Origin of the sequence: Kineococcus halophytocola (genome assembly GCF_041276425.1) — a bacterium.
GTDB lineage: Bacteria > Actinomycetota > Actinomycetes > Actinomycetales > Kineococcaceae > Kineococcus > Kineococcus halophytocola.
Window position 1 is genome coordinate 57,672 of record NZ_JBGFTU010000008.1, and the last position, 56,584, is coordinate 114,255.

General features: G+C 74.9%; 55 protein-coding genes and 1 pseudogene (2 of these 56 only partly in view). 29 read left to right on the forward strand and 27 right to left on the reverse strand.

Features of this window, described 5'->3' with window-relative positions; all coding sequences use genetic code 11:
- On the forward strand, positions 1-2,446 hold the 3' portion of the coding sequence (gene dnaB / locus AB2L27_RS08425) for a replicative DNA helicase (RefSeq protein WP_370441161.1). Its footprint begins 1,241 nt before the window's first position; the window shows 2,446 of its 3,687 coding nt (coding positions 1,242-3,687); the start codon falls outside the window, past its left edge; it ends in the stop codon at positions 2,444-2,446.
- On the opposite strand, the gene AB2L27_RS08430 is transcribed toward dnaB, so the two are convergent.
- Positions 2,416-3,120 (reverse strand): N5-glutamine methyltransferase family protein, encoded by a 705-nt coding sequence (locus tag AB2L27_RS08430; RefSeq protein ID WP_370441034.1) that lies wholly within the window; start codon positions 3,118-3,120, stop codon positions 2,416-2,418. The genes dnaB and AB2L27_RS08430 overlap by 31 nt on opposite strands.
- A 204-nt stretch (positions 3,121-3,324) precedes the next feature.
- Here AB2L27_RS08430 and AB2L27_RS08435 point away from each other — a divergent pair, with 204 nt between their 5' ends.
- Entirely contained in the window at positions 3,325-4,314 is a 990-nt protein-coding gene (locus AB2L27_RS08435) for an LLM class flavin-dependent oxidoreductase (RefSeq protein ID WP_370441035.1), read from the forward strand.
- A 22-nt stretch (positions 4,315-4,336) separates the two neighbouring features.
- Here AB2L27_RS08435 and AB2L27_RS08440 read toward each other — a convergent pair whose 3' ends face one another.
- Entirely contained in the window at positions 4,337-4,891 is a 555-nt protein-coding gene (locus AB2L27_RS08440) for an HD domain-containing protein (RefSeq protein WP_370441036.1), read from the reverse strand.
- A 157-nt stretch (positions 4,892-5,048) separates the two neighbouring features.
- Positions 5,049-6,029, reverse strand: a complete 981-nt coding sequence (locus AB2L27_RS08445) for an aldo/keto reductase (RefSeq protein WP_370441037.1) — start codon at positions 6,027-6,029, stop codon at positions 5,049-5,051.
- Positions 6,030-6,152: 123 nt separating this feature from the next.
- Here AB2L27_RS08445 and AB2L27_RS08450 point away from each other — a divergent pair, with 123 nt between their 5' ends.
- From AB2L27_RS08450 to AB2L27_RS08475, 6 genes are all read left to right on the forward strand, one after another.
- The gene (locus AB2L27_RS08450) at positions 6,153-7,271 is read left to right on the forward strand and encodes a GGDEF domain-containing protein (RefSeq protein WP_370441038.1); all 1,119 of its coding nucleotides are present in this window, start codon (positions 6,153-6,155) and stop codon (positions 7,269-7,271) included.
- A 220-nt stretch (positions 7,272-7,491) separates the two neighbouring features.
- Positions 7,492-8,760 carry a sensor histidine kinase gene (locus AB2L27_RS08455; protein ID WP_370441039.1) on the forward strand — a complete coding sequence of 423 codons (1,269 nt, stop codon included), beginning with the start codon at positions 7,492-7,494 and terminating at the stop codon, positions 8,758-8,760.
- Between the two features lie 6 nt (positions 8,761-8,766).
- Complete coding sequence (locus AB2L27_RS08460) at positions 8,767-9,447, forward strand: LuxR C-terminal-related transcriptional regulator (RefSeq protein WP_370441040.1); 681 nt, start codon at positions 8,767-8,769, stop codon at positions 9,445-9,447.
- Between the two features lie 137 nt (positions 9,448-9,584).
- Complete coding sequence (locus tag AB2L27_RS08465) at positions 9,585-11,138, forward strand: methyl-accepting chemotaxis protein (RefSeq protein ID WP_370441041.1); 1,554 nt, start codon at positions 9,585-9,587, stop codon at positions 11,136-11,138.
- 33 nt (positions 11,139-11,171) lie between these two features.
- Entirely contained in the window at positions 11,172-12,152 is a 981-nt protein-coding gene (gene glpX / locus AB2L27_RS08470) for a class II fructose-bisphosphatase (RefSeq protein WP_370441042.1), read from the forward strand.
- A gap of 10 nt (positions 12,153-12,162) precedes the next feature.
- A complete protein-coding gene (locus AB2L27_RS08475) occupies positions 12,163-12,471 on the forward strand; it encodes a TfoX/Sxy family protein (RefSeq protein ID WP_370441043.1) in 309 nt (102 codons plus the stop codon).
- Between the two features lie 32 nt (positions 12,472-12,503).
- On the opposite strand, the gene AB2L27_RS08480 is transcribed toward AB2L27_RS08475, so the two are convergent.
- Positions 12,504-14,087 carry a methyl-accepting chemotaxis protein gene (locus AB2L27_RS08480; RefSeq protein WP_370441044.1) on the reverse strand — a complete coding sequence of 528 codons (1,584 nt, stop codon included), beginning with the start codon at positions 14,085-14,087 and terminating at the stop codon, positions 12,504-12,506.
- 120 nt (positions 14,088-14,207) lie between these two features.
- On the reverse strand, positions 14,208-14,963 hold the full coding sequence (locus AB2L27_RS08485; protein WP_370441045.1) for a sulfite exporter TauE/SafE family protein: 756 nt from the start codon (positions 14,961-14,963) through the stop codon (positions 14,208-14,210).
- 32 nt (positions 14,964-14,995) lie between these two features.
- Here AB2L27_RS08485 and AB2L27_RS08490 point away from each other — a divergent pair, with 32 nt between their 5' ends.
- Genes AB2L27_RS08490 through AB2L27_RS08510 form a run of 5 tightly spaced genes read left to right on the forward strand, consistent with a single transcriptional unit; the run spans position 14,996 to position 18,810 of the window.
- Positions 14,996-16,342 (forward strand): DNA polymerase IV, encoded by a 1,347-nt coding sequence (locus AB2L27_RS08490; RefSeq protein ID WP_370441046.1) that lies wholly within the window; start codon positions 14,996-14,998, stop codon positions 16,340-16,342.
- Complete coding sequence (locus tag AB2L27_RS08495) at positions 16,339-17,181, forward strand: DNA-3-methyladenine glycosylase 2 (protein ID WP_370441047.1); 843 nt, start codon at positions 16,339-16,341, stop codon at positions 17,179-17,181. Before AB2L27_RS08490 ends, AB2L27_RS08495 begins: the two co-directional genes overlap by 4 nt.
- 20 nt (positions 17,182-17,201) lie before the next feature.
- The gene (locus tag AB2L27_RS08500) at positions 17,202-17,936 is read left to right on the forward strand and encodes an SDR family oxidoreductase (protein WP_370441048.1); all 735 of its coding nucleotides are present in this window, start codon (positions 17,202-17,204) and stop codon (positions 17,934-17,936) included.
- Positions 17,937-17,964: 28 nt separating this feature from the next.
- Entirely contained in the window at positions 17,965-18,522 is a 558-nt protein-coding gene (locus AB2L27_RS08505; RefSeq protein WP_370441049.1) for a GrpB family protein, read from the forward strand.
- Between the two features lie 48 nt (positions 18,523-18,570).
- Positions 18,571-18,810 (forward strand): hypothetical protein, encoded by a 240-nt coding sequence (locus AB2L27_RS08510; protein ID WP_370441050.1) that lies wholly within the window; start codon positions 18,571-18,573, stop codon positions 18,808-18,810.
- A gap of 144 nt (positions 18,811-18,954) precedes the next feature.
- On the opposite strand, the gene AB2L27_RS08515 is transcribed toward AB2L27_RS08510, so the two are convergent.
- Positions 18,955-19,863, reverse strand: a complete 909-nt coding sequence (locus AB2L27_RS08515) for a LysR family transcriptional regulator (protein ID WP_370441051.1) — start codon at positions 19,861-19,863, stop codon at positions 18,955-18,957.
- A gap of 114 nt (positions 19,864-19,977) precedes the next feature.
- On the opposite strand from AB2L27_RS08515, the gene AB2L27_RS08520 reads away from it, so the two are divergent.
- Together AB2L27_RS08520 and AB2L27_RS08525 are read left to right on the forward strand one after the other, a co-directional pair.
- Positions 19,978-21,216 carry an MFS transporter gene (locus AB2L27_RS08520; protein WP_370441052.1) on the forward strand — a complete coding sequence of 413 codons (1,239 nt, stop codon included), beginning with the start codon at positions 19,978-19,980 and terminating at the stop codon, positions 21,214-21,216.
- Positions 21,213-22,040 (forward strand): Sir2 family NAD-dependent protein deacetylase, encoded by an 828-nt coding sequence (locus AB2L27_RS08525; protein ID WP_370441053.1) that lies wholly within the window; start codon positions 21,213-21,215, stop codon positions 22,038-22,040. The genes AB2L27_RS08520 and AB2L27_RS08525 overlap by 4 nt, the downstream gene beginning before the upstream one ends.
- 10 nt (positions 22,041-22,050) lie before the next feature.
- Here the strand turns inward: AB2L27_RS08525 and AB2L27_RS08530 are convergent, their stop codons facing one another.
- The gene (locus AB2L27_RS08530) at positions 22,051-23,091 is read right to left on the reverse strand and encodes a helix-turn-helix transcriptional regulator (RefSeq protein ID WP_370441054.1); all 1,041 of its coding nucleotides are present in this window, start codon (positions 23,089-23,091) and stop codon (positions 22,051-22,053) included.
- Here AB2L27_RS08530 and AB2L27_RS08535 point away from each other — a divergent pair.
- Positions 23,072-23,752 carry an SDR family NAD(P)-dependent oxidoreductase gene (locus AB2L27_RS08535; protein WP_370441055.1) on the forward strand — a complete coding sequence of 227 codons (681 nt, stop codon included), beginning with the start codon at positions 23,072-23,074 and terminating at the stop codon, positions 23,750-23,752. The genes AB2L27_RS08530 and AB2L27_RS08535 overlap by 20 nt on opposite strands.
- A 61-nt stretch (positions 23,753-23,813) precedes the next feature.
- Here the strand turns inward: AB2L27_RS08535 and AB2L27_RS08540 are convergent, their stop codons facing one another.
- Entirely contained in the window at positions 23,814-25,292 is a 1,479-nt protein-coding gene (locus tag AB2L27_RS08540; protein ID WP_370441056.1) for a GDSL-type esterase/lipase family protein, read from the reverse strand.
- Positions 25,293-25,416: 124 nt separating this feature from the next.
- A complete protein-coding gene (locus tag AB2L27_RS08545) occupies positions 25,417-27,228 on the reverse strand; it encodes a glycoside hydrolase family 15 protein (protein WP_370441162.1) in 1,812 nt (603 codons plus the stop codon).
- Between the two features lie 135 nt (positions 27,229-27,363).
- Between AB2L27_RS08545 and AB2L27_RS08550 the strand changes: the two genes are divergently transcribed.
- From AB2L27_RS08550 to rlmC, 3 genes and pseudogenes are all read left to right on the forward strand, one after another.
- Entirely contained in the window at positions 27,364-27,666 is a 303-nt protein-coding gene (locus tag AB2L27_RS08550) for a nucleoside triphosphate pyrophosphohydrolase (protein ID WP_370441163.1), read from the forward strand.
- Positions 27,667-27,924: 258 nt separating this feature from the next.
- A pseudogene (locus AB2L27_RS08555) lies at positions 27,925-28,011 on the forward strand (GNAT family N-acetyltransferase); the annotation flags it as partial.
- A gap of 170 nt (positions 28,012-28,181) precedes the next feature.
- Complete coding sequence (gene rlmC / locus AB2L27_RS08560) at positions 28,182-29,312, forward strand: 23S rRNA (uracil(747)-C(5))-methyltransferase RlmC (protein WP_370441057.1); 1,131 nt, start codon at positions 28,182-28,184, stop codon at positions 29,310-29,312.
- Between the two features lie 77 nt (positions 29,313-29,389).
- On the opposite strand, the gene AB2L27_RS08565 is transcribed toward rlmC, so the two are convergent.
- From AB2L27_RS08565 to AB2L27_RS08575, 3 genes are read right to left on the reverse strand one after another with little or no spacing between them, the layout of a single operon-like run.
- On the reverse strand, positions 29,390-30,028 hold the full coding sequence (locus AB2L27_RS08565; RefSeq protein WP_370441058.1) for an acyl-CoA-like ligand-binding transcription factor: 639 nt from the start codon (positions 30,026-30,028) through the stop codon (positions 29,390-29,392).
- 20 nt (positions 30,029-30,048) lie between these two features.
- Positions 30,049-31,551: a chemotaxis protein CheW gene (locus AB2L27_RS08570; protein ID WP_370441059.1), complete on the reverse strand. Its 1,503-nt coding sequence runs from the start codon at positions 31,549-31,551 to the stop codon at positions 30,049-30,051.
- Entirely contained in the window at positions 31,548-33,611 is a 2,064-nt protein-coding gene (locus AB2L27_RS08575; RefSeq protein WP_370441060.1) for a PAS domain S-box protein, read from the reverse strand. The genes AB2L27_RS08570 and AB2L27_RS08575 overlap by 4 nt, the downstream gene beginning before the upstream one ends.
- Positions 33,612-33,688: 77 nt before the next feature.
- Here AB2L27_RS08575 and AB2L27_RS08580 point away from each other — a divergent pair, with 77 nt between their 5' ends.
- Positions 33,689-34,258, forward strand: coding sequence for an NYN domain-containing protein (locus AB2L27_RS08580; RefSeq protein WP_370441061.1), 570 nt, complete (start codon positions 33,689-33,691; stop codon positions 34,256-34,258).
- Here AB2L27_RS08580 and AB2L27_RS08585 read toward each other — a convergent pair.
- Positions 34,218-35,789 carry an ATP-dependent DNA ligase gene (locus AB2L27_RS08585; RefSeq protein ID WP_370441062.1) on the reverse strand — a complete coding sequence of 524 codons (1,572 nt, stop codon included), beginning with the start codon at positions 35,787-35,789 and terminating at the stop codon, positions 34,218-34,220. The two genes, AB2L27_RS08580 and AB2L27_RS08585, sit on opposite strands and share 41 nt — an antisense overlap.
- A gap of 213 nt (positions 35,790-36,002) precedes the next feature.
- On the opposite strand from AB2L27_RS08585, the gene AB2L27_RS08590 reads away from it, so the two are divergent.
- Positions 36,003-37,337 carry a reverse transcriptase family protein gene (locus tag AB2L27_RS08590; protein ID WP_370441063.1) on the forward strand — a complete coding sequence of 445 codons (1,335 nt, stop codon included), beginning with the start codon at positions 36,003-36,005 and terminating at the stop codon, positions 37,335-37,337.
- On the opposite strand, the gene AB2L27_RS08595 is transcribed toward AB2L27_RS08590, so the two are convergent.
- From AB2L27_RS08595 to AB2L27_RS08605, 3 genes are all read right to left on the reverse strand, one after another.
- Positions 37,282-37,638 carry a DUF3817 domain-containing protein gene (locus AB2L27_RS08595; protein ID WP_370441064.1) on the reverse strand — a complete coding sequence of 119 codons (357 nt, stop codon included), beginning with the start codon at positions 37,636-37,638 and terminating at the stop codon, positions 37,282-37,284. The genes AB2L27_RS08590 and AB2L27_RS08595 overlap by 56 nt on opposite strands.
- 115 nt (positions 37,639-37,753) lie before the next feature.
- Positions 37,754-38,569 (reverse strand): formate/nitrite transporter family protein, encoded by an 816-nt coding sequence (locus tag AB2L27_RS08600; RefSeq protein WP_370441065.1) that lies wholly within the window; start codon positions 38,567-38,569, stop codon positions 37,754-37,756.
- Positions 38,570-38,640: 71 nt separating this feature from the next.
- Complete coding sequence (locus AB2L27_RS08605; protein WP_370441066.1) at positions 38,641-40,875, reverse strand: putative bifunctional diguanylate cyclase/phosphodiesterase; 2,235 nt, start codon at positions 40,873-40,875, stop codon at positions 38,641-38,643.
- A 139-nt stretch (positions 40,876-41,014) separates the two neighbouring features.
- On the opposite strand from AB2L27_RS08605, the gene AB2L27_RS08610 reads away from it, so the two are divergent.
- The gene (locus AB2L27_RS08610; RefSeq protein WP_370441067.1) at positions 41,015-41,869 is read left to right on the forward strand and encodes a TIGR03620 family F420-dependent LLM class oxidoreductase; all 855 of its coding nucleotides are present in this window, start codon (positions 41,015-41,017) and stop codon (positions 41,867-41,869) included.
- A 36-nt stretch (positions 41,870-41,905) separates the two neighbouring features.
- Here the strand turns inward: AB2L27_RS08610 and AB2L27_RS08615 are convergent, their stop codons facing one another.
- Positions 41,906-42,835, reverse strand: coding sequence for a cation diffusion facilitator family transporter (locus AB2L27_RS08615; protein ID WP_370441068.1), 930 nt, complete (start codon positions 42,833-42,835; stop codon positions 41,906-41,908).
- Complete coding sequence (locus tag AB2L27_RS08620) at positions 42,832-43,200, reverse strand: ArsR/SmtB family transcription factor (protein ID WP_370441069.1); 369 nt, start codon at positions 43,198-43,200, stop codon at positions 42,832-42,834. Before AB2L27_RS08620 ends, AB2L27_RS08615 begins: the two co-directional genes overlap by 4 nt.
- Positions 43,201-43,273: 73 nt before the next feature.
- On the opposite strand from AB2L27_RS08620, the gene AB2L27_RS08625 reads away from it, so the two are divergent.
- Together AB2L27_RS08625 and AB2L27_RS08630 are read left to right on the forward strand one after the other, a co-directional pair.
- Positions 43,274-44,083, forward strand: a complete 810-nt coding sequence (locus tag AB2L27_RS08625; protein ID WP_370441070.1) for an alpha/beta hydrolase fold domain-containing protein — start codon at positions 43,274-43,276, stop codon at positions 44,081-44,083.
- Between the two features lie 68 nt (positions 44,084-44,151).
- Complete coding sequence (locus AB2L27_RS08630) at positions 44,152-44,835, forward strand: GAF and ANTAR domain-containing protein (protein ID WP_370441071.1); 684 nt, start codon at positions 44,152-44,154, stop codon at positions 44,833-44,835.
- 54 nt (positions 44,836-44,889) lie between these two features.
- On the opposite strand, the gene AB2L27_RS08635 is transcribed toward AB2L27_RS08630, so the two are convergent.
- From AB2L27_RS08635 to AB2L27_RS08665, 7 genes are all read right to left on the reverse strand, one after another.
- A complete protein-coding gene (locus AB2L27_RS08635) occupies positions 44,890-45,987 on the reverse strand; it encodes a Gfo/Idh/MocA family protein (protein ID WP_370441072.1) in 1,098 nt (365 codons plus the stop codon).
- The gene (locus AB2L27_RS08640; protein ID WP_370441073.1) at positions 45,984-46,766 is read right to left on the reverse strand and encodes a ThuA domain-containing protein; all 783 of its coding nucleotides are present in this window, start codon (positions 46,764-46,766) and stop codon (positions 45,984-45,986) included. The genes AB2L27_RS08635 and AB2L27_RS08640 overlap by 4 nt, the downstream gene beginning before the upstream one ends.
- A gap of 20 nt (positions 46,767-46,786) precedes the next feature.
- The gene (locus AB2L27_RS08645; RefSeq protein WP_370441074.1) at positions 46,787-47,599 is read right to left on the reverse strand and encodes a carbohydrate ABC transporter permease; all 813 of its coding nucleotides are present in this window, start codon (positions 47,597-47,599) and stop codon (positions 46,787-46,789) included.
- 11 nt (positions 47,600-47,610) lie between these two features.
- On the reverse strand, positions 47,611-48,552 hold the full coding sequence (locus AB2L27_RS08650) for a carbohydrate ABC transporter permease (RefSeq protein ID WP_370441075.1): 942 nt from the start codon (positions 48,550-48,552) through the stop codon (positions 47,611-47,613).
- Entirely contained in the window at positions 48,549-49,775 is a 1,227-nt protein-coding gene (locus AB2L27_RS08655) for a sugar ABC transporter substrate-binding protein (RefSeq protein ID WP_370441076.1), read from the reverse strand. Before AB2L27_RS08655 ends, AB2L27_RS08650 begins: the two co-directional genes overlap by 4 nt.
- A 202-nt stretch (positions 49,776-49,977) precedes the next feature.
- Positions 49,978-50,322: an STAS domain-containing protein gene (locus AB2L27_RS08660; protein WP_370441077.1), complete on the reverse strand. Its 345-nt coding sequence runs from the start codon at positions 50,320-50,322 to the stop codon at positions 49,978-49,980.
- Between the two features lie 89 nt (positions 50,323-50,411).
- Positions 50,412-50,888, reverse strand: a complete 477-nt coding sequence (locus AB2L27_RS08665) for an ATP-binding protein (RefSeq protein WP_370441078.1) — start codon at positions 50,886-50,888, stop codon at positions 50,412-50,414.
- A 200-nt stretch (positions 50,889-51,088) separates the two neighbouring features.
- Between AB2L27_RS08665 and AB2L27_RS08670 the strand changes: the two genes are divergently transcribed.
- Both AB2L27_RS08670 and AB2L27_RS08675 read left to right on the forward strand, forming a co-directional pair.
- The gene (locus AB2L27_RS08670) at positions 51,089-51,658 is read left to right on the forward strand and encodes an RNA polymerase sigma factor (RefSeq protein ID WP_370441079.1); all 570 of its coding nucleotides are present in this window, start codon (positions 51,089-51,091) and stop codon (positions 51,656-51,658) included.
- On the forward strand, positions 51,655-52,158 hold the full coding sequence (locus tag AB2L27_RS08675; RefSeq protein WP_370441080.1) for a hypothetical protein: 504 nt from the start codon (positions 51,655-51,657) through the stop codon (positions 52,156-52,158). The genes AB2L27_RS08670 and AB2L27_RS08675 overlap by 4 nt, the downstream gene beginning before the upstream one ends.
- Before the next feature lie 26 nt (positions 52,159-52,184).
- Here the strand turns inward: AB2L27_RS08675 and AB2L27_RS08680 are convergent, their stop codons facing one another.
- Complete coding sequence (locus tag AB2L27_RS08680; RefSeq protein WP_370441081.1) at positions 52,185-52,736, reverse strand: hypothetical protein; 552 nt, start codon at positions 52,734-52,736, stop codon at positions 52,185-52,187.
- A gap of 207 nt (positions 52,737-52,943) precedes the next feature.
- On the opposite strand from AB2L27_RS08680, the gene AB2L27_RS08685 reads away from it, so the two are divergent.
- The 3 genes from AB2L27_RS08685 to AB2L27_RS08695 are packed head-to-tail and all read left to right on the forward strand — an operon-like array spanning position 52,944 to position 55,420.
- Entirely contained in the window at positions 52,944-53,771 is an 828-nt protein-coding gene (locus AB2L27_RS08685; RefSeq protein ID WP_370441082.1) for a DUF2382 domain-containing protein, read from the forward strand.
- 44 nt (positions 53,772-53,815) lie between these two features.
- Positions 53,816-54,196, forward strand: a complete 381-nt coding sequence (locus AB2L27_RS08690) for a DUF2382 domain-containing protein (protein WP_370441083.1) — start codon at positions 53,816-53,818, stop codon at positions 54,194-54,196.
- A gap of 42 nt (positions 54,197-54,238) precedes the next feature.
- Positions 54,239-55,420, forward strand: a complete 1,182-nt coding sequence (locus tag AB2L27_RS08695) for an alpha/beta fold hydrolase (protein WP_370441084.1) — start codon at positions 54,239-54,241, stop codon at positions 55,418-55,420.
- Positions 55,421-55,442: 22 nt separating this feature from the next.
- On the opposite strand, the gene AB2L27_RS08700 is transcribed toward AB2L27_RS08695, so the two are convergent.
- A protein-coding gene (locus AB2L27_RS08700; RefSeq protein ID WP_370441085.1) for a RecQ family ATP-dependent DNA helicase crosses the window boundary here: on the reverse strand, positions 55,443-56,584 show its 3' portion. The gene runs 1,042 nt beyond the window's last position; only the last 1,142 of its 2,184 coding nucleotides appear in the window; its start codon lies off the right edge, out of view; it ends in the stop codon at positions 55,443-55,445.

Genomic DNA, 56,584 nt, shown 5'->3' on the forward strand with positions numbered 1-56,584 from the left:
CAAGGCCAAGCTGGTGGGTGGCCGGAGCGTTCCACCCGCCTGCCCGTCGTGTGGGCGTCCGTCGAGTGGGCTCGCGCTGTGTGCCACCTGCCGCGACGAGAGGGGCACGCTGCAGGCGCGATTGCGAACGGTTGGTGTCCTGGGGAACAAGCACCTCCCCATCGAGTACCTCCGGGCTTCCGAGAGTCAGCGACGTGCTCTCCTGGCCGGGCTCCTCGACACGGACGGTACCGTCGCCCCCTCGGGGACCGTGCAGTTCGCGGTGACGTCCCGGCGTCTGGCGGAAGGGTTCCGCGAACTCGTGCACAGCCTCGGGTACCGGTCCGGGTGGAGCGAGAAACCTGTCAAGGGCAGGTCGGCGGAGAGCTCGACCTCCTTCACCGTCACCTTCAGCACCGACGACGACGTCTTCCGGCTGGAGCGTAAACGGCTGTTGCACAAAGATCGCCGAGTCCGCACCTTCCAGCGTCGGGACAGTCGGTTCATCACCGACGTGCGTCCCGTTCGTCCCGTTCCCGTCCGCTGCGTGGAAGTTTCGAACGACAACCACTTGTACCTCGCGGGCCGGTCGATGATCCCGACCCACAACTCGACGCTGGGGTTGGACATCGCCCGCGCCGCCTCCATCAAGCACGGCCTCGCCTCGGTCATCTTCTCCCTGGAGATGGGCCGCAACGAGATCGCCATGCGCCTGCTGTCCGCCGAGGCCCGCGTCCCGCTGCAGAAGATGCGCAAGGGGAGCATGGACGACGCGGACTGGACGCGGTTCGCCCGCACGATGGGGTCCATCAACGAGGCGCCCCTCTACATCGACGACTCCCCGAACATGTCGCTCATGGAGATCCGGTCGAAGTGCCGGCGCCTGAAGCAGCGGGCGGACCTCAAACTGGTCATCGTCGACTACCTGCAGCTCATGACGTCCGGCAAGCGCGTCGAGTCGCGCCAGCAGGAGGTCTCGGAGTTCTCCCGCGCCCTCAAGCTGCTGGCCAAGGAGATCGAGGTCCCGGTCATCGCGCTGTCGCAGCTGAACCGTGGTCCGGAGCAGCGCACGGACAAGCGGCCGATGGTGTCGGACCTTCGCGAATCGGGCTGCCTCACCGCGGACACCCGGGTCCTGCGCGCCGACACCGGTGCGGAGACGACGATGGAGGAGTTGTTCGCCCTGCAGGCGCACGACGTCCCGGTGTGGGCGCTCGACGAGTCGCTGCGGTACGTGCGACGGCACCTCACCCACGTCTTCCCCACGGGGGTGAAGCCCGTGTTCCGGTTGCGCACGGCGTCGGGCAAGGAGGTGCGGGCGACGGCCAACCACCCGTTCCTCACCCTCGACGGGTGGAAACCGCTGGGGGAGCTGTCCACCGGTGATCGCCTCGCAACACCTCGGCACGTGCCGGCGCCCGAGCGGTTGACGGCCTGGGACGACGCCCACGTCGTGCTCCTCGCGCGCTTGCTCGGCGGTGGGCGGGTGTCCGCCCACCGGCCGGTGAGCTACCGCGGTGGTCGTCAGGGCGGGGTCGAGGCCGTCACCGCGGCTGCGGCCGCCCTCGGGTTGCGCGTCCGCCCGCACGGTGCCGGTCTGGTGCTCAGCACCGACCCCGGTGCGCAACACCCCGTCCGCGAGTTCTTCGACGAGCTCGGTCTCCGCGGTACCTCCGGGTCGGGAGGTCTGCCGTCCGAGGTGTTCCACCTGCCCAAGCCGCGGATCGCCCTCTTCCTGGCGCACCTGTCGGCGGAGCTCGGCACCGTGGAGGTCGGTCGCGGAGTGCGCCTGGTGCACCCCGCACGTCGGTCGCTGGACGACGTCGCGCTGCTGCTGCTGCGCTTCGGCATCAGTGCGCAGGTGCGTCGGGGCACGGGTGCCGGGGGTTTCCCGCACGGCTGGACCCTGGAGGTGTCCGGTCGTGACGACGTGCGCCGGTTCCTCCAGGAGATCGGCATCGACGGTCGTCTCGCCGCCGAATCGGCGCAGACCCTGGCCGAGGTGATCGGCCGTCGCGAGCAGCTGGACGCGCCGGTGCGGTTGGCCGACGAGCTGCGGGCCGCGGTGACGGCGAGCGTGCTGGACGAGGCGGCAGCGACGTCCGAGCGCGGGGCTCTGGCGACGGTCGTGGACGTCCTCGACCACGCCGATCTCGACGTCCACGCCGTGAACGACGTCATCTGGGACGAGGTCGTCGCCATCGAGCCCGACGGCGAGGAGCAGGTCTACGACGCCACCGTCGTCGGCGGCCACAACTTCGTCGCCAACGGCATCGCCGTCCACAACTCGATCGAGCAGGACGCCGACATGGTCATCCTGCTGCACCGCGAGGACATGTACGAGAAGGAGTCCCCGCGCGCGGGGGAGGCCGACTTCATCGTCGCCAAGCACCGCAACGGCCCCACGGACACGATCACCGTCGCGTTCCAGGGGCACTACTCGCGGTTCGTCGACATGGCCACCTGAGGTGCCCCCACCCGCACGCTGAGCACGCGGCTGCCGTCCTCCTCGTCCTCCTCCCCCGACGGGGCGGGGAGGACCTCGGCGTCCAGGCCGTGCTCGCGGGCGCACCGCACCGCGGGCCCGGTCTGCGCCTCGTCGAGCTCGGTGAACAACCGCCCGCGCCCGGTCAGCCGCTCCCCGGCCCCGGCCAGGACGCGGCGCAGCACGTCGAGCCCGTCGGCGCCGCCGTCGAGGGTGCGCCGGTCCTCGTGCTCGCGCATCTCCACCGGCAGGTGGGCGATCCCGGCGGTCGGGACGTAGGGGACGTTGGCGAGGACGACGTCGAACCGCAGCCCGGCCGGCAGCGGCTCGAACAGGTCGCCGGTGTGGACGTGGGCGCCGGGCAGGTTCGACCGGGCGCAGGCCGTCGCCGCGGGCAGCAGGTCGGTGGCGTGCACGACGAGACCGGGCACCCGGTCGGCGAGCGCCCCGGCGAGGGCCCCGGTGCCGCAGCCCAGGTCCAGGACGGTGTCCCCGGGGCGGGCGTGCGCGGTGGCCGCCTCGACGAGGGCGGTGCTGCGCTGGCGGGGGACGAACACCCCAGAGGCGACGACCCAGCGCCGGCCGCCGAACCGCGCCCACCCCAGGACGTCCTCGAGGCGTTCCCCCGCGACCCGCCGGGCCAGGAGCGCGTCCACGTCACCCCGGCGGCCAGCAGCAGCTCCGCCTCGCGCTCGGCGAAGACGCTCCCGCCCCTCCGCAGCCGGTGCACCACCTCGTCCGCGTCCACGCGCGGAGTCTGGCAGGGCCGGTGGTGGGGGAGTGGGGCCGCGGCCCGGAATCGACGGGCCACCGCGGTGGTTGAGAGCTGCGGAAAGACACGCCGTTCGAAAGGTCGTCCCATGTCGCTCGCGCTCTCCGTCCTCGACCTGGCCCCCATCGCCCCGGGGCAGTCGGCGGTCGACAGCATCGCGGCGAGCGTCGCGCTCGCCCAGACCGCGGAGGAGCACGGCTACCGCCGCGTCTGGTACGCCGAGCACCACAACATGCCGCACATCGCCTCCTCGGCGCCGGCGGTCCTCATCGCCCACGTCGGGGCGAAGACGTCCACGATCCGGCTCGGGGCGGGTGGGGTCATGCTGCCCAACCACTCCCCGCTGAGCATCGCCGAGCAGTTCGGGACGCTGGAGGCGATGTACCCGGGGCGGATCGACCTGGGGCTGGGGCGCGCGCCCGGCTCGGACGAGGCCACCACCTACGCCCTGCGCCGCGACCCGGCCCAGTCGGCGCAGTTCCCCGAGGACGTCCTGGAGCTGCAGGCCTACCTCGAGGGTCGTTCCCGCGTGCCGGGCGTGCAGGCCACGCCGGGCGGGGGGTCCGGGGTCCCGCTGTACGTCCTGGGGTCCTCGACGTTCGGGGCGCACCTGGCCGCCCGGTTCGGCCTGCCCTACGCGTTCGCCTCGCACTTCGCCCCGCAGCAGCTGCGCGCGGCGGTCGCCGCCTACCGGGCCGAGTTCCAGCCCTCGGACCAGCTCGCCGAACCCCACGTCATCGCCGGGGTGAACGTCGTGGCGGCGGACACGACCGCGCAGGCGCGGGAGTCCTTCACGCAGGTGCAGCGGCGGTTCGCGACCTCGCTGTTCGGCCGGGGGCGCACCTTCACCGAGGCCGAGGTGGACGTCCTCATGGAAACCGCCGCGGGTCAGCACGTGCAGCAGATGCAGCACTACTCCGCGGTCGGGACCCCGCCGGAGGTCCGGTCCTACCTGCAGGACTTCGCCCGCGAGGCCGGGGCCGACGAGCTCGTCGTCGCCCACCAGGCCCTGTCCACCCCGGCCCGGCTGCGCTCGGTGCAGCTGACGGCCGAGGCGTTCGAGGGCGCGACCGTCTGAGGGTCCCCGCCCGGCCGGGCCCTCAGCGCGCCGGGCCGAGCCGGGCCTGCACGCGGGCGACCGCGGCCCGCAGGAACGGTTCGCGCTCGGCGCGGGCGCGCCGGGCGGCCTCGGGGGCCTCGCGGTGCCGGCCGTGCGCGTCGCGCACCCGTTCGGCGAAGGAGACCGTCCGCCCGTCGGGGGCCGTGGTCATGTCGCAGAACAGCAGGGCGTCGGCGACGGGACCGCCCTCGTCGGGGTAGACGTCGAGCAGGTCCTCGACGCCGTGGGCCCGGGCGAGGAACCGTGCGCCGCTGTGGTGGGCGACCAGGCCCACCACCCGCAGCGGCCAGCCCAGGCCCTTGAGGTGGTCGGCCCCGTCGAGGGGGTGGAACCCCGTGCGCCGCAGCGCGGGTGCGTACCCGATGTCGTGCAGCGTCGCCGCCGTCACGAGCACGTCCCGGTCCTGCTCGGGGACGACGCGGGCGATCCGCTCGGCCGTCCTGGCCGCCGCCGCGACGTGCTCGTACCGCCGGTCCACGCCCGTGAGCAGGTCGCGGGCCAGCGCCAGCGCCTCCCCGGTGTCCTTCCCGTCCATCATCCGACTCCTGCTGCTGGAGACTCCGTCGTCACCTGTGGTCGAGCCGTCACGATGGCACGTCCGCAGGTGACCTGCCAACCACCTGTGCAACGTTGCAGGAGCCGAGGAGTTCCCGGCTGCCCACCGTGCGGCACGGGGCGCGGGCGGGTGGGGGTCACCAGGCGTAGGCCTCCGGGGCCGGTCGGCCGCCGTGCGGGAACGGTGCGGGGAACAGCTCGTCGAGGCGGTCCAGCGCGGCCCGGTCCAGCCGCAGGTCCAGCGCGCGCAGCGACCCGGTGAGCTGCTGCACCGTGCGCGGGCCGATGATCGGGGCCGTCACGGCCGGGCGGGTGAGCAGCCAGGCGATCCCGACGTCGGCGGGGTCGGCGCCGAGCTCGCGGCAGAAGTCCTCGTACGCCTCGATGGCCGCGCGGTTGGCCGCCAGCCCCTCGGTGTTCGACGTGCCGCGGCCCTCGTCGCCGCCGGCCTGCTTGGCCAGCACCCCGCCGAGCAGGCCACCGGCGAGCGGGGACCACGGGATGACCCCGAGGCCGAGGTGCTGGGCGGCGGGCAGCACCTCGAGCTCCACCCAGCGCGACATGAGGTTGTAGAGCGACTGCTCGCTCACCAGACCGACCATCCCGCGCTCGGCGGCGCTGGCCTGCGCGGTCGCGAGGTGCCAGCCGGCGAAGTTCGAGGACCCCGCGTAGAGGATCTTGCCCTGCTGGCGCAGGACGGACATGCCCTCCCAGATCTCCTCCCACGGTGTCGCCCGGTCGACGTGGTGCATCTGGTACAGGTCGATGTGGTCGGTCTGCAGCCGCTGCAGCGAGGCGTCGCACGCCCTGCGGATGTTGTAGGCGGACAGCTTCCCGTCGTTGGGCCAGTCGGTCATGTCGCCGTAGAGCTTGGTGGCCAGGACGGTCTTCTCGCGACGGCCGCCGCCCTGGGCGAACCAGCGGCCGACGATCTCCTCCGTCTCGCCCTTGTGGCTGCCGTAGCCGTTCGCGGTGTCGAAGAAGTTGACGCCGTGCTCGTGCGCGGCGTCCATCACGGTGCGGCTGTCGGCCTCGGTGGTGCGGGGGCCGAAGTTCATGGTTCCGAGGCACAGCGGCGAGACGCGCAGACCTGTGCGGCCGAGGTGGCGGTACTCCATACCGAAACGCTACGCGCGAGGTGCGGACCCGGCGCGGCCGAGCCGGTCCGGCCGGTGGGCCCGGCTGACCCGCCCGGGGGACCGAGGCTCCAGGACCGGTCCGCGGCTGCCGAGGACCTTCCCGTGGGGGGACGTGGAACAGCGGTGGTCCGCGGGCCGGACGTCGCGGTCCCCGCCGACCCCGCCGACCCGGGCCCCTGGCTGCGCGCCAACCAGGTCTTCCTGCTCCTGTGCGCCCCGGCGCTGCTGCTGCTGGCCCTGGCCGTGGTGTTCCTCGTCCCGGACGTGCTGCGTCCGGGGGCCGCCCCGGTGGTCCTCACCGCGGGTCTGCTGGCGCCGCCGGTGGCGGTGCTGGCGTTCGTCCGGCACCGGCGGACCGGTCGCCCGCAGGGCTGGTGGTCGGTGTGGGCGACGGCCCTCATCGCCGTGCTCGCGGTGACCGTGGCCGACCCGGCGTTCCGCCAGACGACCGTGGCCGCGCTCGTCGTGGGCCCCCTGTACGCCGCGATGACCTCGACCGCCCGCTCGATGGCCGGGCACCTCGCCCTCACGGTCGCCGTCGCCTCCGGGCTGGTCGCGGTCCTCCCGGGCGATCCGCTCGTGCGGACGGCCCGCGTGGTGGCGGTCGACGTGGTGCTCGTCCTCACCGTCGCCGGCCTGTTCGTCCTGCGGGCCCGGCTCGACGCCGCGGTGGCGCGTGCCGTGGCCGCGCGCGACCGCGCCGACGAGCTCGCCGCCCGCGACCCCCTGACCGGCCTGCTCAACCGGCGCGGTGTGCGGGACGCGCTGGCCGGGCTCGGGGACCGGAGCGTGGGCGCCGTGCTGCTCGACGTCGACCACTTCAAGCGCGTCAACGACACCTTCGGGCACGGAGCCGGTGACGAGGTCCTGGTCCGGGTCGCCGCGGTGCTCGCCGCGACCGTGCGCCCCGGTGACCTCCTGGCCCGCATCGGGGGCGAGGAGTTCTTCGTCCTGGCCCCCGGCGCCGGCGCGCAGGAGGTGGCGGCGCTGGCCGAGCGGCTCCGGGTCGCCGTCGCCGCCGACGGCGGGGTCCCGCCGGTCACCGTGAGCGCGGGGGCGGCGGCCCGCCCCCCGCGGGGGACGGTCCCGGACGTCCTGGACGAGCTGTACGCGCGCGTGGACCGGTTGCTGTACCGGGCCAAGGCCGAGGGGCGCGACCGCGTCTGCGCCGAACCGGACGCCGGCGAGGTCCCCACCGCCCGGCGGACGGTGCAGGCCTGACCGTGCAGGCCTGACCGTGCAGGCCCGACCGTGCAGACCCGACCGTCCCCACCGAGGTGTCGGGCTGGCAGGATCGCCGGGTGGGCACCACCACCGGGAGGCTGCGGCCATGACCGAGACCGCTCCCCTCGACGACGCTCCGACGCTGCCTCCCCACCCGGACGGGTCCCCGCCGCCGCCCCCCGCCCGCCGCGGCGGACTCCGAGGGCGGGTGCGGCAGGTGCTGCAGGACAGCGTGTTCATCGCCTCCGGGTGGGCCCTGGGGGTCGCAGGTCTCGTCCTCGTGGTCACGGGGCTGTCCGCCGCCGTCGGACTGCTGGTGGTGTGGGTCGGCGTCCTCGTCGCGGCCGGCACGCTGCTCGGCGCGCGCGGTCTGGCCCACCTGCAGCGCACCGAGCTGCGCCGCTGCGGCCGGGCGGCCCCCACCCCCGCGTACGTGCGGGCCGCGCCGGGTGCCGGTCGTCTCCGGCGGGCGCTGGTGCCGCTGCGCGACCCCCAGTCCTGGCTGGACACCGTCTGGGCCCTGCTCGCCTTCGTCACCGGGACCGTGTCCTTCGTGGTGGGCGTGAGCTGGTGGGCGCTCGCGCTGGGTGGCCTGACGTACTGGTCCTGGCAACGGTGGCTGCCGGCCGACGACGTGGGGCCGGCCGAGCTCCTCGGGTGGGACGGCCGGCGCGCCGACAGCCTCCTGCACCTGGTGGCCGGTGCCGTCGCGCTGGTCCTGCTGCCCCGCGTGCTGCGGGGGTGCGCGCTGCTGCACGGCGGCCTCGCCGACGTCCTGCTGTGCGGCCGGGCCCGCTGGCAGTCGGAGGTGCACCGGGTCACGCACAGCCGGGCCGCGGCCCGGCAGGCCGAGGCGCAGTCCCTGCGCCGCCTCGAACGGGACCTGCACGACGGCCCCCAGCAGAGCATGGTGCGCCTGACCCTGGACATCGGCCGCGCCCGTCGCCACCTGTCCACCGATCCCCGGGCGGCCGGGGAGATCCTGGACGACGCCCTCGTCCGGGCCCGTGGCACCACCGAGGAGCTGCGGGCCCTGAGCCGGGGCATCGCCCCGCCGCTCCTGGTGGACCGCGGGCTGCGGGTGACGGTGGCCGAACTGCTGCAGCGCAGCCCGATCCCGACGTCGGCCACCCTGGACGTGCCGGCCGACCTGCCCCCGCACACCGAGACGGCCGTCTACTTCACGGTGGCCGAGGCGCTGACCAACGTGGCCAAGCACTCCGGGGCCGGCCGGGTCGAGGTGGCGGTCGGCACCGTCGGCACCGACCTGGTCGTCTCCGTCGTCGACGACGGGGTGGGGGGTGCGCACCCGGCCAAGGGCAGCGGCCTGGCCGGTCTGGCCCAGCGCCTGGCCGGGGTCGAGGGCCGGCTGTCGGTGACCTCCCCCCGGGGCGGGCCGACGTCCGTCGTGGCCACGGTCCCGCTCGGCGGTCCCGGTGGCGCGTCCGGTGGCGCGTCCGGTGGCGTGGCCGACGGGAGGGCGTGACGGGTCGTGCGGATCGTGCTGGGGGACGACTCGGTCCTGCTGCGGGAGGGGATCGCCCTGCTGCTGCACGACGCGGGCCACCAGGTCGTGGCCAGCGCCGGGGACGGCCCGGGCCTGGTCGAGGCCGTCCTGCGGGAGCGGCCGGACCTGTCCCTGGTCGACGTGCGGATGCCGCCGTCGCACACCGACGAGGGGTTGCGCGCGGCGGTGGAGGTCCGCCGCACGTGGCCGGGGGCGGCCGTGCTGGTGCTGTCGCAGTACGTGGAGGTCTCCTACGCCGAGGACCTGCTGGGCCAGGACCCGGGCGGGTCCGGGGCTGGGACCGGGCGCGGTGGGCAGGGCGGGACCGGGTACCTGCTGAAGGACCGGGTGGCCGACGTCGAGGACTTCCTGGCGGCGGTCCAGACGGTCGCCGACGGGGGCACGGTGCTGGACCCGCTCGTGGTGCGCCAGCTCATGGACCGGCGGCGGGACCCCCTGGCGGCGTTGACCCCGCGGGAGCGGGAGGTGCTGGAGCAGATGGCGCAGGGCCGGTCCAACGCCGCCGTCGCCGCCGCCCTGCACGTCAGCCTGGGCGGGGTGGAGAAGCACACCCAGCGGATCTTCGCCAAGCTCGGGCTGGGGGAGGACGAGTCGGCCCACCGTCGCGTGCAGGCGGTGCTGCGCCACCTGCGGACCACCGGCTGAACACCCCGAGAACTCCGAGAACCCCCGGAACGGTTCAGTCGCCGAGCCACCGAGCCGATGGAGGACCGGGTCCCTGAACCGCGGGGGCATCGGGAGGTTCGAGGTAGTCCATGTCGGCTCGTCTGCGCGATCTGCGCGTGTCCACCAAGCTCGTCGCCGGTTTCGGCGCCGTCGTGCTGCTCCTCGTGGTGATCGCCGGCTTCGCCGCCGTGCGGCTGCAGTCGGCGCAGGAGAACCTGCGGACCCTCTCCGCCTCGGGCGTGACCTCCGTGGCGGCCGCCGCCCACCTGGAGACCTCCTTCGGCACCATCCGCGAGGACCTGCTGCGAGCGTCCCTGGCCGGGGCCGACCTGCAGGCCGCCCTGGGCACGCTCGAGGAGGACCAGGCCGCGCTGGACCAGGCGTGGACGGACTACCTGGCGGCCTCGCCCGGTTCCACCGCCGAGCAGCGGTCGGCGTACACGACGTCGCTGGAGACGTACCGCGCGGCGGTGCAGGACTTCATCACCGTGGGGACGTCCTCGAACCCGGCCGGGGCGACCGCCGTGGCCGCCCAGCGGGTCGCCCCGGCCGCCGAGCAGGTCAAGGCGTCGCTGCAGGAGCTGAGCCGCTCCGAGTCCGCCGCCGCGACGGCGATCGCCGACCGCGGCGGTGCGGAGTACCACCGCAGCCTGCTCGCGCTGTTCGCCGTGGCGGGCCTGGCCGTGGCCCTGGCCGTCGCGCTGGCGCTGGTCATCGCCCGGTCGATCTCCAAGCCCCTGGCCCAGACCCTGACCGTGGTCGAGGGGCTGGCGCAGGGGCGGCTGGACCGGCGCGTCCCGGACCCGGCCCACGACGAGGTCGGGCGCCTGGCCGCGGCCACCAACGCGTCCATGGACACCCTGACGACGCTGCTGCGCGACGTCACCACCACCGCGGGGCAGCTCACCGCCTCCTCCCAGCAGCTCACCGGGGTGGCCTCCCGCCTGTCCTCCGGGGCGGCCGAGTCCGCCTCGCAGGCGCACGTCGTCTCCGCGGCGACCGAGGAGATCAGCGCGAACATCGGGACCGTGGCCGCGGCCGGGGACGAGATGTCCTCGGCCATCCGCGAGATCGCCACCTCCACCGCGCAGGCCTCCCAGACGGCCGCGACCGCGGTGACCGCCGCGCAGGACGCGGGGGAGACGATCACCCGCCTGGGGGCCTCCAGCCGGGAGATCGGCGACGTCGTCAAGCTCATCACCTCCATCGCCGAGCAGACGAACCTGTTGGCGCTGAACGCGACCATCGAGGCCGCCCGCGCCGGGGAGATGGGCAAGGGGTTCGCCGTCGTGGCCGGGGAGGTCAAGGAACTGGCGCAGCAGACGGCGCGGGCGACCGAGGAGATCATCGCCAAGGTGAACGCCACGCAGGCCGACGCGGGCGCGGCGACCGGGGTCATCGCCCAGATCGCGGACGTCATCGCCCAGATCGACGGGTTGCAGGCCACGATCGCGGCGGCGGTGGAGGAGCAGTCGGCGACCACGGCGGAGATGGTCCGCAACGTCACCGAGGTCTCCACCGGATCGCAGGAGATCGCGGCGAACATCACCGGCATCGCCCACGCCGCCGGGCAGACCACCGACAGCGCCTCGCAGACCTCGGCCACGGCCGAGGAGGTCTCGCGGGCCGCGGGCCGGCTCAGCGAACTGGTGGCGGGTTTCCGCTTCTGATCCGACGGGAGGCCGGGGTCCGGGACGGGCATGATGGGCGCCATGAGCACCCTGCCCACCACGCCCGACCGGAACCTGGCCCTCGAGCTCGTCCGGGCCACCGAGGCGGCGGCGATCCGCGCGACGCCCTACATCGGCCGCGGGGACAAGAACGGGGCCGACGGCGCCGCCGTCGACGCGATGCGCGAGTTCCTCGGCACCGTCGCCTTCGCCGGTGTCGTCGTCATCGGTGAGGGGGAGAAGGACGAGGCGCCGATGCTGTTCAACGGCGAGGAGGTCGGCACCGGCAACGGGCCGGCTTGCGACATCGCCGTCGACCCCATCGACGGGACCTCGCTGACCGCGCTGGGCCGCCGCAACGCCATCTCGATGATCGCCGCCGCCGACCGCGGCGCCATGCTGGACGCCCACGCGGTCTTCTACATGGAGAAGATCGTCACCGGCCCCGAGGGTGTCGGCGTGGTCGACCTGCGCCAGCCGATCGGGGAGAACGTGCGCGCGCTGGCCCGGGCCAAGGGCAAGGACGTCTCGGAGATCTCGGTCGGCGTCCTGGACCGCCCCCGCCACGAGCAGCTCATCGCCGACATCCGCGCGGCCGGGGCCGGGACCCGCCTGCTGCTGGACGGCGACGTCGCCGGCGGCATCGACGCCGCCTCCTACGAGGGCCGCCTCGACATGTGCGTGGGGGTCGGCGGCAGCCCCGAGGGCGTCGCCACGGCGTGCGCGATCAAGGCGCTGGGCGGTCTCATCCAGGCCCGCCTCGCCCCGAAGACCGATGACGAGAAGCAGCACGGCCTCGACGCCGGCCTGAAGTTCGACCACGTCTACACCGCCGACGAACTCGTCAAGGGGGACAACACGTTCTTCGTGGCGACCGGGGTGACCGACGGGAACCTCGTGGCCGGGGTGCGCCGGCTCGGCCCGGTCATCCGCACCGAGTCGATCGCGCTGCGAGCCCGCTCGGGCACCATCCGGCACGTCCGGGCCGACCACCTCGCCGAGAAGTGGCTCTGAGGACCCGGCCGTGAGGACCCTGGAGCGGGTCCGGGACCTGCTGGCCGGCCGCGACGTCCGCGAGCGCCGGATGTTCGGCGGGACGTCGGTGGTGGTCGACGGGCGGATGGTCCTCAGCGTGCGCGGCGACGGAACCCTGCTGGTGCGGGTGGACCCCGACCGGTCGGCGGACCTCGTCGCGCACGAGGGTGCGGTGCGCGCCGAGATGGGGGCCGGCCGCGACATGGGGCCGTCCTGGCTCAGCGTCCCGGCCTCCGACGGACGGGTGGAGTTCTGGGTCGCCGTGGCGCTGGAGCACCACGGCGCCCAGGCGGGCTGACCGGGCCCGCCCCTACCTGCGGGGCGGGCGGTTCAGACGCGGAAACCGCTCACGACCTCGCGCAGGCGCTGCGCGACGGAACCGACCTCGTCGGCGGCCGAGCGGGTCGAGACGACCGAGGCCTCGGTGGCGCCGGCGGCCGAGGCGACCTCCTCGATGCTCGTGTCGATGCGCCGCGCGCCCTCGGACGCCTCGCCCAGGGCGCGGCTGATCTCCGAGGTCGTGGCCGACTGCTCCTCCACCGCGGAGGCGATGGTGGTCTGCAGGTCGTTGACGCGGGCGATGACCTCCGCGATCGAGCCGATGGCCTCCACCGCCCCCCGGGTGTCGCCCTGGATGGCCGACACGCGCTGGGAGATGTCCTCGGTGGCGCGCGCGGTCTGCTGCGCGAGTTCCTTGACCTCACCGGCGACGACGGCGAACCCCTTGCCCATCTCCCCGGCGCGGGCGGCCTCGATGGTGGCGTTGAGCGCGAGCAGGTTCGTCTGCTCGGCGATGGCGGTGATGGCCTTGACGACGGCGCCGATCTCGGCGGAGGAGTCACCCAGGCGGGCCATGATGACGTTGGTGCGTTCGGCCGTCTCGACGGCCTGGGCGGCGACGTCGGTGGCCTGGGCGGCGCTGGCGGAGATCTCGCGGATGGCCGTCTCCATCTCCCCGGAGGCGCTGGAGACGGTCTGCAGGCCGTCGGTGACCCGGCCCACCTCCCCGGCGGCCTGCCGGACCTCGACCCCGGCCCGCTCGGCGGCGGAACCGGCGTGCGAACTGGTCGACAGCAGGGTTCCGGTGGAGGACTCCAGGGCGTCGGCGGCACGGGCGACGGCCGAGAACTGCCCGCGCAGGCTGTCCAGGGCGCCGTCCAGGGCGGTGGCGATGGCGCCCAGTTCGTCGCCGCGGTCCACGCCGCTGCGGCCGGTGAGGTCCCCGTCGCGCAGCCCTTCGGCGGTGCGGGCGATGGCCCGGGCGTCGGCGCGGACCCGGCGGACGACGGTCACGGTGGTGATCAGGGCCAGGGTCAGCCCGGCCAGGAGGACCACCAGGACGGAGACGACTGTGCGGGTGGCGGCCGAGCGCGTGGCGGCGATCATGTCGTCGACCTGCTGCCGGCTCAGCTGCGTCAGTTCCTCCAGGCTCTCGGCGAAGGCGGCCTCGGCGCTGTTGTAGTCGTCGACCGACTGCTGGAACTCCGCGGGTGGGGCGTCGAAGGGGACGGCCAGCGCGGCGTCGCTGGTGGCGAGCTGGGCCGCCATGTCGTCCACCAGGGCGGCCTGCCGCCCCGTCGCCCGCGCCTGCAGCAGGTCCATGCCCCCCTCGACGCGCCGGGCGGCCGCCTCCCGCTGCGCGGTGAAGTCGGCGATCTGCGCCGGGGTGACGTCGGGGGTGGCCAGGGCCACCGACAGGAAGTTCAGGTTCGCGGTCGCGTGCTCGCTCTTGACCGTCGCGGCGGCCTGGGCGACGGCGATCCCGTCGCGCTGCAGCGCTTCGAGGTCGGTGGCCTGCCGGTCGGCCTGGACGGCCGCGCCACCACCGAGCAGCACGGCCACGACGGCCACCGTCCCGGTGGAGACGGCGAAACCCCCGGTGAGTCCCAGCTTGGACCGCTTCCCCTGCTCCACCGTTCCCCCTGTCGTCGACGGGCTCCGCGCGGAGCCGTTGTCCCATCGTCGGCCGGTGGGGAGCGGGGCTTGAGCGTTTCACCCGGGACCCGGGGCCCGGGGCAGCGCCGGTCCGGTGCCTCAGCGCAGCAGGTTCAGCCCCGAGACGACGGACAACCCCAGCACCCACTTCTCGAACGTCCTGATGTCCAGCCGCTTCGCCAGCCACCAGCCGATGAGCGCGCCCACGACGACGGCCGGGGCCAGGCGCAGGTCCAGCCACAGCGAGTCCACGCTGATGAGGCCGAGGCCGACGCTGAACGGCACCTTGAAGCAGTTGACGATGAAGAAGAACCAGGCGCCCGTGCCGAGGAAGGACATGACGCCCAGGCCCATCGTGAAGAGGTAGATCGACATGGGCGCCCCGCCGGCGTTGGCGACCATCGTGGTGAACCCGGCGAGGAACCCGAAACCGATCGAGGTCCACCGGCGGCGGGTGGCCGACATCGGCACCACGTCGGTGTTCTCGCGCAGCCTCCGCTGGCGCCAGACGTGGATCACCACGAGCAGGACGAGCAGGACCCCGATGGAGCGGCGCATGACGGTGTCGTCGACGAGGCCGACGAAACCCGCACCGGCCACGACCCCCACCGCGACGTAGGGGAACAGCCGCAGGAGCAGGCCCCAGTCGGCGTGGCGGCGGTAGACCGAGATGGCGAAGAGGTCGCCGAGCACGAGCAGGGGCAGGATGATCCCCGTGGACTCCTTGGCGGGCAGGACGGCGGCGAACACCGCGACGGCGATCGTGCCGGCCCCGCCGATGGAGGTCTTGGAGAACCCGATGACCAGGGCCGCCAGGTACAGGGGGATCAGGTCCGTCGTCGCCAGGTCCAGCACCGGGGGAGCCTAGCCGTGGGACCGTGCCGGTCGTGACGGACCCGTCCGTGCCCGGGGTCATGCACCTCGACCTCGACGCGTTCTTCGCCGCCGTCGAGCAGCGGGACAAGCCGTCGCTGCGCGGCAAACCCGTCGTCGTCGGCGGGACCGGCGGGCGCGGGGTGGTGTCCACGGCCAGCTACGAGGCGCGCGTGTTCGGGATCGGCTCGGCCATGCCGACGGCCCGGGCCCGCCGGCTGTGCCCGAACGCCGCCTACCTCGCGGGCCGGTTCGAGGCCTACCGGGAGGTGTCCCGGCAGGTCATGGACCTGGCCCACGAGCTGTCCCCGCTGGTGGAACCGCTGTCGCTGGACGAGGCGTTCGTCGACCTCGCCGCCGCGCACCCGGGTCTGGACGTGGAGGCGGCCAGGACCGTCGCCGCCGACTTCCGCGCGGCCGTGCGGGCCCGGACCGGGCTGACGGTCTCGGTGGGGGTGGCGGCCAGCAAGCTCGTCGCCAAGATCGCCTCCGACCTGCGCAAACCCGACGCCCTCGTCGTCGTCCCCCCGGCCGAGCAGGAGGCGCTGCTGGCCCCGATGAGCGTGCGGACGATCCCCGGGGTGGGGGTCGTCACCGGTGACCGGCTGGTCCGGGTGGGCCTGAAGACCATCGGGGCGCTCGCGGCGGCCGACGAGGCCGAGCTGGTGCGGATGCTCGGCCGCGCGCACGGCACCGCCCTGCTGGCCTTCGCCCGCGGGGTCGACCCGCGGCCGGTCGTGGCCGAGCGCGAGGCGAAGTCCGTCTCGGCCGAGGAGACCTTCGCCGTCGACCTCACCGACCGCCGCGACCTGGCGGAACGGTTGCGGCGCATGGCCGACCGGGTGGCGGCCCGGCTCGCGGCGGCCGGTCTGTCGGGGCGCACGGTGACGGTGAAGGTGCGCCGCTACGACTTCTCGACGCTGAACCGCTCGCGCACGCTGCCGCACGCGACGAGCTCGGCGCGCGAGATCGCCCAGAACGCCGGGGACCTGCTGGACGCGGTCGACGTCGCCGACGGCGTCCGGCTGCTCGGGGTGGGGGTCTCCGGGCTCAGCGAGTTCAGCCAGATCGACCTGCTCGCCGAGCTGGAGCCGGAACCGCAGGACACCGACACCACCGAGGACGAACCCCTGGAGTCCCCGCAGCCCTACGGCCCGCCCGCGGCCCCGGGCTGGCGGCCGGGCCAGGACGTGCAGCACACCGGGTTCGGTCCCGGCTGGGTGCAGGGCTCGGGGGCGGGCCGGGTCACCGTACGGTTCGAGGGTCCGCACACCCCCGTCGGGCGGATCCGCACGTTCCGCGACGACGACCCCGACCTGACCCCCGCCGGCCCGCCCGTCTTCGACCCGGAGCACCCGTGAAACTGCCCGTCCCCGGCGGCCTGGCCGCCGAACCCCTGCGGCGCTGGCTGCTCGCGCACGCCCTGCCCGGGGCCGAGACCCACGCCGGCGGGGTGCACCGCCGGGTGTTCTGGACCAGCCACGGGCCGGTGGAGGCCACCGTGGACCTCGGGACGGGGGAACGCTGCGAGGCCGTCGTGCTGGAGGGCCCGCACCTGGAGGAGGTCGCGCCCCTCGTGCGGCGCTGGCTCGACCTCGACGGGCACCAGGAGGAGGCCGAACGGCACCTGGCGGGTGACCCGCTGCTCGCCCCGCTGGTGGCGGCCACCCCGGGCCTGCGGGTCCCGCGCGCGGTCTCGGGGGCCGAGACGGCGCTGCTGACGGTGCTGGGTCAGCAGGTCTCCCTCGCGGCGGCGCGCACGTTCGCCGGCCGGCTCGTCGCCGCCTACGGCACCCCCGTCCAGACCCTCACCGCCTTCCCCGCCCCCGAGGTCCTGGCCGCGGCCGGGCCGGACGCCCTGCGCGCCGTGACGGGGGTGACGGGGGCCCGGTCCCGGACCCTGCACGTCCTGGCCCGCACCCTCGCCGACGGCCTGGACCTGGACGCCGCGGCCACCACCGACCCCGAGGCCGCCCGCGCCGAGCTCCTGGCCCTGCCGGGCATCGGCCCGTGGACCGCGGACTACGTGGCCCTGCGCGTCCTCGGCGACGACGACGCGTTCCTGCCCTCCGACCTCGTCCTGCGCCGCGCGCTGGGCGGGATCGCGGCCCGGGAGGCGCTGGCGCGCGCGCAGGCGTGGCGGCCCTGGCGCGGTCACGCCCTGCTGCACCTGTGGACCGCGGAGGTCTTCGTCGACTGACCGTTCGCTACGGTGCGTCGGTGCGAGGACCCGTTGTCGTCACCGGTGGTAGTCGCGGGATCGGGGCGGCGGTGGTCCTGGCGCTCGCCGCGCGCGGGGTGCGGACCTGCTTCGGCTACGCCACCCACCGGGAGGCCGCGGACGAGGTGGCCACGACCGCGGCCGACCTCGGGACGCCCTCGATCGCCGTGCGGGCCGACGTGTCCGTCGAGTCCGACGTCACGCGCCTGTTCGACACCGCCCGCGAGCTGGGCCCCGTGACGGGTCTGGTCAACAACGCCGGCATCACCGCGCCGCGGTCGAAGGTCGTCGACCTGGACGCCGGCCGGATCCGGCGCCTGCTCGACGTCAACGTCGTCGGGGCGTTCCTGTGCGCCCGGGAGGCCGTGAAGCACCTGACGGCCGCCGGCGGCGGGACGATCGTCAACGTCTCCAGCCGGGCCGCCGTCCTCGGCAGCCCGGGGGAGTACGTCGACCACGCCGCCTCCAAGGCCGCCGTCGACACCCTCACGGTCGGGCTCGCGCAGGAGGTCGCGGCCGACGGGATCCGCGTCGTCGGTGTCCGGCCGGGGCTCATCCGCACCGGCATCCACGCCGCCTCGGGGGAACCCGGGCGGGTGGAACGGCTGCGGGGGACGGTGCCGCTGGGCCGGGGTGGGGAGGCCGACGAGGTGGCCGAGGCCGTCGTCTGGTTGCTCTCCGACGCCGCCTCCTACGTCACGGGCACGACGCTGGACGTGTCCGGGGGCCGCTGAGCCCGGCGACCCGCACGAGGATGGGGCGGTGGAACCCCGCACCCCCCGCCGCCCGGACGTCACCGACGTGGAGCTCGTCGGCGGACCCGAACCGCTGACCGTGACCCTCGCCGACCCCGACCCCCGCTGGGCGGAGACGTTCCGCGAGCACCGGTCCCGCATCCTGTCCGCCCTGGCGGGGCAGGACGTGCAGGTCGAGCACATCGGGTCCACCTCGGTGCCCGGCCTGGCGGCGAAACCCGTCGTCGACCTCGTCGTGGTCGTCGGGGACGTCACCGCCGAGGAGGACCACCTCGACCCCCTGCTGGCCGCCGGGTACGTGCTGCGGACCCGTGAACCCGGCCACCGGCTCGTCCGCACCCCTGAGCGCGACGTGCACGTGCACGTCTACGGCCGCGGCGACCGGGCCGTCGAGGACTACCTGCTGCTGCGCGACCACCTGCGCGCCGACGCCGCCGACCGCGCGTTGTACGAGGCGACCAAGCGTGACCTGGTGGCGAGGACGTGGGAAGACACGAACGACTACGCCGAGGCCAAGACCGCGGTGATCGCCGCGATCCTGGAACGGGCGCGGGTGACTCGGTGACCCCGCAGCGTCCTGCCCGTCGGCGTCCGCGACGGCGGCACGTCGCAGGTGGCGGCCGAGCTCGCCCGTCGCGCGGTCCGCGAGACCGGGGTCGACGTCACCGTCTCCTCGGCGCGGGTCGAGACCGTGGCGGGGACGGCCGTGGAGGTCTGGGAGACCGACGAACCCTCCGCGCACGGGATCGAGGGGGTGGAGCGGGTGCGGCTCGTGCGCGACGACATCGCCGGCCGCGTCGAGGACCTGCTGGCCCGGCTGCGGGACGGGGACACCACCACCGGCACCCGGTGACACGCCGCGCGCACGGACACCACCGGCCCCAGGACTCGCGCACGGGCACGGACGTCGGTCACACTGGGGGTGCGCCGCCGGGCGGGAGGTCGAGGGGAAGCTTCGTCCGGCCCGGCGGCGCCCTTCCGCCTCGAGGGTCGACCCTCACGCCCGCAACAGGTCCGGCCGCGCCAGCACCACCTCGCGGAACGCCGCGGCCACCCGCGGTAGCGCCTCCTCGCGGCGGACCAGGCCCAGCACCCGGGTCGAGGCCGGCCCGGTCAGCGGCCGTTCCACCACCCCGGCGAACGCCTCCGCCGTGCCGCGCTGCGCCGCCGGCAGGACCGCCACCCCCAGGCCCGCGGCCACCAGACCGCGCAGCGTGTGGCTGTCCTGCCCCTCGAAGGCGACGCGCGGGACGATGCCGTGCCGGGCGAACAGCACCTCGGCGGCCTCGCGCAGCCCGTAGCCGGGTTCGAACAGCACGAACTCCTCGTCCGCGACGGCCGCCAGGTCCAGCGGCCCGGGCACGGCCAGCGGGTGCTCCTGCGGCAGCCCCACGACGAGGGGCTGCTCCACCAGCGGGTCGCAGAGCAGACCCGGGCGGTCCGGGACGGGGGAGGTGAGCACGAGGTCCACCTCCCCCGTCGTGAGCTGGTCCAGCACGGCCCCCGCCGCGCCCTGGTGCAGCCGGAACCGCACCCCCGGGTGCTCCTGGCGGAACGCGCGCACGAGCCCGGGGACGGCGACCGCACCGAGGGTGTGCAGGAACCCCAGCGAGACGCGACCGGTCTGCACGGCGTCGTCGTCGCGGACGGTCCGCACCCCGCGGTCCAGGTCGGCCAGCGCGCGCCCGGCGACCTCCGCGAGCGCACGCCCGGCGGCCGTCAGCCGCACGCCCCGCCCCTCGGGCACCACGAGCGGCACCCCCACCGCGCGCTGCACCCGGGCCAGCGCGCGGCTCACCGTCGGCTGCTGCAGGCCCAGGGCCTGCGCGGCCCGGGTGACGTGCTGCGTCTGCCCGACCGCCGCCAGCACCCGCCACGGCGCCGCCAGCGCCTCCACCTCGTCCACCACCCCAGTCTGGCCACCCCAGTCTGACCACCCCGGTCCGGCCACCCTGGACGCATGGGTCCGGCTCGATCGGGGCATTGGACGCATGGGTCGGCCCGTTCCTACCGTCGCCGGGTGAGCCTCGAGGCCGGTACCGGCACCCCGCCCTGGCTGGGGCACGACCGCGGCACCCCCGGTTACCGGCGCCTCGTCGTCGCCCTGTTCGCCGCCGGCGTCGCCACCTTCGCCCAGCTCTACTCCGTGCAGTCGGTCCTGCCGGCCCTCGCGGACGGGCTGCACCTGGGCGCCTCGCAGGCCGCCCTCGGGGTGTCCGTCGCCACCGGGGCCCTGGCGGTGTCCGTCGTCGGCTGGAGCGCCCTGGCCGACCGGCTCGGCCGCGTCCCGGTGATGGTCGCCTCGGTCGTGCTCGCGAGCCTGCTCGGCCTGGCCGTCCCCCTGGCCCCCTCGCTCGGGCCGCTGCTGGTCCTGCGCGCCCTGCAGGGGGCCGCGCTCGGCGGGCTGCCCGCCGTGGCGGTGGCCCACCTCGCCGAGGAGGTCCACGCCCGCGCGGTGGCGCTCGCCGCCGGGGCGTACGTGTCGGGGAACTCCGTCGGCGGCCTCACCGGCCGCGTCGTGTCCTCCGGCGTCGCCGACCTGGCCGGCTGGCGGTGGGGCGTGGCCGCCGTCGCCGTCGTCGGGATCGCCGCCACGGCCGTGTTCTGCGTCCTCGTCCCGCGCCCGCGGGGTTTCGCCCGGCACCGCCGGGCGGGCGGCCCGCCGCTGCGGGACCGGGTGCGGCGCGCGCTGTCCGACCCCGCGCTGCTCGCCCTCTACGCGCAGGCGCTGCTGCTCATGGGCGGTTTCGTCACGGTCTACAACTACCTGGGTTTCCGGCTGCTGCAGGCGCCGTTCTCGCTGTCCCAGACCGTCGTCGGGCTGCTGTTCGTCGTCTACCTCGCCGGCACCCTCAGCTCCTCGGTCGCCGGGCGCCTGGCCGCCCGCGGCCGGTTGCCGGTCCTGCTGGGGGCCGTGGCCGTGTTCACCGCCGGGTGCCTGCTGACGCTGTCGGCGCGGCTCGTGGTGGTCCTCGCCGGGCTGGTGCTGCTCACCGCCGGTTTCTTCGCCGCCCACGCCGTCGCCAGCGGCTGGGCCGGGGCGCGGGCCGAGCCGGGGGTGCGGGCGCAGGCCTCGGCGCTCTACACGTTCGCCTACTACGCCGGGTCCAGCGTCGTCGGCTGGCTCACGGGCTTCGCCTTCGCCGCCGGCGGCTGGGCCGTCGTGGTCGGCGTCGTCACGGGCCTGGCCGCGGTCGCCGCCGTCCTCGCGACCCTCGGCCTGCGCCGCCACGGGCCCCCGGGCAGCATGGGGGAGTGATCGAGGAACTCGCCGAACTGGTGGGCGCGGGCGGGGTCGCCGTGCTCGAGGGCGCCGGGATGTCGACCGGGTCCGGCATCCCCGACTACCGGGGCCCGAACGGGTCCCTGCAGCGGCACACGCCCATGACCTACCGGGAGTTCACGGGGTCGGCGGAGAACCGGCGCCGGTACTGGGGGCGCAGCCACGTCGGGTGGGAGCACTTCCGCCGGGCGCAGCCCAACGACGCGCACCGGGCGGTCGCCGCCCTGGAACGGGCGGGGCTGGTGACGGGCGTCATCACCCAGAACGTCGACGGTCTCGACCTCGCCGCGGGCACCCGGGAGGTCGTCGAACTGCACGGCAACCTCGACCGCGTCGTGTGCCTGCACTGCGGTGAGGTCACCGACCGGGCCGTGCTCGCCGACCGCCTCACCGCCGCGAACCCCGGGTTCACCGCGCGCGTGGAGGAGTTCCAGGCGCTGAACCCCGACGGGGACGCCGACCTCACCGACGCCCAGCTCGAGGGTTTCACCACCGTGCCGTGCCGGCGGTGCGGGCAGGACGCGCTGAAGGCCGACGTCGTGTTCTTCGGCGAGACCGTGCCCGGGGACCGCGTCGAACGCTCCTTCGAGCTCGTGGACGGGGCCCGTTCCCTGCTGGTGCTGGGGTCCTCGCTGGCCGTCATGTCGGGGTACCGGTTCGTGCTGCACGCGGCCAAGCACGACCGGCCCGTCGCGCTCGTCACCGCGGGACCGACCCGGGGGGACCAGAAGGCGAGCGTCCGCCTGGACGCGCCCCTGCAGGACGTGCTGCCCGACCTGCTGCGGCGCCTCGGCCTGTGACCGGTGCCGGTCAGCGGGCGGCGGGTGACCCGGCGGACACCCCGGTCGCCGCGGACGTCTCCTCCCCGTCCCCCGTCCGGGCGCGCAACCGGTCGAGCAGGCGGTCCGACGGGCTCACGGGTGCGGCCGAGTAGACGACGAGCGGCTGGTCGTCGTCGGGCACGGTCAGGCTCTCGCAGTCCAGGGTGAGACGCCCGAGGCCGGGGACGTCGTAGCTCTTGACGTCGCTGTGCCGGGGTTCGACGGGGCGTTCGTCCCACAGCGCGGCGAACCGGGGGACGCACCCGCGCAGTTCCTTCACGGTGCCCCGCAGGCGCACGTCGTCGGGGTGGCGGGCCAGGGCCGCCCGCGCGACGGCCACCGCGGCCCGGTCCAGCCGCGGGCCGTCGTCACCGTCGAGCACCAACCGGGAGGTGAAGCCCTCGACGCCGACGAAGTGCAGCCACAGGTGCGTGCGCCGGTGGGGCGGGACGGCCGCCAGGTCCCCGAGCACGGCCGTCGCGAGGTCGTTCCAGGCCAGGACGTCACCCCGGGCGTCGGCGACCATCGCCGGCAGGTCCCGCATCCGGTCCAGCAGGCGCCGCACCGACGGGCGCACGGTGTCGACGATGCGCCGGTCCGGGGGCCGGGGCGTCCCGGCGAGGGCGAAGAGGTGGGCGGTCTCGGCGGCGGACAGCCGCAACGCCCCGGCCAGGGCCGTCAGCACCGCCGGTGAGGGGTGCGGGCCACGGCCCTGTTCCAGCCGGACCACGTAGTCGACCGACAGGTCGGCGACCAGGGCCACCTCCTCCCGGCGCAGGCCGGGCGTCCGCCGCCGTGAGGTGCCGGCCGCCAGACCGACGTCACCGGGCCCGAGCCGGGCGCGCCACTGCCGCAGAGCGGCGGCCAGTTCGGCGCGGTCGGGCGACGTCCCGGCGGTCAGTCTGGCCCACCGGGCCCTGCTCGGCGCGCGGTCGCCGGTGCCTGGGACGGCCGGTCCCCCGCTGGGCCGTCCCTGGCACCGGCGGGACCCGGCCCCGAGGCTGACGGGCATGACCACAGTGCTGATCACCGGTGCCTCCCGCGGGATGGGTGCCGAGACCGTCCGGCGGCTGGCCACCGTGGGGCACACCGTCTTCGCCGCCGCCCGGCACCCCGACCGTCTCCCCGACGTCCCCGGGCAGGTCCACCCCCTGCGCCTGGACGTCACCGACGACGCCTCGGTGGCCCGCGCCGCGGCCGAGGTCGAGGCCGTCACCGGTTCCCTGGACGTGGTGGTCAACAACGCCGGGGTGCCGGGCACGTGGGCGGGGCCGCAGGACGTCGGACCGCAGGACGTCGTCGACGTGTTCGCCGTGAACGTCGTCGGTGCCGTCCGCGTCACCCACGCCTTCCTGCCGCTGCTGCGCCGCGGGCACGACCCCCGGCTGGTCCTGGTGTCCTCCGGGATGGGGTCGCTGACCTTGCAGCAGGGCGACGACGTGTACCGCGACATCGCCCACCTGCCCTACCCGGCCTCGAAGGCGGCCCTGAACATGCTCGCCGTGCAGTACGCCAAGGCCCTGCCGGACGTGCTGGTCACGGCCGTGGACCCGGGGCTGACGGCCACGGAGTTCACCGGCGGCGTCGGCCACTCCGTCCGGGAGGGCAGCGATCCGATCGTGGCCGCCGTGCTGGACACCGACGGGCCCAGCGGCCGGTTCCTGGGACGGGACGGTGTCGAACCCTGGTGACGTCCGCGGGTTCCCGTCCGCGTCCTGTGCCGCGCGGTCACCGCTCCCGTGCGGTGCCCGGTCAGCGGGCCGGCAGTTCCGCCGGCAGTTCCGCCGTCAGCAGGGCCCACCGGGCGGCCCGCCCCGCCTCACCGGGGTGCACCTCGTCGACCAGCAGGTCGGGGTGGGCCGCGACCGTCGCCGACCACGCCAGGACGTGCAGGTTGGGCCAGCGCCGCGTCGCGGCGGCGAGCCGCTCGTTGCGGCGCTCGAAGAACGCCCGCGTGGCGGGGTCGGCGCCCCGGAGGGCGAGGTCGTACCAGTAGACGGGCCTGCCGTCCGCCGCCCGCAGGAAGAAGTCGATCTTCTGGTCGAAGTAACCGTTCTCGACGGGGACGTGCCCGCTGGGCACCGGGGCGGTGTCCCCGGCCGGCCACCTCCCGGCGGGGAACGGGGCCCGGTCGCGCAGGGCGTCGTTGGTGCCCAGGCCGACGACGAGGACGTCGCTGTCGGCGATGGCCCGGCGCAGGTCGACCGTGGCCATCGGCAGCGGCATGGCCGGCCAGGCGGACCGGAACCGCTGGTCCTGCACGAAGGCCTGCATCTCGTCGCTCGTCGCCCCGGGCCAGCCGAAGCAGGCCGTCGTCGTGACGCGCACGCGGGCCGGGGCGCTCTGCGCGCCGCCCCCGCAGGCGCCGTGGGTGATGGAGTCGCCGAGGACGGCCAGCCGCGGCAGCAGGGCCACGCTCGTGCGTCCGGTGGCGGCGTCCCAGGTGATCGAACCGCGCTGGAACTCCCCGCGCCGACCGCCGGGCACCTCGTGCTCCTCGCCCGTGGGGTACCCCAGGGGGCCGCCCTCGTACCCGGTCGCCGCCCACGCGGCCTGGACGGCGCCGCCGACCACGACCGCCCCGGTGGTCGCGCTCCGGTAGACGGCGCCGCCCTCGAAGTGCTGCACCCGGCCGTCCTGCAGGGGCAGGGTGAGTTCGTCCGTCACGGGGAACCCGAGGGAGGAGTTCTCCCAGCCCCGGCCGGCCCAGACCTCGCGCACCGGCCCGGACACGTCGTGGGCGCCCGTGGCGGGCGACCAGTACACCGAACCGCCCTGGAAGTGCTGGCCCCGCCCGCCGCGGACCTCGAACTCGTCGGTCGTCGGGAACCCCAGGGTGGAGTTCTCCCAGCCCAGGGCGGCGTACCGTCCGCGGATCGCCCCGCGCACCACGTGCGCGCCGGTGGCCGGGCTGCGGTACAGCGACCCGCCGGTGAAGGTCTGCGCACTGCCGCCCCGGGCGACCGGGACCTCGTTGCCCGTGCACGGCCCCAGCACCGACGCCCGCGCCCCCAGTTCGCGGTAGCGGACGGCCAGGTCACCGGTGACGAGGCACCCGCTCGCCGGCGCGGTGACGCGCGAGGCGCGGGGCACGACCGGTCCGGCCGTGGGGGAGGTCGTGGCGCCGGCCGTGGGGGCGGCGAGGACGGCCAGCCCGACGGACAACCCGGCGGACAACCCGGCGGACAGCCCGATGGACAGCACGGCCACGACGGCGCGACGGAGGGGCACGACCTCCGATCGGCGGCCGTCACCGTCCGTCCAGGGCGGTTGGGCCGTCCGGGTGAGGTGGGGCGCGCGGTGTCACCCGGACGGAGCAGTCCGGCGCGCCGGTGCGGCGCCGTCGGCCCCGGGCTCAGTCCGCAGCCGCCTCCGCCCGGGCCAGCAGGACGGCCGAGGAGACGAGACCGATGTGGCTGAACGCCTGCGGGAAGTTCCCGAGGAACTCCCCGGTCGTGGGGTCCACCTGCTCGGGCAGCAGCCCGACGTGGTTGACCCGCGCGACCAGGCTCTCGAACAGCTCCCGGCCCTCCTGCACCCGGCCGCTCTGCACGAGGTTGTCCACCCACCAGAACGAGCACAGGACGAACGCGCCCTCGTTGCCCTCCAGACCGTCGGGGGAGTCGGCGTGCAGGTAGCGGTAGAGCAGCCCGCCGCCGGGGGACAGCTTGCGGGCCACCGCCTCCACGGTCGCGACCATGCGCGGGTCGGCGGCCTCGACCACCCGCCGCAGGGGGAGGGCGAGCAGGCTCGCGTCGAGGGTCCCGGGCTGGTCGAGGTGCTCGGTGAAGCAGCCGTCCTCCTCGCTCCAGGCCCGTTCCAGCAGTTCGGTGCGCAGGTCGTCGGCCAGCCGCCGCCAGTGGGCGCCGCGCTCGGACCGGCCCGTCAGCTCGGCCAGGCGCGCGAGCCGGTCGAACGCGACCTGGCACATCGCCACCGAGTACGTGAAGGGTCGGCCGGTGTCGCGGATCTCCCAGATCCCCTGGTCCGGCGTCAGGTGGTGGCGCTCGGCCAGCCGGCCGAGGTGCTCCAGGCGTTCCCACCGCTCGTCGGTCAGGGCCCCGCTGTGCCGGGCGAACTGGTAGGCGCAGTCGAGGATCTCCCCGTACACGTCGTGCTGGAGCTGCCCGCTGGCGCCGTTGCCCCAGCGGACGGGGGCCGAACCCCGGTACCCCTCGAAGTCCCCGTCCTCGACCTCGGCCTCGGGGAACGTCCCGTCGAGGGTGTAGAGGACGTCGGGACGGGAGTCCCCGCGGGTGCTGGCCTCCAGGACCCAGTCGAGGAAGGCGTCGGACTCCTGGGTCATCCCGATGCGCCGCAACGCGTACACGGTGTAGGCGGCGTCGCGGACCCAGGTGAACCGGTAGTCCCAGTTCCGCTCACCGCCCACGGCCTCGGGGAGCGAGGACGTCGGGGCGGCCACCACGGCGCCGCTGGCGTGGTGGTCGCACAGCTTCAGCGTGATGGCGCTGCGCAGCACGAGGTCGGCGTGCGCACCCTCGAACCGGACCCCGGCGCTCCAGTCCCGCCAGGCCTCGTCCGTGCGGCCCAGCGCACCGGCCAGCCCGTCGGGGTCCAGCTCCAGCGGTCCACCGTTCCAGGACAGCGTCAGCGCCCAGCGATCACCCGCGGTCAGCTCGTGCTCCTCCTCGGCCGGCCGCGAGGACGACAGGTGCAGGCGGTGCTCCCCGCCACCGGGGACGGGCACCACCGACCCCTCCACGGCGGCGCCGTCGTGCCGGTGCAGCACGCTGCGGACGCTCACGGTCCCGTGGGTGACCTCCAGCAGCCGGCCGAAGGCCCCCGTCGCCGCCGAGCGCCGCTCGGCCAGGGGGCCGTCCAGGAGCATCGCGTCGGTGACGCGCAGCGTGCCGGTGTCCGTCGTCAGCTCGGTGACCAGGACCGCCGAGGACGGCAGGTAGTGCTGGTGGCGCCCGCGCAGGCCCCGCACGGGCAGGTCCCAGCGCCCGCCGCGGTCGGCGTCGAGCAGCGAGGCGAAGACCGCGGGGGAGTCGAAGCGCGGCAGGCACGCCCACGCCACGCGCGCGTCCAGGCCCACGAGGGCCGCGGTCTCCCCGTCCCCGACGAGGGCGTGGTCGGCGATGGGCGGGTAGCGGTCGACGAGGTCCTGGCGGACGTCGTCGGTCTGCACGGTCTGGCCGTTCATCGTCGTCACGGGCGTCTCCCGGCTCGTGGCTGGCGGTGCGGGCCACGGTAGGCCGACGGCGTGCTCCCCGCCCGTCGGCCACGGCGTGGGGTAGAACGTCCGGGACCGGACCGGACGACCGTGGAGGGGTTCGACGTGGGCAAGCTCGTGCGCGACCGCATCCCGGAGGTGATCCGGGCGAACGGCGAGGACCCGGTGGTCCGCGTGCTGTCCGAGGACGCCTTTCCCGGCGCGCTGCTGGACAAGGCCGTCGAGGAGGCGCTGGAGCTGCGGGCCGCGACGGGCGCGGAGGAACGGCTGGCCGAGGCCGCCGACGTCTACGAGGTGCTGGTGGCGGTCGCGCGCCTGTGCGGGACGACGATCGAGGAGGTCGCGCACCGGGCGGACCGCAAGCGCGCCGAGCGCGGGGGTTTCGACGGGCGCGTCTGGCTGGAGTGAACCCTGCGGTGGACCGTCGGGGTCAGCCGGCCGGGGTCGTGGGGCGGGTCGGGGGGAGGGTCGGGGGGAGGGTCGGGGGGAGGACGGTCGCGAGCACCCGGTCCAGCGCCGTGCGCTGGCGGTGCGGCGTGCAGGTCCGCGGGTCGGCGACGGCCAGGGTGTTCAGGCCCTCGACCTGCGCGACGAGGGCGAGCGCCGCGTGCCGGCGGGCCGTGGCGTGCGGGGGACTGCGCCCGCTGGGGGGAGGGGGAGGCCGAGCTGGAGCGGACGTACGTCGAGCCGGCCTCGCGCGGCAGCGGGGTCGCCACCCCCGTGCTGCGTGCCCTGGAGGACGCCGCCCGGGCGCGCGGGGTCCGGCGCGTCCTGCTGGGGACGGGCACCCTGCAGCCCGAGGCGCTGCGCTTCTCCCCGCGCGAGGGGTACGAGCGGACCACCGCCTTCGGCCCCACGTCGGGGAGCCGCTGTCGATCTGCTGCGCCCGGGACCTCTGAGCGCTCTGGGATGATGGGGGCGCCATGCAGTGCTCGTACTTCGACGCCCACGCCTGCCGCTCCTGCACCCTCATCGAGCTGCCCTACGCCGACCAGGTGCGCGGCAAGGAGGAACGCTGCGCCGAGCTGCTGGGGGACCACCCGGGCCTGGAGTGGCTGCCGACGGTCCGCAGCCGCGAGGACGGCTACCGCAACAAGGCCAAGATGGTCGTCGGCGGGACGGTGCAGCACCCGACCTTCGGCATCCTGGACGCCGGCGGGCGGGGCGTGGACCTGCGCGAGTGCCCCGTCGTGGCGGCGGGTGTGCGGGCGGTGCTGCCCGCCGTCGCGCGCCTGGTGACCCGGGCCGGGCTCACCCCCTACGACGTGCCCCGGCGGCGCGGGGAGCTCAAGCACGTGCTGCTCACGCAGTCGCCGTCGGGGCAGCTCATGGTGCGCTTCGTCCTGCGCTCCGAGCGCGCCCTGCCGCGCCTGCGCGAGCACCTGCCGCGCCTGCTGCGCGAGGCGCCGGGCATCGCGGTCGTCACGGCGAACCTGCTGCCCGAGCACAAGGCCGTCCTGGAGGGGGAGGTGGAGATCGCGCTGACCGAGCGGACGACGCTGCCCATGCCGCTGGGCGCGGTGGAGCTCGACCTGCGCCCGCGCAGCTTCTTCCAGACCAACACCGACGTCGCGACGGCCCTGTACGCGCAGGTGCGGGAGTGGGTGGCCGAGGTCGCCCCGGCCTCGGTGTGGGACCTGTACTGCGGGGTGGGCGGTTTCGCGCTGCACTGCGCCGCGCCCGGGCGCCGCGTCGTCGGCATCGAGGTCAGCGAGGAGGCCGTCCAGAGCGCGCGCCTGGCCGCGCGGGGGCTGCCGGGCGTGGAGTTCGCCGCCGGGGACGCGACGGCGTTCGCGCTCGCGGCGACGGACGTGCCCGACCTCGTCGTGGTCAACCCGCCCCGGCGGGGCACCGGGGCCGAGCTGGCGGGCTGGCTGGAGCGTTCGGGGGTCCGCCACGTCGTCTACTCCAGCTGCAACCCCGAGACGCTGGCGGCCGACCTGTCCGCGATGCCGTCGCTGCGGCCCGTGCGGGCCCGTGTCCTGGACATGTTCCCGCACACCCCGCACGTCGAGGTCGCGGTGCTGCTGGAGCGCCGGCCGCCGGGCCGGTGACGCCGCCGGAGGGTTTCCATCGTTGGAGAAACCCACCGGCACCGGCGCCCCGGGCCGGGGGTTTGCTCAGAAAACTCTCAGGCGCAGGAGTCGTCCAGCCAGCTCTGCAGCACCCGGCACAGCGGGCGCAGCTCCGCGTCGAGCTGGGGCAGCAGCTCCGCGCCGGGGTTCTCCACCTGCAGCCAGCGCCGCAGCATCGCGACGTACCCGCCGTGGACGGCGCCGGCGATGCTCTGGGGAGCGACGTCGCTGGCGGCGAAACCGTGGCGCCGGGCCGTGAACGAGGCCACGTGCTCGCGCCAGGCGGCCCACTGCTCGGACTCCTCCGAGCGCAGCTCGGTCGACTCGTCCAGGACCCGGAACCGCTGCATCCACAGACCCTCGGCGTCGATGACCCGCTGCAGCGCAGCGATCATGCTCGCCCGGATGATGTCCAGGGTGTTGTCCTGCGACGTCAGCGACGTCTCGAGGACCTCGGCGAAACCGGCCGTGAACTCGTCGAAGCGCCACCAGATGATGGACCCCTTGGAGGGGAAGTACCGGAAGAAGCTCGTCTTGCTGACCCCGGCCGCGGCCGTGATCTCCGCGAGCGTCGTCTCCTCGAACCCCTTGCGCAGGAAGAGTTCGATGGCGACGGTCTCGATCTCCTCGCGCGAGGAGGCGGGCGGGCGTCCACGACGGGGGGCGGCGGGCTTCTCCACCGACTGCTCAGTCACGTGTGACAGCGTGCCACAACTCAGACCCGTCGGCCGGTGGTCGCCACGGACCGTCCGGTGCCCCCGGCGGTCCGGACGTGGGGTTCGGCCAGGGCGTGCAGGTCCACGCAGGCCAGCAACGGCCCCGTGGCCGAACCCGTCCGCACCAGGGGCGCCCGTTCCTCGGCCGCGGCCTCGCCCAGGTCCTCGCGCCACACGGGACGCTCGATGTCGGACAGGCCCTCCACGACCAGCCCGACCCGCCGCGGCGGGGCGTCGGGGTCGGCCGCCGGGGGCCGCACGAGCAGCACGACCCCGGCGGTCGGGTCCGCCAGCCGCCCGCGGCCCAGCAGCTCGGACAGGTCCAGCAGGGGCACCACGTCGTGCTCGGTGACCAGGGCCCCCAGCTCCGAGCTCCCGCCGATCCAGGGCACCGGGTCGGCCGGGAACGAGACCACCCCGTCGACCTGGTGCAGCGGCGCCGTCACCGTCCCCCGGGCCCGGAAGAGGACCACCGGGTCCAGCGGCGGGGAGGCGGCGAGGGCCCCGGCCCCGGCCGACCCGGCCGACCCGGCCGCGGCGGCCGTCCCCGGGCCGGTGTTGAGCGAGGCCAGGGCGCTCACCTCGGGGTCGGCCAGCAGCGTCGGGACGTCCAGGACGAACGCCGGCCCCTGGGGCAGCCGGGCCACCCCCTGCACAGCGGTGGCGGCCAGACCGCGCGAGGGCGGGGTGGCCGAGCGCGCCGAGGGGGCCACCCGGACGATGTCGAGGGCCTCGGCGAAGACGAGGGCCAGCAGCCCGCGCTCGGAGCGCACGAGCAGGGCCTGCCACGCCACAGAGCGGTCCGCCGGGGCCAGCCCCAGCAGGGCCAGCGGGTCCAGCACGGGCAGCCGCACCCCGCCGTGGTCGGTGACGCCCAGGCACGACGGGGAGGACAGCTGGGAGGGGCGCGGGCTCAGCGACGGCAGCGTGGTCTGCACGTCGGCGACGTCGACGGCGAGCAGCACGTCCCCGCCACCGGCGGAGGTGCAGCGCACCACGAGGTGGGCCGGGTCGAGCTCGCCGTCACCGGTGCGCGCGACCGGCCCGTCCCCGGGGTCGCGGACGGTGGTCATGGCCAGGACCCCCGGGACGCCGAAGACGGCCGCCGGGTCGAGCAGGGTGCCCACCTCCGCGGTGCCCGGGCGGACGAACGCCGCCGTGAACAGGCGCCGCTCCCCGGCGGCGACCGGTTGCAGCGCCGCGGGGTCCAGGGTCACGACGTCGTGGACGCTGTCGACGAGCAGGCCCAGGGCCCGCCCGTCGTGCACGAGGACCACGACCCCCATCGCCGTCTCCCGCGCCGACCCCGGCGCGGAGGTGCCGCTGAGCGCCGCGAGGTCCAGGACCGGCAGCACGGACTCGCGCAGCAGCACCGCCCCCACGAGCCCGGGCGCGGCCGTCGGCAGGGCGTCGAAGCGCTCGGGCAGGGGCACGACCTCCCGCAGGACGTCCACCGGCAGCGCGACGAGCGCCCCCTGCACCCGCAGCAGCCCGACCTTCACGACTCGGCGCCGGTCCGGGCCGCCAGGTCGGCGATGAGGGCGCGGACGACCGCGGAGGTGTCCTGCTGCAACTGCGTCGCCCCGGCGATCGTCGAGATCGACTCCGAGGTCTGGGCCACGCTGGTGACGATGTTCTCGAAGGCCTCCTGCGCGGCGCGGGAGACCTCCGCGCCCTCGGCGACGCGCGTCTCGGACTCCGCGATGAGCTCGGCGATCTGCCCGGCCGCCGTGGAGGAGCGCTCGGCGAGCTTGCGCACCTCACCGGCGACGACGGAGAACCCGACCCCGTGCTCCCCGGCGCGGGCGGCCTCGATGGAGGCGTTGAAGGCCAGCAGGTTCGTCTGGGCCGCGATCTCGGTGATGACGCGGACGATCTCGGCGATCGAGCCGGAGGAGCGCCGGATGAGCTCGATGGCGGCCATCGAGCTCTTCAGCGCCTCGAACCCCGTCTGGGCGTCCCCGTGGGTCCGCGCGGCGAGGTCGCTGGCCTGCACCGCGTTCGTGGCGATGGAGTCGATGGAGTGCGACAGCTCGGCCACGGTCTCGGTCATCTCCCCGCTCTTGGCGGTGATGAGCTGCTCGAGCTGGGCCTGCGCGGTGACGTCGTAGGCGTACTTGATGACCTTCAACGGCCGCCCGCGCAGGTCGAACACGGGGTTGTAGGTGGCCTGGATCCACACGTCGCGGTCGAACTTGCCGATCCGGTGGAACCGCCCGGCGATGAAGTCGCCCTTGCGCAGGCGCAGCCAGAAGTCCCGGTACTCCGGCGAGACCCGGTACTCCGCGGAGCAGAACAGGCTGTGGTGCTGCCCCTGCAGCTCCTTGAGGGAGTAGCCCATCGTGCGCAGGAAGTTCTCGTTGGCCGTGAGGACGTTGCCCTCCAGGTCGAACTCGATGACGGCCTGGGCGCGGTCGACGGCCTGCACGCGGCTGGCGTACTCGGCGTTCTCCACGGTGTTGCGGGTGACGTCCACCGCGTACTTGACGACCTTCAACGGCCGGCCCTCGGGGTCCAGGATCGGGTTGTACGTCGCCTGGATGAACACGTCCGACCCCGCCTTGGTGATGCGGCGGTAGGTGCCCTCGTCGTAGTTGCCGCGCGCGAGCTTCTCCCAGAACCGCTGGTACTCGGTCGAGACCGCGTCCGCCGGGTCCACGAACATCCGGTGGTGCTGCCCGACGACCTCGGCCTCGACGTACCCGAGCAGGCCCAGGAAGTTCGCGTTCGCGGCGAGCACCGTGCCGTCCAGGGCGAACTCGATCACCGCCTGCGACCGGTCGATGGCCGCGACGCGCCCCTCCAGCTCGACCGCGCGGCGGGCGCTGTCGGTGACGTCGTGGGCGTGCTTGAGGACCTTGACGACCTTGCCGTCGGCGCCGAACACGGGGTTGTAGGTGGCCCGGAGGCGGATCTCCTGCCCGCGCGCGCCGTACCGGGTGAACTCCCCGGTCTCGGTGCTGCCGGCGCGCAGGCGGCGCCAGAACGCCACGTAGTCCGGGCTGGCGGCGTACGCGGCGTCGCAGAACATCCGGTGGTGCTGGCCGACGACGTCGTCCGCCTCGTACCCCAGCAGGTCCAGGGCGGTGTCGTTGGCCCGCAGCACGACCCCCTCGGGGGACAGTTCCACGACGGACTGGGCGCGCTCGACGGCGCGGGACTTGCTGCGCAGGTCCCACAGCTCGGCGCGGGCGGCGGTGACGTCGGCCAGCAGCACGAGGGTCGCGCTGGTCCCCTCCACGCGCCGGGAGGTGCACCGCACCCAGCGCTCGTCGGCCAGGCCCGTCACGAAGGCCTCCAGGCCCTGGCTGCGGTCCCCGAGCAGCTCGCCGACGTCCCCGCCGTTCGGCACGGACAGCAGGTCGGCCAGGGTGCGCCCCGTGAGCCCGTCCAGGCCGGACCCCAGGAGCTCGGCGGCCCGGGGGCAGGCGTGCAGGACCAGGCCGCTGCTCGCGTCGACGACGAGCGCGGCCTCGCGTTCGGCCAGCAGCGCCGTGAGGGTCTGCTGCAGGGGGGCCGCCGAGAAGTCGACGGGGCGGACTGCGGGGGGGCGAGCGGTCACAGCAGGACCATCGACGGATCGGGCGGCCGGCTTGAGGCCGGTGGGACGGGCCGGTGGGATGGAATAGCCTCGGGGGCGTGGTGACTGACGGGCAGCGGACGACCTACGTCGTCGTCGACGGCGAGAACATCGACGCGACCCTGGGGGCCTCGATCCTCGAGGGCCGGCCCGGTCCGGAGCAGCGCCCCCGCTGGGAGCGTCTGCTCAACTTCGCCCGCACCACCTTCCAGCAGCCCGCCAAGGGCCTGTTCTTCCTCAACGCCTCCAGCGGGCACCTGCCGATGTCGTTCGTGCAGGCGCTGCTGGCCCTGGGCTACCAGCCGATCCCGCTGGCCGGGGGTCCGGGGGAGAAGGTCGTCGACATCGGCATCCAGCGCACCCTGGACGCCCTGGTCGACCGCGACGGCGACGTGCTGCTGGGCTCGCACGACGTCGACTTCCTCCCGCAGGTCGACCGGCTGCTGACCGGTGACCGGCTCGTGGGGCTCGTCGGGTTCCGGGAGTTCGTGAACTCCCAGTACGCCGGCCTGGCCGAGCGCGGGCTGAAGGTCTACGACCTCGAGGACGACGTCCGCGCGTTCAACGTCGTGCTCCCGCGCGTGCGGATCATCCCGCTGGCCGAGTTCGACCCGACGCGCTACCTCTGACGGTCTCCAGGGTGTCGGCCTCGGCGGCGCTCTTGTCGTCGCGGTAGCGCACGACGCGCGCGAACCGCAGCGCGATCCCGCCGGGGTAGCGGGGGGAGCGCTGCACGCCGTCGAAGGCGATCTCGACGACCTGCTCGGGGCGGACGTGGACGACGTGCCCGTCCTCGCCCGCCGGCCCGACCTGCAGTTCCCGGAACCGTCGGGTCTGCCACGCCAGCACCTCGTCGGTCATGCCCTTGAACGTCTTGCCCAGCATGACGAAACCACCCGTCTCCGGGTCGCGGGCGCCCAGGTGGATGGTCGACAGCCACGACGAGCGGCGCCCGGACCCGCGTTCGACGGCCAGCACGACGAGGTCGAGCGTGTGGACGGGTTTCACCTTCACCCACGCCCCGCCGCGCCGGCCCGCCGCGTAGGGCGAGGCGAGGTCCTTGACGACGACGCCCTCGTGCCCGGCGGCCACCGCCCCCCGGGCGAACTCCGCCGCGGCGCCGGCGTCGGCGGTGACCAGGCGTGCGACGCGGTGCCCTCGCGGCACGAGGGCGTCCAGCACCTCCAGGCGCTCGCGCAGCGGCACGTCGAGCAGGTCCCGGCCGCCGGCGTGCAGCACGTCGAAGAAGAACGGGGCCACCGCGCCCCCGCCCGTCCCGCTCGCCCGCGCCGTGCGGGAGGCCGTGTCCTGGAACGGCGCCGGCCGCCCGTCCCCGTCGAGGGTGAGCACCTCCCCGTCCAGCACGACGTCCCCGCCCGGCAGCGCCGCGACGACCTCCACGACCTCGGGCAGCCGGGCGGTGACGTCCTCCAGCGTGCGGGTCGCGACGGTGACCGCGCCCCCGCGCCGGTGCACCTGCACCCGGATCCCGTCGAGCTTGGTGTCCACGGCCACGGTGCCCCCGCCCAGCGCGGTCAGGGCCCCGGGCACCGTCGTGGCGCTGGAGGCCAGCATCGGCAGCAGCGGACGCCCGACCTGCAGCCCGAAGCCGGCCAGCTCCTGCGCCCCGCCGTGCAGCGCCGCCACGACCGCCGCCACCGTGGAACCGGCGAGCATCGCCGCGCGCCGCACGTCCGCGGCCGGGACGCCCGCCACGGCCGCGGCCGCGTCCTGCACGAGCGCGTCCAGCGCGCCCTGGCGCACCTCCCCGGTCACCACCGCGCGCAGCCAGCGCTGCTCGGGGGCGGTGGCGCGGGCGAGCAGGTCGGCGACCGCGGCCTCCCGGCGCCCCTTCGACCCGGGCCCGGCCAGGGCGGCGATCGCCTCGAACCGGGCGTGGACGTCGTCCACCCGCAGGGAGGGCACGTCGGCCGCCGGGGGTGCGGTCGCCATCGACCGCCACCCCAGCCCCGTCCGCCGCTGCGGCAGCCTCCCCGCGAGGTAGCCGGCCACGACCCCCGTCAGCTCGACCCCGGCGGGGTCCCCGGGGTCGCCCGGGTCGAGGCGGCGCAGCAGGTCGGCGATCTCGGCGACCTTGCGCGTGCGGGCCCGGGTCGCGGCCACGGCGGCGGAGGTGGTGACGACGTCGGCGAGGAGCACCCGGCCATCCTGCCCATCCCCACCCGCGAGCGCCCCCGGTGTGCCAGGGTGGGCGGGTGCGGTGGCGCCGGGACGAGAGGGCTCATCAGAGCAGCTCCGGGGTTCCCCCGGGGACGGCACGTCACCTCCGGCACGACACCGCAGGACGCTCCGTGCGCTGCGCGCACCCGACGTCCCGCACGGCAGGACAGGTCGTCCGGCGTCACCGCACCCGTGCCTGACCGCCGCGGCGAACCCGCCGACCCCGTCGCCGCGGCGCTCGCGGCGGCGTTCCTCGACGGTCCCTGGACGGTGGCCGAGCTCGACCGGCGCGGCCGGTGGGCCGTGGGCCGCCCCCGCGCGCGGTGGGTCCGGATCCTCACCGACCAGGTGCTCGAACGGTTCCCGCGACCCCCGGTCGACGAACCCCGGGCCCTGCGGGCGTTCGTCGCGCGCTCCACCCCGTACGGGAGGGCCCGCGCGGCCGCCGAGCGCGCGGGCGAACCCCTGCAGGTGGCCCACCTCGTCACGGCGACCACGGCGATGGGCCGCAACCGGTGGGGAGCACCCGCCCTGGACACCGTCGCCGACCTCGCCGCGTTCCTCGACCTCGCCGAGGCCCACCTGGACTGGTTCGCCGACGTGCGCCGCCTCCAGGTCCGCGCCCCCGCCGGGCCGCTGCACCACTACTCCTCGCGCTGGAGCGCCAAACGGGGCGCCCCGCGGTTGCTGGAGGCGCCCCTGCCGCGGCTGAAGGCGGTGCAGCGCACGGTGCTGCACCGGGTGCTGGCCCGGTTCCCGGTGCACGAGGCCGCGCACGGTTTCGTCCCGGGGCGCTCGCCGCTGACGGGCGCCGCCCAGCACGTGCGGGCCCGGACCGTCGTCCGCTTCGACCTGGAGGGGTTCTTCACCGCCGTCCCGGCCGGGCGGGTGTTCGGGGTGTTCCGCCAGGGCGGGTACCCCGAACCCGTCGCGCACGTGCTGACGGGGCTGCTCACCCACGTCACCCCGCTCACCGTCCTGCGCGCGATGCCGGCCGGCGGGTCGGGGGACGAGCGGTACCGGCTGCGCCGCAACCTGTCCCGCGCCCACCTGCCGCAGGGCGCGCCGACGTCACCGGCGCTGGCGAACCTCGTCGCGCTCGGGCTGGACCGGCGCCTGGCCGGCTGGGCGCGGGCGGCGGGCCTGACGTACACCCGCTACGCCGACGACCTGACGTTCTCCTGCGCCGACGGTCTCGACCCGCGCCGGCTGCAGCGGGCGGTAGCGGCGATCGCCGCCGACGAGGGGTTCGCGCTCAACCCCGCCAAGACGCGGGTGCGCGGGGCCGGGGCGCGCCAGCTCGTCACCGGGCTGGTCGTCAACGAGCACCCGAACGTGCCGCGGGAGGAGTTCGACCGGCTCAAGGCCGTGCTGCACCACTGCGTGCGGCACGGCCCGGACGGTCAGGACCGCGAGGGTCACCCGGACTTCCGCGCCCACCTGCTCGGCCGCATCGCCCGGGTGGAGGCCGTCAACCCCGCGAAGGGGCGGCGGCTGCGGGAGCGCTTCGACGCGATCGCCTGGTGAGCAGGCCCTGGCGCAGCAGCCAGCGCTCGAAGACGATCGTGCCGAACGGCGGCACGCCCGCCGCGAGGCCGACCACGAGGGTCTTGAACGTCCAGCGCATCGTGCGGGCCGCCCACACCGTCGAGAGCAGGTAGACGACGAACCCGATGCCGTGGACCATCCCCACGACGGGGACGCCGCCCTCGTGCGGGGCCTGGACGACCCACTTGAGGAACATCGCGATGAGCAGCGCGGTCCACGAGATCGCCTCGAACGTGGCGATGACGCGGAACCAGCGGGCGGCGAGCAGCCCGGACGTCATGGGGTCCTCCTGGAGACGGGGTCTGCCCCGAGTCTGACGGGCCGCCGTGGGCACCGGTGCCGGGACGGGTGTGGGATCGCTCACCCACCGGCCCGGGCCGCGGGCGTCGGCGGGGTCAGCGGGGGTGCGCCCGTTCCTCGGCGATGCGGTGCGGCACGCGCAGCAGGCGGATCGCGGTGACCAGGACGAGACCGCCGATGAGGTTGCCCAGCACCGCCCAGGCGGTCAGCGCGGCCCAGTCGGCGTACCCGAAGGGCGCCCCGACGTGCAGGGCGGCGAACATCAGCAGGGAGTCCAGGACGCTGTGCAGCAGTTGCGCCCCGGCCAGCAGCGCCCCGAACAGGACGGCCGGGACGATCTTGACGCCCATGCTCTCGGTGGCGTGCTGCATGCGCGTCATGAGGGTGATGACCGCCCCGGCCAGCACCGCCAGGGCCAGGGACTCCAGGTTCACGCCGAGGTCGACGAAGTGCTCGGCCGAGCTGACGGCGGTGGGGGCCAGGTCGGGCAGGGCGGTGACGATGATCCAGGTGATGACCCACCCGGCGATCAGGTTGGTCGCCAGCGTGACCCCCCACAGCCGCAGCAGTTGCAGCACCGTCCCGCGCCGGGCGACGGCCGCGGTGACCGGGACGAGGAAGTTCTCGGTGAACAGTTCGCTGCGGGCCATCACCAGGGCGACGAAACCCACCGAGAACGCCAGTCCCGCGAGGAGGTCGTCACCGGTCTCGTGCTTGACGACGAGGTAGGCCAGCAGGCCGGTCCCGATGTCGATCCCGCCGAGCAGCCCCACGCTGACCAGGGGGAGCAGCGGACGCCGCAGCCGGTCCTCGCCCTCGTTGACGAGGCGGTCGAAGGCGTCCTCCACCTCGTGCTCGGGCTCGTCGGGCCGGTCCGCCGCGCCGGGCAGGTCTGAGCTCGTCTGGTCCACACGACGACTGTCGGGCTGCGGCGGCCCCACCGCCACCGGTGGTGGTGGCGGTGGTGGCGGTGGCGGTGGCCTCAGCCGGCCAGTACCCCATCCCCGGCGGCCCGGCCGCTGCGGCGCACGAACCCCGGCACGTCGGCCGCGGCCATCGCGGTGCCGAACAGGTGGCCCTGCGCCCGCTGCACCCCCAGCGCGCGCAGCGGGGCGACCTGCTCGGCGCGTTCGACGCCCTCGGCGAGGATCTCCATGTCCAGCGCCCGGCACAGCGCGGTGATGCCCTCCAGCAGCGAGGTGTCCCCACCGGTGGCGAGCGTGGTCAGCGAGCGGTCCAGCTTCACCGTCGAGACGGGGAACCGGCGCACGTACGACAGCGACGTGTAGCCGATCCCGAAGTCGTCCAGGTCGAGGTGGAACCCCGCGGCGACGACCTCGCGCAGCGAGGCGGCGATGCACGGGTCGTCGGGCAGTTCCTCGTGCTCGGTGATCTCCAGGTGCACCCGGGACGGCTCGATCCCGTGCCGGGCGGCCAGGTCGCCGATCCAGCGGCCCATGCCCTGCCGGTGCAGGCTGCCGATCCCCAGGTTCACGGCCAGGTGCAGGCCCCCGACCCCCGCCGCGTCCCAGCCGGCGAGGTCGCGCAGCGCGCGGGTGGTGACGTGCTCGTCGAGGCGGGCGCCCAGCCCGGCCGCCTCGGCGTGGGCGAGGAACTGGTCGGGGGTCAGGAGCCCGGCGCGCGGGTGCTGCCAGCGGACGAGGGCCTCGACGCCGACGATGCGCGGGGCGGCGTCGGGCACCAGGTCCACGACCGGCTGGTGCACGACGAGGAGTTCACCCACGTCCTCGCGCCGACCGCCCTGCAGCAGCAGCGACCGCAGCTCCTGCTGCACGGTCAGGGCGCCGAGGACCTTCTCGCGCAGCTGCGGGCGGTAGACCTGCGCGCGGCCCTTGCCCGCCTGCTTCGCCGCGTACATCGCCACGTCCGCGTCGACCAGCGCGGTCTCGAAGGTCCCGTCCGCGCCCAGCGGCGCGATGCCGATGCTGGCGCTGACCCGGTAGGGCAGGGCGTCGAACTCGAAGGGGGCGTCGAGGGCCTCCAGCAGCAGGTCGGCCGGCCCCTCCTCCCGGTCCGGGCCGGTGTGCACGACCACGATGAACTCGTCGCCGCCGGTGCGGGAGACGACACCGTGCTGCCCCACGGCCCGCCGCAGCCGGCCGGAGACCTCGACCAGCAGCGCGTCACCCACGGCGTGCCCGCGGGTGTCGTTGATCTGCTTGAAGTCGTCGAGGTCGACCAGGCACAGGTGCAGGTCCCGGTCCGGCAGCCGTCGCTGCAGCCCCTCCACGGCCCGGGGCAGCCCGCGGCGGTTGACGAGGTCGGTGAGCGGGTCGCGTTCGGCGCTGCGCTCGGCCCGCCGCACCGACAGCGCCGCCCAGCCGACACCGGCGCAGGCCAGCACGTAGCCGCTGGGGGCGACGACCTGGACGGCCACGTCGGGCAGGACGTGGACCGCGCCCAGCACCCACAGCAGCGGCACGGTGCAGAACACCGGGAGCACGCTCAGCAGCCGCTGGCCGTCCCCGCGCAGGGTGCCACCGGCGCAGGCGGTCCCGAACAGGCGCATGCTCGGGTGCAGCGCCGCCGCGGCCAGCAGCACCATCGCCAGGGTCTGCACCCCCTGCAGCAGGTGCCGGCCGCTGCCGAGCAGGTCCGCGCGCGCCGTGACGAGCGCGGCGATCGCCAGCAGGGCCCCGGCCGCCAGCAGGACCAGGACCGTCGCGGGGGCCATCGCGGTGCGGGTCGCGAGGATCCGCAGCAGCACGATGGCCAGCACGATGTCCGCGGCGGCCCCCACGAGCACCGCGGGGTCCTCGCCCACCCCGGTGTGGCGCAGCATGCCGAGCACCTGCGCGACGACGAGGGCACCGGCCGCGGCGGTCAGGACGACGTCGGGCCACGTGCGCCGCCCCGGGTCCCCGGCGCGGCGCAGGGTGCGCACCACGAAGGGGACCAGGGCCAGGGCGACGACCTGCACGACCACGACGCTCCAGCGCGCCCACGGCCCGACCGGCCCGCCCACGAGGGCACCGGCGGGGGCGAGCACCCCCGCGGCCAGCAGGGCCAGGACCGCCACCCACGCCTGCGGCAGCACCGGCCGGTGCCGGCGCACGCCGACGGCCGCCAGCGCCAGGGCGCCCGCAGTGGCGGCCAGACCGGCGCTCGCGCCCACCGGGCCGCCCACCCCCGGCACCGCCACGAGCACGCCGAGGACGGCGAGCAGCCCCAGCGCCGCGACGTCCCGCCTGCCCATGACCCTCCCGGTGCCTCGTGCTCCCGCGCGCGGGAGACCCCGCTGTCTGTGCTTCGACGCGACCGGGCGTGGACTCATTCGCCCGATCAGGGGGACGGGTACCTGGAACAGGGGTGAGCCGGCGACGGTTGGCGACGGCATGAGCGTGATCAGTCTGTGGGGCGGCGGCCCGTGGCAGGACCCGTCGAGGTCGGCCGAGGCCAGGGAGGTGGCCGCGGAGGTCGAGGAACTGGGCTACCACCGGCTGTGGTTCTCCGGCGGGTTCGAGCCCGGTGTCCTGCCCGCCTTCGGGGAGCTCCTCGGCGCGACCAGCACGCTCGGGGTCGCCAGCGGCATCGTCAGCATCTGGACCGCCACCCCCGACCAGTCCGCCGAGGCCTTCGCGCGCTTCGAGGCCGAGCACCCGGGGCGTTTCCTGCTCGGGCTGGGGAACTCCCACGCCCCCGCCGTCGAGGGCGGTGGGCAGCGGTACGACAAGCCGTACACCCGCACGGTCGAGTACCTCGACGCGCTGGGCGACCGCATCCCGGCGCAGCGGCTCGTCCTGGCTGCCCTCGGGCCGAGGATGCTGGATCTGGCCCGCGACCGGACGGCCGGGGCGCACCCCTACTTCGTGACGGTCGAGCACACCGTCGCCGCCCGGCAGGCGCTGGGGGAGGGGTCGTGGCTGGCCCCGGAGGCCGCCGTCGTGCTCGAGGAGGACCCCGCCACCGCCCGGGCCACCGCCCGCGAGCACCTGGCGACCTACCTCGCGCTGCCGAACTACACGAACAACCTGCGCCGCCACGGCTGGGGCGAGGAGGACCTGCTGCACGGCGGCAGCGACCGCCTCGTCGACGAGCTCGTGGCCTGGGGGTCGCTGGAGCAGGTCGTCGCCGGGGTGCACCGGCACGTCGAGGCCGGCGCCGACGAGGTGGCGCTGCAGGTGCTGGGGGGCCGGGGGGAGTTCCCGCGCCGGCAGTTCCGCGAGCTCGCGGGGGCGTTGCTGGCGTAGTCCCGCCGGTGGGCCCGGGCGTCGGTGGGTCCGGGCTCAGTCGTGCGTGCCGCTCTCGTGCCCGGAGTGGCCGACGGGTTCGAGCTGGAACGTCGCGTGCTGCACGGCGACGGGGAAGTGCTCGGCCAGGCACGCCTGCAGGGAGTCCAGGATCTCCGGGGCGTGCCCGTCGAGGAAGCACGAGTCGTCCAGGACGACGTGCGCCGACAGGACCGGCAGCCCGGAGGTGATCTGGCTGGCGTGCAGGTCGTGGACGGCGTGCACGTGGGGCAGTTCGAGCAGGTGGCGGCGGACGTCGTCCAGGTCGAGGCCGGGCGGGGCCGACTCCAGCAGGACCGACGTCGTCTCCCGCAGCAGCTTCACCGTGCGGGGCACGATGAGCACGCCGATGAGCAGCGAGACCACGGCGTCGGCGCGGGTCCACCCCGTGAGGGCGATGACCCCGGCCGCGACGAGCACGGCGATCGAGCCGAGGCCGTCGTTGACCACCTCCAGGACCGCGGCGCGGACGTTGACGTTCGCCTCCCCGCTGCCGCGCAGCAGGAGCCACAGCGCGACGACGTTGCCGGCCAGGCCGACGGCGCCGAAGGCGACCATCGCACCGGAGTGCACCTCGGGGGGCTCGGCCAGCCGCCGCACCCCCTCGACGAGCACGAAGACGCCGACGGCGAGCAGGGCCGCGGCCTGCAGCGTGGCGGCCAGCACCTCGGCGCGCCGGTAGCCCCACGTCCGCTGCGCCGAGGCCGGGCGGGCGGCGAGGTTGGCCGCGATGAGGGCGATCGTCAGCCCCGCCACGTCGGTGAGCATGTGCCCGGCGTCGGCCAGCAGGGCCAGGGAGCCGGAGACCAGGGCGCCCACGGCCTCGGCGACGAGGACGGTGGCGGTGACCGCCAGCGCCGCCGTCAGCCGGCGGCGGTTCTGCGCGAGCTCGGCGCCCCCGTGGCCGTGCCCGTGCCCGTGGCTCACCGGGCCCCCTTCCCGGTGGGGACGTGACCGTCGGCGACGGCGAGCACCACGCCGAGCAGGTCGCCGAGGGCGTGGCTGAGCCGGGCGTCGGCGATCTCGTAGCGCACGCGCCGGCCCTCGGGCACCGAGACGACCAGGCCGCAGTCGCGCAGGCACGCCAGGTGGTTGGACAGCGACTGCCGCGAGACGCCGAGGAGGTCGGCCAGTTCGGCGGGGTACCCCGGTGCCTCGCGCAGCGCGAGCAGCAGCCGGGTCCGCGTCGCGTCGGACAGGGCGTGGCCGAAGCGGGCCAGGACCTCGGCGTGGCCCGCGGCGTGACGGTCGGTGCGGGGGTCGGTGCGGGGGTCGGTGGTCGTGGCGGTCACCCCACGACAGTACATCGAGAAGTTGATGGTCGTGGCCCCCGGCCACGGCGCGGTGGCGGGTAGCGTTCCGCGGGTGCGCACCCACGACGACGACGCGGACGGTGTTCCGGTCCGCGTCTACCGCCCCGACACCGGGCTCCACCACGAACCCCGGGCCGGTCTCGTCTGGGCCCACGGCGGGGGTTTCGTCGCCGGCGACCTCGACATGCCCGAGTCCGACGCCGTCGCCCGGCGGTTGCAGGACGACGGCGTCCTCGTCGTCGCGGTCGACTACCGGCGGGCCGGGCCGGGCACGACCTACCCCGCCCCCTCCGACGACGTCCTGACGGCGTGGCGGTGGGGCCGGGAGTTCTGCCGCAGCGAAGGGGTTGCGGCCGAGCGCGTCCAGCTCGGCGGTGCCAGCGCCGGGGGGAACCTCGCGGCGGGGGCGGTGCTGCGCCTGCTCGCGGGGGAGGGCGAGGTCCCGGCCGCGGTGTTCCTGGCCTACCCCACGCTGCACGCCGTGCCGCCGGCCGCCTCGCCCGTCGCGCAGGCCGCGGTCGAGACGTTGCCGCCGGACCAGCGGTGGTCGGCGGCCGACGTCGCCGCGATGTACGAGGGGTTCCTCGGGGGGCCGGTGCAGACCGCCCCCGCCCCGGCGGTCCCCGGCACCGCCGACCTCGCGGGTTTCCCGCCCACCCTCGTCCTCACGAGCGAGGCCGACGGGTTGCGGGGGTCGGCCGAGGAGTTCGTCCGGCGGCTGGTGCTGGCGGGGTCGCCCGTGGTGTCGGTGTGCGAACCGGGGACGGTGCACGGCCACCTCAACACCCCGGACGCGCGGTTCGACGCGAGCCTGCGCCGGGTCGTGCGGTGGCTGGTGTCGGCGCAGGAGCTCACGGCCTGAGCCGGCGCGGCCGGTCGTCCTAGGATCGACCGGACCCACCCGTCCCGAGCAGACCGCAGGAGTGCGCGATGACCGACCCCCGGCGCCCGGCCGACCTCGCCGACCTGGCCCGCGCGCTGCAGCGGCGCAGCAGCCCGCAGGAGGTCATGGACACCGTCGTGGAGGCCGCCGTCGCGCTCGTGCCGGGGGCCGAGCACGGCTCCATCAGCCTCGTCACCGGCCGGCGCGGGGTCTTCTCCGCGGCCGTCAGCAGCCAGGTCGCCCGCGACTTCGACGGCCTGCAGGAGGAGCTGGGCGAGGGCCCGTGCCTGGAGGCGATGTTCAGCGAGCCCGTCGTGCACACGTCGGACCTGACGGGGGAGAGCCGCTGGCCGCGCCTGTCGAAGACGGCGCCGGAGCGCCTGGGGGTCCGCAGCGTCCTGTGCTTCCAGCTCTTCGTGCACGAGGACACCACCCTCGGGGGGCTGAACCTGCTGTCCACCCGTCCCGACGCCTTCGACGAGGACGCCCCCGGCCTCGGGGAGGTGTTCGCCGCGCACGCCGCCTCCGCGCTGGCCGCCGCGCAGGAGCTGAGCCAGATCAAGCGGGCGCTGGCCAGCCGGGACGTCATCGGCCAGGCCAAGGGGATGCTCATGGAGCGCTACGCGATGGGGTCCGAGCAGGCGTTCGCGCTGCTCGCCCGGCTGAGCCAGGACGAGAACGTCAAGCTGCACGACCTCGCCGAGCGGCTGGTGACGACCCGGACGCTGTGACCGGGCCGGGTGTCCCGCGCCCGGCCACCGGTGGGCCGGGCGCGGGACACCGGGTCAGCGCCCGCCGGTGAGCGCCCCGCGCACCGACGGCCAGCCCTGCAGCGCCGCCGCGACGTCCTCGCGCCGCTCGTCGGCCAGGGCACGGGCGTAGGCGCGTTCCAGGACGTCGTCGAGGTGCACCCGCGCCCCGGACGCGGCGGACTCCACCGCGGCCTCGACCATCGCCAGGCTCAGGACGTTGTCGTGGACCATGCCCGAGAACGCCGTCCCCCGGGTGAGGAACGCGACGAACGCGGCCAGCGACCCGGCGATCTCCTGACCGGGGTCGTCCGCCGGCGCCACCCCGTCCTCGGTGCCGGGGGCGTCGAGCACGGGGGGCTCGTCGCCGTTCCAGACGGCCGAGCCGTTCGCGCCGGACAACCGCCACGACCCGTTCCAGGACGTCTCCACGCCCGGCGCGCACCAGGACCCGGTGAACGTGTACCGGGCACCGGAGGACATCTCGAACACCGCGGCGGCCGAGGCGTCCCCGGAGTACCAGGACCACGGCGGGTTGAACGACTCGCAGTAGACCGAGACCGGTTCGGCGTCCAGCAGGTACCGGGCCAGGTCGAACTGGTGGATGGCCATGTCCACCAGCAGCGGCTGGGCCATCTCCTCGCGGAACCCGCCGAAGTGCGGGGCCTTGAAGAACTCCGTCGACAACGACCCCAGGTCGCCCAGGACGGCGGCCTGGGCGCGGAACTCCTCCACGTGCCGGTTGTACCGGCGCGACTGGGAGACGCAGAACGGCTGGCCGCTGACCTCGGAGGCGGCGGTGAGGGACAGCGCCTGCGCGACGGTGGAGGCGACCGGTTTCTCCCCCAGCACGGGGAACCCGGCGAACAGCGCCGCGGTCGTCACGGGGTGGTGGGCCTGCGGCACCGTGACGTTGACGACGGCGTCGGCGCCCACGCGCCGGGCGACCTCGACCACGTCCTGCCCCACGGGCACGTCCGCCGCGGCCCCGCCCTCGACCTCGGCCAGCGCCGCGCGGGCCACGTCCAGGTCCAGGTCCACGACGCCGGCCAGTTCGGCCTCGGGGTCGCGCAGGATGGTGCCCAGCCACGCCCGGCCCATCCCACCGGCCCCCACGAGCACGAGGCGGGTCACTGCTGCGCCTCCTGCTTGTCCGGGTCCAGCGCGCCCTCGTAGCCGTGACCGTTGTAGAAGTCCTCGGTGTCGTAGCGCAGCAGGACGGGGGCGGTGCGCTCGGGGCGGACGGTGACGGCCCACTCGACGGCGTTGGAGATCACCTTGCGGACGCCGGAGTGGAAGTAGGTGGGGAAGTCCTGGTCCCCGGGGCGGAAGTAGAAGATCTTCCCGAAACCGCGCTTGAAGGTGCAGCCGGAGCGGAACACCTCCCCGCCGGAGAAGCTGGAGATGAACACCAGCTCGTCGGGGGTGGGGATGTCGAAGAACTCCCCGTACATCTCGTCCTCCTCGATCACCATCGGGTGCGGGACACCCTGGGCGATCGGGTGGGTCGGGTCCACCGTCCACAACAGCTCGCGGTCGTGCTCCGAGCGCCAGCGCAGCGTGCACGAGGTGCCCATGAGGCGGGTGAAGACCTTCGACCAGTGGCCCGAGTGCAGGACGATGAGCCCCATCCCGGCCAGGACGTGCCGCTGCACGCGCTCGACGACCTCGTCGGACACCTCGTCGTGGGCCGCGTGGCCCCACCAGGTGAGGACGTCGGTGCCGCGCAGGACCTCCTCGGTCAGGCCGTGCTCGGGGTCGTCCAGGGTGGCGGTGCGGACGGTGACGGCCTCGCCGAGGTTGGCCTCGATGCCCTCGGCGACGGCTCCGTGCATCCCGGTCGGGTAGCGCTCGGCGACGGCGGGTTCGAGCTGCTCGTGGCGGTTCTCGCCCCACACGGTGACGTTGATCATGGTTCTTCCCTTCTGGGGGTTCACTTGACCGCCCCGCCGGTGGCCCCGGCGGCGACGTACTTCTGAGCGGCGACCAGCAGGACGATCGCCGGGAGGGAGGCCAGCACCGCGGTGGCCATGACGGAGCTCCAGTCGTTGACGTAGGCCCCGATGTAGTTGTAGATCCCCAGCGTCACCGGACGGACCTCCTCGGTCGTCGTCAGGGTCAACGCGAAGAGGAAGTCGCTCCAGGTGAACAGGAACGTGAACAGGCCCGCGGTGATGATCGCGTTGCGGCTGACCGGCACGACGATCGAGAAGAAGGCCCGCACCGGTCCTGCGCCGTCGACGAGCGCCGCCTCGACGATCGACGTCGGCAGGGACTCCATGAGGGCCCGGCAGATGAGGATGGCGAACGGGATCCCGGACGTGGAGTCGGCGAGGATCAGGCCGGGGATGGAGTTCAGCAGCCCGAGGTCGGCGTAGGCGCTGTACAGGGCGTTGGCGATGACGATCCCGGGGATCATCTGGCTGATGAGCACCGCGAACAGGACGACGTTCGCCCAGCGCAGGTCGAACTTCGCCAGCACGTAGGCGGCCGGGACGGCGACGAGCAGGCTCACCACGACGCTGCCGAGGGCGACGACCAGGCTCGTGACGAGGTTCGGGCCCTGCTCGGACAGGGCGGTGCGGTAACCGGCCAGGTCGGGGTTCAGCGGGAGCCAGCCGGTGTCCAGCGTGGCGCCACCGGGTTGCAGGGACGCGTTGACCATCCAGTACACCGGGAACAGCAGGACGGCCACGATGAGCAGTCCGAGGGCGGTGTTGAGCCAGGGGCGGCGGACGTCGGTCATGTCGGACCTCCTCAGTCCTCGACGGAGCGACGGTTCGCTCGCAGGTAGACGACGGCGAACACGAGCGAGATGACGATGAGGATGTTGCTCACCGCGGCGCCCTGCCCGAAGTCGAAGCTCTGGAAGGACAACTGGTAGGACTGCGTCGTCAGCGTCTGGGTCGCGTTGGCCGGCCCGGCGTTCGTCAGCCCCAGGATGATGTCGAGCACCTTCAGGGTGTAGACGACCCCCAGGACGAGCGTGACGCTGACCACCGGGCGCAGCAGCGGCCAGGTGATGTGCCGGAACGCCCGCCACCCGGTCGCACCGTCCAGCGCACCGGCCTCGTACAGGTCAGCGGGGATCCCCTGCAGCCCGCCGTGCAGGATGACCGCGTTGAAGGGGATGCCGATCCAGACGTTGACCGCGATGACCGAGACGAGCGCCAGGGAGGTGCTGGTCAGCCACGGGACACCGCTGTCGATGAGGCCGGTGCCGAGCAGGAAGCGGTTCAGCGCCCCGGCGTCGGTGTCCAGCAGCCAGCGCCAGACGGCGCTGGAGACGATGAGCGGGATGAGCCAGGGCAGCAGGATCAGCGACCGCAGGAACCCCGACAGCGGGAACTTCCGGCGGAAGAACACGGCCAGGGCCATGCCGAGGACGAACTGCCCGAGGATGGAGCCGGCCGTGAACAGGAAGGTGTTCAGCAGCGCCTTGCCGAACAGGGCGCTGCTCACGACCTCGGCGTAGTTGGAGAACCCCACCCAGGGCGCCTCGCCGGTGAAGAAGGTGGCGATGTCGTACTGCTGGAACCCCATGACGACGTTCTTGACCACGGGGTAGCCGAAGAACAGGACCAGGTAGGCGACGGCCGGGCCCAGGAACAGGGCGGCGGCCCACCGGTTCCCGCGCCGGCTGGGGGAGTCGGTGCGGTCCTGGGTCCGGGGGGTGCGTTCGGTCGTGGTGGAACTCATCGGTAGTCCTCCGCTTCCGCCAGCGCCTCGCGCGGGGTGGCCTGCCCGGACAGCGAGAGCTGCACGGCCGTGTAGATCGACTTCGCCGCCGCGGGCCAGTCGGCACCGAGTTCGGCGGTGCGGGCGCGCGCGTCGACGATGAGGTCGGTGAACGTCTCCATCTCGGGACGGCGCTGCAGGTACTCCGAGCGCAGCGCCGGTTTGCCGGGCACGGTGTACCGCTGCTCACCCATCGACAGCTGGCTCTCGTCGGACAGGAAGGCGGTCAGCACGTCGGCGGCCTTGCGCTGCTTGGCGGTGTCGCCGGTGTCCGGCACGGTCCACACCTCCCCGCCCAGAGGGGCGACGACCGTCTGCGTGGCCGGGTCGCGGACGGGGAGGTCGACGATGCCGTAGTCCAGCCCCTCGATCGAGGTGATCTCCGGCAACTGCCACGGCCCGTTGACCATCATGGCCGCCCGGCCCGAGATGAACTGGTCCTTGACGTCGGCCTGGGTCCAGTTCAGCACCGACCGGGAGGCGTGCCCCTGCTCGACGAGGTCGGTGAGCAGGCCGAGCGCCTGGGCGGCCTCGGGGGTGTCGAGGTCGCGCTCGTCCCCGCCGTTGCTCCAGAAGAACGGCAGGTACTGCCAGGTGTTCTCGTAGGTGGCGTTGGCGCAGAAGGCGAACCCGTACCGGCCCCCGGTCGTCAGGGCCGCCGCGGCCGACCGGAGCTCCTCCCAGCTGGTGGGGGGCGCCACCCCGGCGGCGTCGAGGGCCCGGCGGTCGTAGAACAGGGCGATGGTGTTCACGGTCGGGGCCAGGCCGTACACCTCGCCGTCGTGGGTGCAGGCGTCCAGGACGCCGCGGGCGTAGTCCTCGGTGGGGATCCCCAGCGGCCCGAACGCCGTCAGCGCCGTCGTGGAGGCGATCTGCTGCAGGTCGGGGTTGTCGAGCATGAGGATGTCCGGGAGGGTCCCCGAGGAGCCCTGCTGCAGGACCCGCTGGACCAGCGAGCCCCCCGAGACGCTCACGCGTTCCAGGCGCACGCCGACCGAGCGCGCGGCGGCGTCCAGGGCCTCGCCGATGATCCGGTGGTCGGGGTCGTTGGAGTAGCTGTCCAGCACCCGCAGCACGTCCGGGTCGGAGCTGACGCCGGAGCCGCCGCAGGCGGCCAGGGCGAGCGGAGCGGTGAGGCCGGCGGTGGTCAGGGCTCTGCGGGACAGGGTCCTGGAGGGGGGCACGGTCGCATCCCTTCGTCGTCGATGCGCATCGATTGACTCGGTGACCCGTCGACACTCCTCGTCGTTCGGGGGCCGCACGCCCGGGCGACGCTGCCGTCGTGGGCCTGTCGATGCGTATCACCACGGTAGCCGACGAGTCGCGTACGACAAATCGGGGCCTGGTGCCCCGCGGGTGTCCGGCGCCGGTGGGCGGCGCGGTGGCTCAGTCGACGACGTCGAAGATCGTGATGAGCTGGGTGACCTGCAGCAGGTACAGCACCTGCGGCGCGGGCTTGACCAGCGTCACGCGGTGGGGGGCCACGGCCCGGGTGAGCCGGACGAGGAACGAGGCCCCGGTGGACTCCAGGAACGTGACCGCGGACAGGTCCACCCGCACGGGCAGACCGGCCGCCCCGGCGTGGGTGGTCAGGTCGTCGAGCACCGTCCCGAGGGCCGCGTCGACCTCACCGTGCAGGGTGACGACGGTGAGCCCGGCCTCGTGGTCGACCTCGAGGTGACCACCGTCGGTCGCCTCGTCGGGGCCCTGGTCGCGCTCGGAAGTGCTCACGCTGGTCCTTCGCTTCGTCGTCCGCCCCAGTCTGGAGCGGTTTCACGGGGAGAGTAGGTCACGTCGGCTCGTCGTCACAGGGGTCGGCGTCACAGGGGTCGTGCTCCGTGCCGGTCGGTCCGGTGCCCGCCTCGCTGCGGGACCGGTTCGGGATCTCGCCGGCCCAGGCGGCACCACACCGTCTTGGCCGGGGCCGACTCCCCGTCCGCCCCGACCGGGTCGTGGTGGCGCACACCCCAGTCCCGGCTGAGCAGCTCGACCAGGTGCACGCCCCGGCCCCCGAGGTCGGCCGGGTCGGCGACGGTCGTCACGGGTGGGGAGGGGTCACCGTCGCTGACGGACAGCAGGACCCCGTCGGTCTCGACGCACTCCACCTGCAGCAGGACCGGAGGACCGGCGTGCCGGACCGCGTTGGTGACCAGCTCGGTGAACAGCAGCTTGGCCTGGTCCAGGTGCGCGCTGGAGTGCTGGTGGCACCAGTGCTCCTCCAGGAAGTGCCGCGCCAGCCTGCCCGACGACAGGTCGACCGGGACGACCAGGGTCGAGGCGGGGGTGGGGACGCACACGGACTCATGGTGGGGGCAGGGGGCCTTTCCCGCGCGTCGACGGTGCCGAGGGTGTCCCCACCGTCCCGGGACCGTTTCCGGGCAACGGTTCCGCGGTTCCCCGCCCCGATTCTCCCGGCTCGCGGTGGACGCGCCGACGTGGTGCGCTGCCCCCCGCACCGTCCGCACCTCCGTGCGGGATGACCTGTGGAGAAGACCTCGTGGATGCAGAACGCGCTGGGGTTCCCGACGACGTGCTCGCCCGGCGCGCCGCCCTGGGCGACCGCGACGCGTTCGCCGGCATCGTGGAGCGTCACGGCCCGTCCCTGCTGCGCTGCGCCGGGAACCTCCTGCACGGCCCGGACCAGGCCGAGGACTGCGTCCAGGACGTCTTCCTCGCCGCCTGGCGCGGACTGCCGTCCTTCCGCGGGGACTCCTCCCTGCGCACCTGGTTGTTCACCCTCACCCGGCACGCGGCCTTCGCCCGCCTGCGCCGGTGGCCGGCGGCCGGCAGCCGGCCCTTCATCCCGGTGGAGGAGGTGCAGGACCGCCTGCGCGACCTGCGGGAGGACCCCGAGCGGTCCAGCGTGGAGAGCGCCCTGCGGCAGGCCCTCGAACTCGCCCTGCAGCTCCTGCCGCCCCGGCAGCGGACCGCGTGGTTGCTGCGCGAGGTCGAGGGACTGAGCTACGAGGAGGTCGCCTCCGTGCTCGGCACCACGACGACCGCCGTCCGGGGGCTGCTGGAACGGTCCCGGACGACCCTGGCCACGACCCTGGAGGACTGGCGGTGACCGCGATCCCGGACCCCTCCCGCGGGGACCAGGTGCTGGCCCGGGCGACCGAGGCCCTGCGCCGGCACACCCCCACGGGCTGGCGGGTGGTCCGCGCCCACCTCCTGGAGCTGGTGCGCCGGACCCACCGCCCCTCCGTCCCCGTCCGCGGCCGGCACGGGCGGGGGGAGTTCGTCGTGTCCGGCGGCGTCCTGACCACCCGGGTCCGCCAGGCCGTCGAGCGCACCCCGGCGGCCGAGGTCACCGCCGTCCGCTGCGTCACCGGCGCCGACGACCACCTCGCCCTGGTCACCGTCGAGACCGGGGTCCACCACGGCGCCCACATCCCCACGACGGCCGCGGCCGTCCGGGTCGCGGTCACCGCGGCGGTCCGCGACGTGGTCGGCGAGGACCGGGGGGTGCGCGTCCACGTCCACGTCGTCGACGTCATCGACGGCGCGGGCGGCGCGGTCGGCGCGGTCGGCGCGGGCGGCGTGGACGGACCGCAACCCCCGCGCTGATGCGGCGGGGCGGTGGGCCCCGGCGGTCAGCGCAGCTTCGAGGGCAGCAGGCCCTTGGCGACCTGGGAGGCCTTCTGCTGCTCACCCTGCTGGGCCGTGAGCACCAGGAGCGTCCCGGTCAGCGCCGGGATCGTCCACTGCAGCACCTTGAGCTTCTTCATCGACGCGGCGACGTCCTGCGGGGTGTCGGCGTTCGGGTCGACGCCGGAGTTCGCCGGGGCCTTGGAGTCCTTGCCGAGCCGGGCGCCCTCCAGGCCCGACCACGCCGTGACGCCCATGGCGGCCAGCGTCAGGACGGTCTTGACGGCGCTGTTGCCGCGCGGTCCGGACTGGGCCACGACCCGGCCGCGGTTGGCGGTGAGCAGCCCGACCGCCCCGACCGAGTGCACCGCCAGGGCGGCCGCGTTGACCGGTGCCCACCGGGCCCAGCCGGCGGCGGCGACGTGCGTGCGGTCGGAGGGGTCGCCCACGGCCGCGGAGGCCCCGTTGAGGCCGACCGCCCCGAAGAGCGAACCGCCGAACCACGCGGCGAGCCCGATGTCGTGCAGCGAACGGATGACGGTCTGACGTTCTCCCACGGTGTCCTGCTCCTCCTCGGTGGTCGCCGCACGCGGGCCCGAGGCCCCCGCGCGGAACCGGTGCGTCACCGGCAGCCCTCCCCTACCCCGTCCACTCGTCGGCAACCGCACGGTTGGGAAGGCCCGCAGCGGGCAGGAAGACCGCGGCGGAGGTCGCAGCACCCCCGCCCGCGAGACCGCGCAGACACCGAAGAACGGAAGGACACCATGCCTCGCAACGGCTTCAACCCCGAGGACCTCTACGACGTGGTCGTCACCGGCGACGACGGTGACAAGATCGGCAAGGTCGAGCAGGTCTACCTCGACAACCGCACCGGCGAGCCGGAGTGGGTCTCGGTCAAGACCGGGTTCTTCGGTTCCAACCTGTCCCTCATCCCCCTCGCCGAGGCGCAGGTGGGCGGCGGGGCCCTGTCCGTGCCCTTCGGCAAGTCCATGGTCAAGGACGCCCCGCACCACGACCCGGGGGCCGAGCTCAGCGAGTCCGACGAGGACGAGCTGTACCGGTACTACGGCCTGGAGACCGGTGGCACGACGCGGACCGACACCCACGTGGACACCCACGCGGACACCCGCGCGACCGGCGAGACCGCGCAGCGCGCGACCGCGGGCCACGACACCTCCGGCCCCACGACCGACGACGCCATGACGCGCTCGAAGGAGGAGCTGCGGGTCGGCTCGGAGACGGTGGAGCGAGGCCGGGCCCGGCTGCGCAAGCACGTCACCAGCGAGAACGTCTCCCGCACCGTCCCCGTCTCGCACGAGGAGGTCCGCGTCACGCGCGAACCGATCACGGAGGAGAACCGGGGGGCGGCCCTGTCCGGGGGCGACCTCACCGAGGAGGAGCACGAGGTCGTCCTCACCGAGGAGCGGGCCGTCGCCGAGAAGGAGACCGTCCCGGTCGAGCGGGTCCGCCTCGACACCGAGACCGTCCAGGGCCAGGAGACCGTGCAGGCCGAGCTGCGCGAGGAGCAGATCGACCTCGACGCCGACCAGGGCGTCGAGCAGGGCACCGCGCGCGGGACGGACCGCTCCTGAGCCAGCACCCCGAGGACGTCCCGGCCGACGGGACCACCCCCGAGGTGGTCCTGTCGGCCGAGGCGCTGCGCACGCGCACGGTGCGGGTGGCGCACGAACGGGTGCGCATCAGCAAGCGGATCGTGGAGACCACGCGCACCGTCGAGGTGCCCGTGCGCGTCGAGCAGCTCGTCCTCACCCACGAACCCCTCGAACCCCTCGAACCCCTCGAACCCGGCGAGACCGGTCCCGGGACCGTCCCCGCCGGGCCGGCCGGGGAGATCGTCCTCGTGCTCCACGAGGAGGTCCCCCAGGTGAGCCTGCGGGTCGAGCCGGTGGAGGTCGTGCGCATCGGGGTCGTGACGCGCACCGGGGAAGCCGTCGTCGAGACCACCGTGCGCACCGAGCAGGCCGAGGTCGACGAACTCCCGTCCCCCGGGACGTGACCGCCCGCGGGAACCGACCGCCCCCGGGCACGTTCAGCAGGAGTGGACGCACTCGGGGTGCTCGCGCGCAGGGTGCGGGACAGGGACGGCGGCACGCTCGACCGGCCCCTGGCCGGGGGCGGCTCCTTCCCGCTGACCTGGGTCCGTTCCGGTCCGGCGCAGGACGCCCCGGTCCTGTTCGTCCCGGGCGGCCCGGGCATGGCCTCGGTGCTGCCGTACGCGCGGTTGCGCGCCACGGCCGCCGCTCACGGCGTCGGTGCGGTGATGGTCGAGCACCGCGGCGTCGGGCTGTCCCGCCACGACGGGGCCGGGCAGGACCTGGACCCGGCCGAGGTGACGGTGCAGGCCGCCGCCGACGACCTGGCCGCCGTCCTGGACCACCTGGGCATCGAACGGGTCGTCGTCCACGGCAGTTCCTACGGCACCTACGTGGCGCAGGTGTTCGGCGTGCGGCACCCGCACCGCGTCGCCGCCATGGTGCTGGACTCACCCCTGCTGTCCGTCGCCGACGACCTCGCGGCCGTCCGTGCGCACCGGCGGGGCCTGCTGTGGGAGGCCGACACCGAGCTGGCGGCGGCGGTGCGCTCGGCGGCGGCGGCCGAACCGGACACGGTCGCCGCGGTGGCCCCGACCGTCTACGAGTTCGCCGGACCCGCCGCGCTCCTGCGCCTGCTGCACGCCCACCGCGACGGACGGCTCGGCCCGCTGTGGCGCCGGCTCAGCCGCCTCGCCGACGGGGGGCTCGACGGCCGCGGTGTGCGGCACGTCACCGAACCCGACCTCGTGGCCGGGATCGCCTTCGGCCAGCTCGGTTTCGGGTTGCCGCCCGACGGCGGCCCGCTGGACCCGCAGGTGGCCTTCGCGCGCGTCGCCGGGGACCGGCCCCCCTACCGGGGCGAACCGTACGACCTGCCCGCGCTGCTGCCGGGGTTCACCTGGCCGACCGTCGTCGTCTCCGGGGACCGGGACCTGCGGACCCCCCGGCCGGTCGCCGAGCGCCTGGCCCGGCTCCTGCCCCACGGTGTGCTGCTCGACCTGCCCGGCCTCGGGCACAGCGCGATGGACACCCACCAGCGGGCCGCCGTGCTCGTCGCCGCCGCCGTCCGGGCCGGGGCCGCGGACCGCCTGCCGGCGCTCGCCGGCCGCCTCGCGGCCCTGCCCCGGCAGGGGGCCTCGCGCTGGCTCGGTACGGCCGTGCGGGCGGCGGTCCGCCTCGGCGGGTAGGGATCGGCGCGGGCCCCGGTCCTCACTCCCCGTCGGCGAGCACGAACGGCCACACCGTCTCCGCCCCGGCCCGGCGGAGCTGGCGCGCGGCGACCGTCAGCGTCCAGCCGCTGCGGGTCCGGTCGTCCACGAGCAGCAGGTTGCGGCCGGCCACGAGGTCGGGGTCGGGCAGCTCGAACCGCCGCACGACCTGCGCGAGCCGGTGCGCGCTGTTGACGTCCGTGCGGGTCGGGGCGTCGTCGAGCAGGCGGAACGTCGTCACCAGCGGCAGCCCCGTGTACCGGGCCAGCCCGCCGGCCAGGTGGGACACGAGCTGCGGGCGCGAGGCCGAGCACATCGCCACGATCCCGTCCAGGCCCAGCCCGCGGGCCCAGTCGTCGAGCACCGCGGCCGCGGCGTGGCGCAGCGGGACGGGGGTCTCCTGGTCCCCGGACCCGGGGGCGAACAGCTCGCGCACGGCCCCGCCCCACCCGAGGTCGGTGGTGCGGGCCACGGCCCGGCCGACCCCGGGCTGCTCGGCCGGGGCGATCCGGCCCGTCAGGGCGACGTCGAGCCCCTTCATGCCGGTCGGCCACACCTTCTTGGGGGCCAGCGGGACCCCGGGCCGGTCCAGGTCCGTGCCCGCCTGCGCCACGGCCGCCTCGTCCACCTCGACCGGGACGGCGAAACCCCCGCAGTTGTCGCACCGCCCGCAGGGTTCGGCGTCCGCGTCGTCCAGGGCGCGGCGCAGGAACTCCAGCCGGCACCCGTCCGTGGTGACGTAGTCGACCATCGCCTGCTGCTCGACCTCGCGGGTCGTGCTCACCCGCGCGTACCGGTCGGCGTCGTAGGTCCACTCCTGCCCGGTGGCCTGCCACCCGCCGCGCACCCGCCGGACCGCGCCGTCGACGTCGAGGACCTTGAGCATCAGTTCCAGGCGGTTGCGCCGCAACGCCACCCGCGTCTCCAGGGCCTGCGTCGAGAGGGGTTCACCCGCGTCGGCCAGGACGCCCAGGGCCAGGCGCACGTCCTCCTCGGCCGGGAACCCGATCGAGGCGAAGTACCGCCAGATGTCCCGGTCCTCCGCGCCGGGCAGCAGCACCACCTCGGCGTTGTCGATGCCGCGCCCGGCGCGCCCGACCTGCTGGTAGTAGGCGATCGGGGAGCTCGGCGCCCCCAGGTGCA

Excerpts from the sequence above, each read along its gene's own strand:
- AB2L27_RS08685 (WP_370441082.1), top strand. The coding sequence starts at position 52,944 with ATGCCTCGCAACGGCTTCAACCCCGAGGACCTCTACGACGTGGTCGTC.
- AB2L27_RS08595 (WP_370441064.1), bottom strand. The coding sequence starts at position 37,638 with ATGACGTCCGGGCTGCTCGCCGCCCGCTGGTTCCGCGTCATCGCCACG.
- rlmC (WP_370441057.1), top strand. The coding sequence starts at position 28,182 with ATGCAGTGCTCGTACTTCGACGCCCACGCCTGCCGCTCCTGCACCCTC.
- AB2L27_RS08650 (WP_370441075.1), bottom strand. The coding sequence starts at position 48,552 with ATGAGTTCCACCACGACCGAACGCACCCCCCGGACCCAGGACCGCACC.
- AB2L27_RS08545 (WP_370441162.1), bottom strand. The coding sequence starts at position 27,228 with ATGAACGGCCAGACCGTGCAGACCGACGACGTCCGCCAGGACCTCGTC.
- AB2L27_RS08535 (WP_370441055.1), top strand. The coding sequence starts at position 23,072 with ATGACCACAGTGCTGATCACCGGTGCCTCCCGCGGGATGGGTGCCGAG.
- AB2L27_RS08610 (WP_370441067.1), top strand. The coding sequence starts at position 41,015 with ATGAGCGTGATCAGTCTGTGGGGCGGCGGCCCGTGGCAGGACCCGTCG.
- AB2L27_RS08605 (WP_370441066.1), bottom strand. The coding sequence starts at position 40,875 with ATGGGCAGGCGGGACGTCGCGGCGCTGGGGCTGCTCGCCGTCCTCGGC.
- AB2L27_RS08640 (WP_370441073.1), bottom strand. The coding sequence starts at position 46,766 with ATGATCAACGTCACCGTGTGGGGCGAGAACCGCCACGAGCAGCTCGAA.
- AB2L27_RS08440 (WP_370441036.1), bottom strand. The coding sequence starts at position 4,891 with ATGGACGGGAAGGACACCGGGGAGGCGCTGGCGCTGGCCCGCGACCTG.
- AB2L27_RS08435 (WP_370441035.1), top strand. The coding sequence starts at position 3,325 with ATGTCGCTCGCGCTCTCCGTCCTCGACCTGGCCCCCATCGCCCCGGGG.
- AB2L27_RS08645 (WP_370441074.1), bottom strand. The coding sequence starts at position 47,599 with ATGACCGACGTCCGCCGCCCCTGGCTCAACACCGCCCTCGGACTGCTC.
- AB2L27_RS08445 (WP_370441037.1), bottom strand. The coding sequence starts at position 6,029 with ATGGAGTACCGCCACCTCGGCCGCACAGGTCTGCGCGTCTCGCCGCTG.
- glpX (WP_370441042.1), top strand. The coding sequence starts at position 11,172 with ATGGGCGCCATGAGCACCCTGCCCACCACGCCCGACCGGAACCTGGCC.
- AB2L27_RS08630 (WP_370441071.1), top strand. The coding sequence starts at position 44,152 with ATGACCGACCCCCGGCGCCCGGCCGACCTCGCCGACCTGGCCCGCGCG.